53 protein-coding genes, 1 rRNA gene and 1 riboswitch (1 of these 55 running past the window's edge) are annotated in these 57,671 nt (G+C 28.0%); of the genes, 42 read left to right on the top strand and 12 right to left on the bottom strand.

Features of this window, described 5'->3' with window-relative positions; genetic code table 11:
• From I4U66_RS14850 to I4U66_RS10750, 4 genes are all read right to left on the bottom strand, one after another.
• On the bottom strand, positions 1-162 hold the 5' portion of the coding sequence (locus tag I4U66_RS14850; protein ID WP_271957229.1) for a cation:proton antiporter domain-containing protein. The gene continues 222 nt to the left of window position 1, outside the view; the window shows 162 of its 384 coding nt (coding positions 1-162); the start codon lies at positions 160-162; the stop codon falls past the left edge of the window.
• Positions 141-1,037: a cation:proton antiporter gene (locus I4U66_RS10760; RefSeq protein WP_271957228.1), complete on the bottom strand. Its 897-nt coding sequence runs from the start codon at positions 1,035-1,037 to the stop codon at positions 141-143. Before I4U66_RS10760 ends, I4U66_RS14850 begins: the two co-directional genes overlap by 22 nt.
• 173 nt (positions 1,038-1,210) lie before the next feature.
• Positions 1,211-1,864 carry a deoxynucleoside kinase gene (locus I4U66_RS10755; RefSeq protein WP_092921992.1) on the bottom strand — a complete coding sequence of 218 codons (654 nt, stop codon included), beginning with the start codon at positions 1,862-1,864 and terminating at the stop codon, positions 1,211-1,213.
• Positions 1,852-2,520, bottom strand: coding sequence for a deoxynucleoside kinase (locus I4U66_RS10750; RefSeq protein WP_092921995.1), 669 nt, complete (start codon positions 2,518-2,520; stop codon positions 1,852-1,854). The genes I4U66_RS10755 and I4U66_RS10750 overlap by 13 nt, the downstream gene beginning before the upstream one ends.
• Before the next feature lie 175 nt (positions 2,521-2,695).
• On the opposite strand from I4U66_RS10750, the gene I4U66_RS10745 reads away from it, so the two are divergent.
• The 4 genes from I4U66_RS10745 (at position 2,696) to groL (ending at position 7,161) form a co-directional block, all read left to right on the top strand.
• Positions 2,696-3,571, top strand: coding sequence for a DNA-3-methyladenine glycosylase family protein (locus tag I4U66_RS10745; RefSeq protein WP_092921998.1), 876 nt, complete (start codon positions 2,696-2,698; stop codon positions 3,569-3,571).
• Between the two features lie 16 nt (positions 3,572-3,587).
• Positions 3,588-5,078, top strand: a complete 1,491-nt coding sequence (gene cls / locus I4U66_RS10740) for a cardiolipin synthase (RefSeq protein WP_195238487.1) — start codon at positions 3,588-3,590, stop codon at positions 5,076-5,078.
• Positions 5,079-5,232: 154 nt separating this feature from the next.
• Positions 5,233-5,517, top strand: a complete 285-nt coding sequence (locus I4U66_RS10735) for a co-chaperone GroES (protein ID WP_092922004.1) — start codon at positions 5,233-5,235, stop codon at positions 5,515-5,517.
• An 18-nt stretch (positions 5,518-5,535) separates the two neighbouring features.
• Positions 5,536-7,161 (top strand): chaperonin GroEL, encoded by a 1,626-nt coding sequence (gene groL / locus I4U66_RS10730; protein ID WP_195238489.1) that lies wholly within the window; start codon positions 5,536-5,538, stop codon positions 7,159-7,161.
• Positions 7,162-7,263: 102 nt separating this feature from the next.
• Here the strand turns inward: groL and I4U66_RS10725 are convergent, their stop codons facing one another.
• Positions 7,264-7,800, bottom strand: coding sequence for a hypothetical protein (locus I4U66_RS10725; RefSeq protein ID WP_195238491.1), 537 nt, complete (start codon positions 7,798-7,800; stop codon positions 7,264-7,266).
• A 445-nt stretch (positions 7,801-8,245) separates the two neighbouring features.
• On the opposite strand from I4U66_RS10725, the gene larB reads away from it, so the two are divergent.
• From larB to I4U66_RS10690, 7 genes are all read left to right on the top strand, one after another.
• Complete coding sequence (gene larB, locus I4U66_RS10720) at positions 8,246-8,989, top strand: nickel pincer cofactor biosynthesis protein LarB (protein WP_166506087.1); 744 nt, start codon at positions 8,246-8,248, stop codon at positions 8,987-8,989.
• A 30-nt stretch (positions 8,990-9,019) separates the two neighbouring features.
• Entirely contained in the window at positions 9,020-9,754 is a 735-nt protein-coding gene (locus tag I4U66_RS14845) for a LarC family nickel insertion protein (protein WP_195928862.1), read from the top strand.
• 29 nt (positions 9,755-9,783) lie between these two features.
• Positions 9,784-10,203 (top strand): nickel insertion protein, encoded by a 420-nt coding sequence (gene larC, locus I4U66_RS14840; RefSeq protein ID WP_195238495.1) that lies wholly within the window; start codon positions 9,784-9,786, stop codon positions 10,201-10,203.
• Between the two features lie 47 nt (positions 10,204-10,250).
• A riboswitch (purine riboswitch) is annotated at positions 10,251-10,352 on the top strand.
• A 214-nt stretch (positions 10,353-10,566) separates the two neighbouring features.
• Complete coding sequence (gene guaB / locus I4U66_RS10705; RefSeq protein ID WP_092922022.1) at positions 10,567-12,030, top strand: IMP dehydrogenase; 1,464 nt, start codon at positions 10,567-10,569, stop codon at positions 12,028-12,030.
• Between the two features lies 1 nt (position 12,031).
• Positions 12,032-13,564, top strand: a complete 1,533-nt coding sequence (guaA, locus tag I4U66_RS10700; protein WP_092922026.1) for a glutamine-hydrolyzing GMP synthase — start codon at positions 12,032-12,034, stop codon at positions 13,562-13,564.
• A 159-nt stretch (positions 13,565-13,723) separates the two neighbouring features.
• Positions 13,724-15,061, top strand: a complete 1,338-nt coding sequence (locus I4U66_RS10695) for an NCS2 family permease (RefSeq protein WP_092922028.1) — start codon at positions 13,724-13,726, stop codon at positions 15,059-15,061.
• A gap of 78 nt (positions 15,062-15,139) precedes the next feature.
• Positions 15,140-16,162 (top strand): BMP family lipoprotein, encoded by a 1,023-nt coding sequence (locus I4U66_RS10690; RefSeq protein WP_092922031.1) that lies wholly within the window; start codon positions 15,140-15,142, stop codon positions 16,160-16,162.
• A 26-nt stretch (positions 16,163-16,188) separates the two neighbouring features.
• On the opposite strand, the gene I4U66_RS10685 is transcribed toward I4U66_RS10690, so the two are convergent.
• Positions 16,189-17,055, bottom strand: a complete 867-nt coding sequence (locus tag I4U66_RS10685; RefSeq protein WP_092922034.1) for a potassium channel family protein — start codon at positions 17,053-17,055, stop codon at positions 16,189-16,191.
• A gap of 336 nt (positions 17,056-17,391) precedes the next feature.
• Between I4U66_RS10685 and I4U66_RS10680 the strand changes: the two genes are divergently transcribed.
• Together I4U66_RS10680 and I4U66_RS10675 are read left to right on the top strand one after the other, a co-directional pair.
• Entirely contained in the window at positions 17,392-18,720 is a 1,329-nt protein-coding gene (locus I4U66_RS10680) for an NCS2 family permease (protein ID WP_271893805.1), read from the top strand.
• A gap of 199 nt (positions 18,721-18,919) precedes the next feature.
• Positions 18,920-19,264 (top strand): hypothetical protein, encoded by a 345-nt coding sequence (locus tag I4U66_RS10675; RefSeq protein WP_092922040.1) that lies wholly within the window; start codon positions 18,920-18,922, stop codon positions 19,262-19,264.
• Positions 19,265-19,306: 42 nt separating this feature from the next.
• Here I4U66_RS10675 and I4U66_RS10670 read toward each other — a convergent pair whose 3' ends face one another.
• Entirely contained in the window at positions 19,307-19,960 is a 654-nt protein-coding gene (locus tag I4U66_RS10670; protein ID WP_240275501.1) for a biliverdin-producing heme oxygenase, read from the bottom strand.
• A 354-nt stretch (positions 19,961-20,314) separates the two neighbouring features.
• Here I4U66_RS10670 and purE point away from each other — a divergent pair, with 354 nt between their 5' ends.
• The 13 genes from purE (at position 20,315) to I4U66_RS10605 (ending at position 37,852) form a co-directional block, all read left to right on the top strand.
• Positions 20,315-20,794 (top strand): 5-(carboxyamino)imidazole ribonucleotide mutase, encoded by a 480-nt coding sequence (gene purE / locus I4U66_RS10665; protein ID WP_092922043.1) that lies wholly within the window; start codon positions 20,315-20,317, stop codon positions 20,792-20,794.
• Positions 20,795-20,796: 2 nt separating this feature from the next.
• Positions 20,797-21,492 (top strand): phosphoribosylaminoimidazolesuccinocarboxamide synthase, encoded by a 696-nt coding sequence (gene purC / locus I4U66_RS10660; RefSeq protein ID WP_176579624.1) that lies wholly within the window; start codon positions 20,797-20,799, stop codon positions 21,490-21,492.
• 11 nt (positions 21,493-21,503) lie between these two features.
• Positions 21,504-22,871: an amidophosphoribosyltransferase gene (gene purF / locus I4U66_RS10655; protein WP_195238502.1), complete on the top strand. Its 1,368-nt coding sequence runs from the start codon at positions 21,504-21,506 to the stop codon at positions 22,869-22,871.
• Positions 22,865-23,935 (top strand): phosphoribosylformylglycinamidine cyclo-ligase, encoded by a 1,071-nt coding sequence (gene purM, locus I4U66_RS10650; protein WP_166506079.1) that lies wholly within the window; start codon positions 22,865-22,867, stop codon positions 23,933-23,935. Before purF ends, purM begins: the two co-directional genes overlap by 7 nt.
• On the top strand, positions 23,929-24,522 hold the full coding sequence (gene purN, locus I4U66_RS10645; protein ID WP_195928860.1) for a phosphoribosylglycinamide formyltransferase: 594 nt from the start codon (positions 23,929-23,931) through the stop codon (positions 24,520-24,522). Before purM ends, purN begins: the two co-directional genes overlap by 7 nt.
• Positions 24,515-26,047, top strand: a complete 1,533-nt coding sequence (gene purH / locus I4U66_RS10640; protein WP_195928858.1) for a bifunctional phosphoribosylaminoimidazolecarboxamide formyltransferase/IMP cyclohydrolase — start codon at positions 24,515-24,517, stop codon at positions 26,045-26,047. The genes purN and purH overlap by 8 nt, the downstream gene beginning before the upstream one ends.
• A 10-nt stretch (positions 26,048-26,057) precedes the next feature.
• Positions 26,058-27,329: a phosphoribosylamine--glycine ligase gene (gene purD / locus I4U66_RS10635; RefSeq protein ID WP_195928856.1), complete on the top strand. Its 1,272-nt coding sequence runs from the start codon at positions 26,058-26,060 to the stop codon at positions 27,327-27,329.
• Between the two features lie 276 nt (positions 27,330-27,605).
• Complete coding sequence (locus tag I4U66_RS10630; RefSeq protein WP_195928854.1) at positions 27,606-31,421, top strand: phosphoribosylformylglycinamidine synthase; 3,816 nt, start codon at positions 27,606-27,608, stop codon at positions 31,419-31,421.
• A 316-nt stretch (positions 31,422-31,737) separates the two neighbouring features.
• Entirely contained in the window at positions 31,738-32,256 is a 519-nt protein-coding gene (locus tag I4U66_RS10625) for a sigma-70 family RNA polymerase sigma factor (protein ID WP_092922067.1), read from the top strand.
• Entirely contained in the window at positions 32,256-33,788 is a 1,533-nt protein-coding gene (locus I4U66_RS10620) for a DUF5643 domain-containing protein (RefSeq protein WP_092922070.1), read from the top strand. Before I4U66_RS10625 ends, I4U66_RS10620 begins: the two co-directional genes overlap by 1 nt.
• A gap of 380 nt (positions 33,789-34,168) precedes the next feature.
• Complete coding sequence (locus I4U66_RS10615; RefSeq protein WP_242871281.1) at positions 34,169-34,744, top strand: sigma-70 family RNA polymerase sigma factor; 576 nt, start codon at positions 34,169-34,171, stop codon at positions 34,742-34,744.
• Positions 34,737-36,134 (top strand): DUF4179 domain-containing protein, encoded by a 1,398-nt coding sequence (locus tag I4U66_RS10610; RefSeq protein ID WP_092922073.1) that lies wholly within the window; start codon positions 34,737-34,739, stop codon positions 36,132-36,134. Before I4U66_RS10615 ends, I4U66_RS10610 begins: the two co-directional genes overlap by 8 nt.
• A gap of 347 nt (positions 36,135-36,481) precedes the next feature.
• Positions 36,482-37,852, top strand: coding sequence for an MATE family efflux transporter (locus I4U66_RS10605; RefSeq protein ID WP_092922076.1), 1,371 nt, complete (start codon positions 36,482-36,484; stop codon positions 37,850-37,852).
• A 103-nt stretch (positions 37,853-37,955) separates the two neighbouring features.
• On the opposite strand, the gene I4U66_RS10600 is transcribed toward I4U66_RS10605, so the two are convergent.
• Positions 37,956-38,231, bottom strand: a complete 276-nt coding sequence (locus I4U66_RS10600) for a hypothetical protein (protein WP_092922079.1) — start codon at positions 38,229-38,231, stop codon at positions 37,956-37,958.
• A gap of 279 nt (positions 38,232-38,510) precedes the next feature.
• Between I4U66_RS10600 and I4U66_RS10595 the strand changes: the two genes are divergently transcribed.
• The 6 genes from I4U66_RS10595 (at position 38,511) to I4U66_RS10570 (ending at position 43,078) form a co-directional block, all read left to right on the top strand.
• Positions 38,511-40,301 carry an HD domain-containing phosphohydrolase gene (locus tag I4U66_RS10595; RefSeq protein ID WP_242871282.1) on the top strand — a complete coding sequence of 597 codons (1,791 nt, stop codon included), beginning with the start codon at positions 38,511-38,513 and terminating at the stop codon, positions 40,299-40,301.
• Between the two features lie 72 nt (positions 40,302-40,373).
• Positions 40,374-40,637, top strand: coding sequence for a hypothetical protein (locus I4U66_RS10590; RefSeq protein WP_092922082.1), 264 nt, complete (start codon positions 40,374-40,376; stop codon positions 40,635-40,637).
• 126 nt (positions 40,638-40,763) lie between these two features.
• Entirely contained in the window at positions 40,764-41,267 is a 504-nt protein-coding gene (locus I4U66_RS10585) for a metallophosphoesterase family protein (RefSeq protein ID WP_092922085.1), read from the top strand.
• Positions 41,268-41,303: 36 nt separating this feature from the next.
• On the top strand, positions 41,304-42,143 hold the full coding sequence (locus I4U66_RS10580; RefSeq protein ID WP_092922088.1) for a DUF5685 family protein: 840 nt from the start codon (positions 41,304-41,306) through the stop codon (positions 42,141-42,143).
• Positions 42,133-42,576 carry a tetratricopeptide repeat protein gene (locus tag I4U66_RS10575; protein ID WP_166506072.1) on the top strand — a complete coding sequence of 148 codons (444 nt, stop codon included), beginning with the start codon at positions 42,133-42,135 and terminating at the stop codon, positions 42,574-42,576. Before I4U66_RS10580 ends, I4U66_RS10575 begins: the two co-directional genes overlap by 11 nt.
• 10 nt (positions 42,577-42,586) lie before the next feature.
• Complete coding sequence (locus tag I4U66_RS10570) at positions 42,587-43,078, top strand: hypothetical protein (protein WP_195928852.1); 492 nt, start codon at positions 42,587-42,589, stop codon at positions 43,076-43,078.
• A gap of 112 nt (positions 43,079-43,190) precedes the next feature.
• Here the strand turns inward: I4U66_RS10570 and I4U66_RS10565 are convergent, their stop codons facing one another.
• Both I4U66_RS10565 and I4U66_RS10560 read right to left on the bottom strand, forming a co-directional pair.
• Positions 43,191-43,982: a hypothetical protein gene (locus tag I4U66_RS10565; RefSeq protein WP_195928850.1), complete on the bottom strand. Its 792-nt coding sequence runs from the start codon at positions 43,980-43,982 to the stop codon at positions 43,191-43,193.
• 103 nt (positions 43,983-44,085) lie between these two features.
• The gene (locus tag I4U66_RS10560) at positions 44,086-44,814 is read right to left on the bottom strand and encodes an HAD family hydrolase (protein ID WP_092922100.1); all 729 of its coding nucleotides are present in this window, start codon (positions 44,812-44,814) and stop codon (positions 44,086-44,088) included.
• A 254-nt stretch (positions 44,815-45,068) separates the two neighbouring features.
• Between I4U66_RS10560 and I4U66_RS10555 the strand changes: the two genes are divergently transcribed.
• On the top strand, positions 45,069-46,151 hold the full coding sequence (locus I4U66_RS10555; RefSeq protein WP_166506070.1) for a hypothetical protein: 1,083 nt from the start codon (positions 45,069-45,071) through the stop codon (positions 46,149-46,151).
• Between the two features lie 141 nt (positions 46,152-46,292).
• On the opposite strand, the gene I4U66_RS10550 is transcribed toward I4U66_RS10555, so the two are convergent.
• Complete coding sequence (locus I4U66_RS10550) at positions 46,293-46,763, bottom strand: hypothetical protein (protein WP_092922105.1); 471 nt, start codon at positions 46,761-46,763, stop codon at positions 46,293-46,295.
• Positions 46,764-46,957: 194 nt separating this feature from the next.
• On the opposite strand from I4U66_RS10550, the gene I4U66_RS10545 reads away from it, so the two are divergent.
• The 8 genes from I4U66_RS10545 to I4U66_RS10510 all read left to right on the top strand — a co-directional run bounded on the left by I4U66_RS10545 (position 46,958) and on the right by I4U66_RS10510 (position 56,346).
• Positions 46,958-47,338, top strand: a complete 381-nt coding sequence (locus I4U66_RS10545; RefSeq protein ID WP_207733588.1) for an ArsR/SmtB family transcription factor — start codon at positions 46,958-46,960, stop codon at positions 47,336-47,338.
• Positions 47,339-47,350: 12 nt separating this feature from the next.
• A complete protein-coding gene (locus I4U66_RS10540) occupies positions 47,351-49,720 on the top strand; it encodes a heavy metal translocating P-type ATPase (protein WP_195238510.1) in 2,370 nt (789 codons plus the stop codon).
• 229 nt (positions 49,721-49,949) lie between these two features.
• A complete protein-coding gene (locus tag I4U66_RS10535; RefSeq protein ID WP_207743627.1) occupies positions 49,950-50,981 on the top strand; it encodes a hypothetical protein in 1,032 nt (343 codons plus the stop codon).
• A 333-nt stretch (positions 50,982-51,314) separates the two neighbouring features.
• Positions 51,315-52,343, top strand: coding sequence for a hypothetical protein (locus I4U66_RS10530; protein ID WP_195928848.1), 1,029 nt, complete (start codon positions 51,315-51,317; stop codon positions 52,341-52,343).
• 23 nt (positions 52,344-52,366) lie between these two features.
• A complete protein-coding gene (locus tag I4U66_RS10525) occupies positions 52,367-53,254 on the top strand; it encodes an ABC transporter ATP-binding protein (RefSeq protein ID WP_092922114.1) in 888 nt (295 codons plus the stop codon).
• A 2-nt stretch (positions 53,255-53,256) separates the two neighbouring features.
• Positions 53,257-54,012 carry a hypothetical protein gene (locus I4U66_RS10520; RefSeq protein WP_195928846.1) on the top strand — a complete coding sequence of 252 codons (756 nt, stop codon included), beginning with the start codon at positions 53,257-53,259 and terminating at the stop codon, positions 54,010-54,012.
• A 175-nt stretch (positions 54,013-54,187) separates the two neighbouring features.
• Complete coding sequence (locus I4U66_RS10515) at positions 54,188-54,907, top strand: response regulator transcription factor (protein WP_092922120.1); 720 nt, start codon at positions 54,188-54,190, stop codon at positions 54,905-54,907.
• A 20-nt stretch (positions 54,908-54,927) separates the two neighbouring features.
• Positions 54,928-56,346 carry a HAMP domain-containing sensor histidine kinase gene (locus tag I4U66_RS10510; protein ID WP_092922123.1) on the top strand — a complete coding sequence of 473 codons (1,419 nt, stop codon included), beginning with the start codon at positions 54,928-54,930 and terminating at the stop codon, positions 56,344-56,346.
• Between the two features lie 47 nt (positions 56,347-56,393).
• On the opposite strand, the gene trhA is transcribed toward I4U66_RS10510, so the two are convergent.
• Entirely contained in the window at positions 56,394-57,041 is a 648-nt protein-coding gene (trhA, locus tag I4U66_RS10505; RefSeq protein ID WP_092922126.1) for a PAQR family membrane homeostasis protein TrhA, read from the bottom strand.
• 459 nt (positions 57,042-57,500) lie between these two features.
• On the opposite strand from trhA, the gene I4U66_RS10500 reads away from it, so the two are divergent.
• Positions 57,501-57,671 (top strand): 16S ribosomal RNA (locus I4U66_RS10500); the annotation flags it as partial.

Raw genomic sequence — 57,671 nt, 5'->3', positions numbered from 1 at the left:
TTTTTTTGTCCAAATTGCTTTTCTGTCTGGGAGAGCACATATTAGAATACAGATTGGTCTTATTATAAAAATAAATGCTAAAACAACCAATAATGATGGTAGGAAATATTTTGATAATACAACTAATTCAACTTGACTACCTAAAATAATGAATATAGCCATACGACATAAAGTTCCGAGGGTTTCAGCAACATAAAAATCGGCATCGTATGATTTTTGAGATAGCCAAATTTTGAAATTTTTTTATTACCCGTAATTATTCCAACTATAAAGCAAGCCATATATCCACTTCCACCAAATTTAGTTGCAATTTCATAAGCTATAATAACTGAAAGGATAGATATTATTGGAGCAAAGTCCTTAAAAACACCATAAGGTTTATCATTGACTAGTTTTAAAAGTACAATACCAGTAATACAACCAACTAAAGAACCTACAATAATCATTATGGATAAATCCCATATATTTTGTGTCAAAGAAAACTTACCAGAAAGTAAAATGGTAACAATTGCAGAAGTCAAAATAGCCCCTGTAGCATCATTAAATGCCGATTCACTTATAACTGTTTGTGACACCTTATCTTTAACTTTAATTTTATTAAAAATAGGTACTAATGTAGCAGGGTCAGTAGATGAAATTATTGAACCTATGAGTAGAGCCGTAATAAAAGGAATTTGAAAGTTAAATTTTACAAATTGACTTACTAAAATAGATGAAATAATAACACCTAATGTAGAAAGTAAAAAAACAGTTATTTTTACATTTTTTAATATTTTTAAATTAATCTCTTTTCCACCTAAATAAAGTATGAAGGCAGAACCGAAAGTAAGGATAAGTTGCTTTTCTAGTTCAAAATAACTAAGATCTATCATTTCAAGAAAATAAGGTCCTAGTAAAATACCTGCTAGTAAAAATAAAACAACATCAGGGATTTTTAATGATTCACTTAATTTACTGCAGACAATACCGGTCATAGCAATAATTGAAAAAGTTATAAGTAAGTTATTACTTGCTATAATTTGAATAGAATCTTCCATTTAAAACACCTCACCTTTTAAAATATTAATACTATAAAAATAATATTATTTTTTATAGTATTAATATTTTTGAAAAATGTAACTGTCTAATATTATTAAAATATTATCAAATAGTTTACTTTAAATATATACTGAATTAAAGATTGTTCATATAAAAAGGAATGTAGTTTATACTACATTCCTAAAATTCTCTTTATTTCATGGCATAACATATCTACATGCTCTGGATTATTTACTAAATCTACCTTATCTATATTTACATATAGCACAGGTGACTGATCATATTCAGCTATCCATTTTTCATATCTGTTGTGAAGGTTCTTCCAATATTCTATATCAACGGCTTTTTCCATTTCACGACCCCTAAGCCCTATTCTATGAACTATAGTATCTATAGAACCATCTAAGTATATCATTAAGTCAGGTCTTCTAAGGTGAGGAACCATGTCATTAAATAAATCCCTATAAGTTATATAATCTCTTTTAGTCATTTTCCCATTATCATATAAATTTCTAGCGAATATTTCTACATCTTCATATATACTTCTGTCTTGTATATTGTTTAACCCATTACAGTCTATTTCCTTTTGTTGTTTAAATCTTTGGGCTAAGAAATATAACTGAAGGTGGAATCCCCATTTTTTTTGATCTTTATAGAAATCCTCTAAGTATGGATTTCCATCAACCTTTTCAAAATGAGTTTCAAAATTTAATTTTTCACCAATTATCTTTGTTAAAGTTGATTTTCCTGCACCAACATTTCCTGCCACTGTTATGAATAAGTCCCTATTTAGAGGCTTATTACATTGATTTACTAAATTAAACATGCTGTTTCTCCTTCTAATGCCTTTATTGCATTTTCTACTTTATCTATTATAAATTGTCTATCTTCTTCTTTATTTAAGAAATCTAGGTTTGAATTATCTATTTCAATTATCAATGGCTCTTTACCTACAAAGTTATGCTTTATAGATAAAGGGTTAAAATAATATTTATATTCTGTGCTTAGCTCATGTATATAATTTCTATCCATTTGTCTTTCAAAGCTTCTATCTCTCATAGCTATCCTTTTCATTAAGACATCTGTATTAGAGTTTAAGTAGATAACTATATCTGGTTGAGGCAAATCATTTACAAATATATTGTACATTTGCTTATATCTATGGAATTGATTATTATCAAGTGTTATACCAGCAAATATAAGATTTTTTATTATATGGTAATCACTAACAACTCCATGAGACTTATTTAATTGATTTTTTTCTATATCTTCTAATTGTTTTACCCTATTAAATAGAAAAAATGCTTCTGTTTGTAAAGCATATTCTTTAATATCAGTATAAAATTTTGATAAAAAAGGATTCTCTTCTACAATTTCTCTAAGAAGAGTATAACCGAAATGTTCATTAAGTATAGTTGCTAAAGTAGTTTTCCCAACACCGATAGGCCCCTCTATAGCAATAAATATTCCTCTATTTTTCATATGAAATCACCTTCTAAAAATAATATCTTTTGTATTTTATCAGAAAAAAATTTTAAATTCTACTCTAGAATTTTTAGGAAAAATTTGATAGATAGAATATAAGAAGATTTAATTTATATAAAATATGGGTAAATTAGTATTATTAAGAATAATCATAAAAAAGGAGTATATATAAATGAAGGTTTATGAAGAAAATAATACAGTAATATTAGAAGGTGTAGCAGATTTTAATCCTAAGCATATATTTGAATGTGGGCAATGCTTTAGATGGCATAAAGAAGCAGATAACTCATATACTGGAGTTGCAAAAGGTAGAGTGATAAATGTATCTGAAAAAGACAATAAAATATACTTAGATAATACAAATTTAAAGGATTTTGAAGAGATTTGGTATAATTACTTTGATTTGGGAACAAATTACACAGATATAAAAAATACTTTAAAAAACATGGATGAACATTTAAATAAGGCATCTGAGTTTGGTTATGGTATAAGGATATTAAAACAAGATGGATGGGAAATGTTGATTTCATTTATAATATCTTCTAATAATAGGATCCCAATGATACAAAAAGCAATAGAAAATCTATCAAGAAATTATGGAACTTATATTGGAAATTATAGAGGTAAGGATTATTATGCTTTTCCAACACCAGAAGAATTAAACAAAGCTTCGCAAGAAGAAATAAGAGCATGTCAGACTGGGTTTAGAGATAAATACATAAAAAGTACAACTGAGAGTGTAATAAAAGATAATGAAAATATATCTGGATATACAAGTTTAAGTACTGATGATTGCATAAAAGAATTAAAAAAATTTAATGGAGTAGGACCAAAGGTAGCGGACTGTATAGCTTTATTTGGAATGCAAAAGTATGATACTTTCCCTGTTGATGTATGGGTAAAAAGAGTTATGCAAGAATTTTATGTAAGTGAAGATATGAGCTTACCTAAAATGAGAACTTATGCTATTGATAAGTTTGGTAATTTGGCTGGGTTTGCACAACAATATTTATTCTATTATGCAAGGGAGCTTGGTATAGGCAGATAAAGATGAGGTAGAAATTATGAGTATTGGAGTTTTTTTGTTTTTAAGCTACTTAACCATATCATATATTGTTGGGGCGATTATTTCTATGTCAATAATACTTGAGAATAGAGATCCTGCTAGAACTGTTACATGGTTACTCATTTTTATATTACTTCCAGGAATAGGTTTAGTTATATATGCTATATTAGGGAGAAATATGAGGAAGAGGAAATTATTTAAAACACAAAAGCTAGCAAGTAGTATAAGAGAAGGAAAGATATTTGAAAATCTAGAGCGAATAGAGGAAATTGCAAATATAGAACAAAGTACAATTAATACAAATCAATTATTAAATGAAAATATAGAAGACTATAGCAAAAAAAGGGTAATAAGTTTACTACTTAATACAGGAAAACTTCCATTTACGACGAATAATAAAGTAAGTGTATATATTGATGGAAATGAAAAATTTAAAAATCTTCTAGAAGACATAAAAAATGCAAAAAATCATATACATTTAGAGTACTTCATTATAAAAGATAGTGAAATAGGAAGAGAATTAAAAGATTTATTAATCAAAAAATCCAATGAGGGTGTAAAGATAAGAATATTATATGACGATGTAGGATGTTGGAGGTTTTGGTTTTACAGAAAGTTTTTTAATGAAATGAAGGAAAATGGAATAGAAATAGTAGCATTCTTACCAGCTAAATTTCCATTGACAGGTGGAAAGCTAAATTATAGAAATCATAGAAAGATAGCTATAATAGATGGGAAAATTGGATACACTGGTGGAATAAATATAGGGGATGAATATATGGGTAAGAACAAAAAGTTTGGATACTGGAGAGATACCCATATAAAAATAGAAGGAACCTCAGTGTATATGTTACAAATGATATTCTTAACAGATTGGTACTATACAACAAAAGAGATAATAACAGAAGATAAATATTTCCCAAGTCCTCAAAGATGTGGTAATAGTATGGTTCAAATAATAGCTAGTGGACCTGATAGTGATTGGGAATCTATACGATATGCTTATTTCTCAGCTATTTGCCAAGCTAAAAAAAGTATTTATATAGAAACTCCTTATTTTATACCAGATGAAAGTATACTTATAGCACTTAAAAGTGCAGCTCTAAGTGGAGTTGATGTAAGGATAGTATTCCCGAAGATAGCTGATCATAAGATGGTCAACAATGCTTCTTACTCATACTTTGATGATATATTAAAGTCAGGAGGTAAAGTCTACTTATATACAAAGGGATTTATACATTCTAAGATAATGACAATAGATGATAAAATAGCATCTACAGGGTCTGCAAATATGGATTTAAGAAGTTTTATGCTTAATTTTGAAATAAATGCATTTATATATGACAAAAAAATTGTAGAAAGAATGAATAAAGATTTTTTTGAGGATTTAAATAATAGTGAAGAGTTAACATTAGAGGAATTTTCTAAGCGAAAATTAGGTAAAAAGGTTAGAGAATCAATAGCTAGGTTGTTCTCGCCTATATTATAAAATTTAACAAAAACTATTGAAAAATATGGGAAGTTAATATATTATAATAATTGTTAGCACTCTAACCTAAAGAGTGATAACAATTATTTTGTTTATAATATATTTCAAATATTAGAATTTTTACATATTTACAATTCATTTAGGAGGGAAAAATATGAAAATAAGACCATTAGCTGACAGAGTAGTTATTAAGATGTTAGAAGCAGAAGAAAAAACTGCAAGTGGTATAGTTTTACCAGGAGCTGCTAAAGAAAAGCCACAAATGGCTGAAGTTTTAGAAGTAGGACCAGGTGGAATAGTTGACGGAAAAGAAATAGTTATGGAATTAAAAGTTGGAGATAAAGTTTTATTCCAAAAATATGCAGGAACAGAAGTTAAAATAGATGGGCAAGAGTACACAATATTAAGACAAAGTGAAATACTAGCAGTAGTTGAATAATAATAGGAGGGGATAGAAATGGCTAAAGAAATAAAATTCGCACAAGATTCAAGAAAAGCTTTAGAAAATGGTGTTAACAAATTAGCAGATACAGTTAAGGTTACATTAGGACCTAAAGGAAGAAATGTTATATTAGATAAGAAATTTGGTGCACCTCTTATAACTAATGATGGTGTTACAATAGCTAAGGAAATAGAGTTAGAAGATAGATTTGAAAATATGGGAGCTCAATTAGTTAAAGAAGTTGCCACTAAGACTAATGATGTAGCTGGAGATGGTACTACAACTGCAACAGTACTTGCTCAAGCTATAATAAGAGAAGGGCTAAAAAACGTAACTGCTGGAGCTAACCCAGTATTATTAAGAAAAGGTATACAAAAAGCTGTTGAAGTAGCAGTTGAAGAATTAAAGAAACAATCAAGAACTATAGAAACTAAAGAATCTATATCTCAAGTTGCTTCTATATCTGCTGGAGACGAAGAAGTTGGTAAGTTAATAGCAGAAGCTATGGAAATAGTAGGAAAAGATGGAGTTATAACAGTTGAAGAATCTAAAACTATGCATACAGAATTAGATGCTGTTGAAGGTATGCAATTTGATAGAGGATTTGTATCTGCTTACATGGTAACAGATGTAGATAAGATGGAAGCTGTATTAAATGATCCATATATATTAATAACAGATAGAAAAATATCTAATATACAAGACATATTACCAGTTCTTGAGCAAATAGTTCAACAAGGTAAGAAGTTATTAATAATAGCTGAAGATGTAGATGGAGAAGCATTATCTACATTAGTAGTTAATAAATTAAGAGGAACATTTGAAGTTGTTGCTGTTAAAGCTCCAGGATTTGGAGATAGAAGAAAAGCAATGCTTGAAGATATAGCTATACTTACAGGAGGAACTGTTATATCTGACGAATTAGGATATGACTTAAAAGAAGCTGACTTAACTATGTTAGGTAGAGCTGGTTCTGTAAAAGTTACTAAAGAAAGTACTACAATAGTAGATGGATTTGGTGATAAGGTAGCTATAGAAAACAGAGTTAATCAAATAAAACATCAAGTAGAAGAAACTACTTCTGAATTTGATACAGAAAAGTTAATGGAAAGATTAGCTAAACTTGCTGGTGGAGTAGCTGTAATAAAGGTTGGAGCTGCTACAGAAGTTGAAATGAAAGAAAGAAAATTAAGAATAGAAGATGCACTTAACGCTACAAGAGCGGCTGTAGAAGAAGGTATAGTTGCTGGTGGTGGTACTGCATTGGTAAGTGTTATACCAGTTGTAGATAAATTAATAGAGACACTAGAAGGTGAAGTACAATTAGGTGCTAAAATAATAAGAAAATCATTAGAAGAGCCATTAAGACAAATAGCTATAAATGCAGGTCTTGAAGGTGCTGTAATAATACAAAAAGTAATAAATGAAGATGCTGAAGTCGGATTTGATGCTTTAAATGAAAGATATGTAAATATGATAGAAACTGGTATAGTTGACCCAACTAAAGTTACTAGAAGTGCATTACAAAATGCTTCTTCTATAGCTGGAGTATTTTTAACTACTGAGGCTGCTGTTGCAGACCTTCCAGAAAATGATGCTCCAATGCCAGGAATGGGTGGAGCAATGCCGGGAATGATGTAAATATAATTTACAAAAATATGAAAAGCTACCTCAATATTGAGGTAGCTTTTTGCTAATTAAATTTTTATTGCAAATGAACTATATGTGTAAAGTGTATGTATGCTAGATTTTTAGATTTATATATTTATCCTTTAAATTATCTTTATATAGATTTCTTAAATTATTTATAGTATCAGTATCTAGATTTGTTTTATTTATTAATGTAGCTTGATTAATATTAAAATAAGTAATAAAGTAATGATTAGACTCAAATACTTTATAAATCTGGTTATATTTAATCTTTATTTCACCTTCAAATACTGAATTATTAACTATTATAAAATCATTATAAAAATCTAATGTTTCTTGAGTATTAAATATCCCAGTAGCATCAGTTTTAATCCTTTTATTAATTCTTGATTCAATACGAATAAGTATCAGAGATACAAATATAAATGATAATAATATAAATATAATAAAGAAACTTTTTAAAGAGAAAGAGCCTTCACTATATATACAAAACATAGATATAGAAAAAAGCAATAAAATCATCTTGAAAATAGCAAATTTATCTTTGAAAAATGTTGATATGTACAGAAAATGCCTATAATCTTCTTTACTCAGGTTTGATTCTATTGTAAATAATTTAGATGTATTCATAAAAAACCTCATTTCTTTAGCTATATACAAGTACATTATATAATCAAATTCAATAGATTACAAATGAGTAAATAGTAAAGAGATTAATAATCAAATTAGCTTGAAATAGAAATGAGCACATATAAAAATGATAAATTAAATAATTTAAAATGAAGTAGGTTATGAATACAATCTTCATCATACATAAAATTAGGATTATGTATTACACAACAGTCTTTATTTAAGTCAGATTGATAACCGAGAAAGAAGAAAGTACTTTGATAATGGAAATAAATTTTGATTCTATAAATAAAATAATTGAATCCATTTAACATGGAAAGCTAAATATAATGGTTCTTATTTTTGGATGAAAAATAACAGCAAATGAACGAATTATAATTATGGAAAAATAATATATATACGGATATAATTTAAAGTATAAATTATAAAGTGAAAGGGGTAGTTTATGGACTTAAGGGAGTTATTAAGTGAGTTTAAAAATGATAATATAGACATAGAAGAAGCGTTAGATAAGTTAAAAAAGCTACCCTATGAAGATTTAGGGTATGCCAATATAGATCATCACAGGCAAATAAGAAATGGATACCCAGAAGTAATTTACTGTGAAGGTAAAAATGATGAGCAAATAATAGGTATTATAGAAAAGATGTATGAAAAAGGATCTAACATATTAGGTACTAGATGTAGATTAGAAACATATGAGAAAATCAAATCTATATATGATAATTGTGAATATGATAAAACATGCAAGATCCTAAAGATAAACAATCATCCTATAGAAAATAAGGGAAAAGGAAAAATATTAGTTGTTACAGGTGGAACTTCTGATATACCAGTAGCAGATGAAGTATATCATACTGCTAAGTTCTTAGGTAATGATGTTGGGAGAATATATGATGTAGGTGTGGCAGGAATACATAGACTGTTATATAGGACAGAAGAGTTACAGAGTGCAAGGGTAATAGTAGTAGTTGCTGGTATGGAAGGTGCTTTACCTAGTGTAGTAGGAGGACTTGTAGATGTACCAGTTATAGCAGTTCCAACTTCAGTTGGGTATGGTGCAAACTTTAATGGCTTATCAGCTCTTTTAACTATGTTAAATAGTTGTGCATCGGGAATATCAGTAGTAAATATAGACAATGGATTTGGTGCAGGATACTTGGCATCTATGATAAATAAATTAGATTAGAAACGGCAATTAACGTTAAGGAGTTGTATTATGGGAGAAAGAATACTTTATTTAGACTTGGTTAATGGTATTTCAGGAGATATGACCATATCAAGTTTGTTAGATTTAGGGGTGCCTAAAGAAATATTCTTAGAAGAAATTAATAAACTAAATATAAAAGAAGAATTTGAAATTAAGATTACACCTAAAAATGAAAGTGGAATACTTGGAACGAATGTAGATGTTATAACTAAAGAAAATAATCCACATAGGCATTTAGTAGATATATTTGAAATTATAGATTCTAGTTACTTAAGTGATAAGGTAAAAGAAATGGCTAAGAAAGTATTTCTTGTAATAGGTGAAGCTGAGGCTAAAGTACATGGAACGACTATAGATAAAATACACTTTCATGAAGTGGGAGCAATAGATTCTATAGTTGATATAGTAGGTTCATGTATTTTAATAGATCTACTTTGTATAGATAAGATATATGCAAGTACTGTTCCTCTTGGGTCAGGATTTGTAAAATGCGACCATGGTGTTATGCCAGTACCAGCACCAGCAACATTAGAAATATTAAAAGGTGTACCAGTTAAGTTAAATAATGTGAAGGGTGAATGCACAACTCCAACAGGAGCAGGTATAATAAAGGCATTATGTAATGATTTTGTAGATGATATAGAGTTTGAAGTGAATAAAGTAGGGTATGGAATAGGATATAAGAAGTTTGAAGTACCAAATATGCTAAGAAGTATTTTAGGTATAAAAAAAAACAGGAAATAGTATATGAAATAACTACTAATATTGACGACATGTCATCAGAGGTATATTCGCACTTATACAATAAAATATTACAAGAAGGAGCTCTAGATATATATACTGAGAGTATATATATGAAGAAGAATAGACCAGCAGTAAAATTATCGGTTATATGTAAAGAAGATGATTTAGAAAAAATAACCGAACATTTACTAAAAGAAACATCTACTTTTGGAGTGAGATATTCTAAGTATAATAGAGTGACATTAAAAAGGGAATTTCGAAAAATCGAAACTATTTATGGTAAAGTATCTGTAAAGCTTGGGTACTACAAAGGAAATTTAATAAAAGTAACACCTGAGTATGAAGATTGCATAAAAATAGCAGATAATTACGGGATATCGTTTACAAAAATTCTTCTAGAAATAAACAATATTATATATAAAGAATTTAATATAAAGATATTGACATAAATAATAAATTTTGATAAATTAGGATTTAACCTAAAGAAATTATTTATAAATGAATACATACCATCACTCGTATATACTCAGAAATATGGTCTGAGAGTTTCTACCGAGATACCGTAAATATCTTGACTATGAGTGAAATTATTATCACAGAATATCATATAAAGTAAACTTGTAGGCTGATTAAAATCCTTACAGGTTGGCTAGAACAGATATTTTGGAAACCTGTATAGTAATTTCACTTTTATGAGAAGTAAGATGAAGTTATTATGCAGGTTTTTTTGTATACATTTATAACACGAATAAATGATTAAAAAAATGGAAATAAAATTCGTATAAATAAAAAATAAAGGGAGGAGAACTACCATGGCAACTATACTAAAAGAAGGCTTAACTTTTGATGATGTTTTATTAGTTCCTCAAAAATCTGAGGTATTACCTAAAGATGTTAAATTAGAGACTTATTTAACTAAAGAAATAAAATTAAATATTCCTCTAATGAGTGCAGGAATGGATACTGTTACTGAATCTAAAATGGCTATATCTATGGCTAGACAAGGTGGAATAGGAATAATACACAAAAATATGTCAATAGAAGAACAAGCATTAGAGGTTGATAAAGTAAAGAGAAGTGAAAGTGGTGTAATAGTAGATCCTTTCTACTTATCAAAAGACCATTGTATACAAGATGCAGATGATATAATGGCTAGATATAAAATTTCTGGGGTACCTATAGTAGATGAAAATAATAAGCTAATAGGAATAATAACTAACAGAGATATAAAATTTGAAGATGATATGACTAAGAGTATAGAGGAAGCTATGACTAAAGAAAACTTAGTAACGGCTAAGGAAGGAATCGATTTAGTTGAAGCTCAACAAATACTTAAAAAGCATAAAATAGAAAAGCTACCTATAGTAGACGAAGAAGGTCGTTTAAAAGGATTAATAACTATAAAAGATATAGAAAAGAAAATACAATACCCAAATTCTGCTAAGGATGCTCATGGAAGACTTTTATGTGGTGCAGCTGTCGGAATAAGCGCAGACTTATTAGATAGAGTAGATGCATTAGTTAAGGCTAATGTAGATGTTATAGTATTAGATAGTGCACATGGACATTCAAAGGGAGTTATGGATGCAGTTAAAAAAGTAAAAAATGCTCATCCACAGCTTCAAGTTATAGCAGGAAATGTAGCAACACCAGAAGCAACAGAAGATTTAATAAAAGCTGGAGCAGACTGTGTAAAGGTTGGTATAGGACCAGGATCAATATGTACTACAAGAGTAGTAGCAGGTATAGGGGTACCACAATTAACAGCTGTAATAGATTGTGCAGAAGTTGGTAAAAAATATGGAGTGCCTGTAATAGCAGATGGAGGAATTAAATTCTCAGGAGATATAGTTAAAGCATTAGCAGGTGGAGCAGCAGTATGTATGATGGGATCAATGTTTGCTGGAACTGAAGAAAGTCCAGGAGAAACAGTTCTTTATAGAGGTAGATCATACAAAACTTATAGAGGAATGGGCTCTATAGGGGCAATGGAAAGAGGATCAAAGGATAGATATTTCCAAAATGATGCTAAGAAATTAGTTCCAGAAGGTGTTGAAGGAATGGTTCCTTACAAAGGCAAAGCAGAAGATATAATATTCCAAATGATAGGTGGAATAAGAGCTGGTATGGGATACTGTGGAGCACCTACATTAAAAGATTTAGCAGATAATGCTCAATTTGTTAAGATAACAGCAGCATCTTTAAAAGAAAGTCATCCACATGATATAACAATAAGCAAAGAAGCACCAAACTATAGTATGCAAGGGGAGATATAATATGAAGCATGAATTAGTACTTGTTGTTGACTTCGGAGGTCAATACAATCAATTAATAGCAAGAAGAGTAAGAGAAAATAACGTATATTGTGAAATAATACCATATACGACTCCTATAGAGAAAATAAAAGAAAAAAATCCAAAGGGTATAATATTTACAGGAGGACCTAATAGTGCATATTTAGAAGATTCTCCTAAGATAGCTAAGGAAATATTTGAAATAGGTGTACCAATACTTGGAATATGCTATGGTATACAAGTAATGGCTCACATATTAGGTGGTAATGTAAGAAAAGGAAATACTAGTGAAAAAGAGTATGGAAAAACATCAATAACTTATGAAAAGTCAGCTATATTTGAAGGTATAACTACAAGTACAGTATGGATGAGTCATACAGACTTAATAGATGTTTTACCAGAAGGGTTCAAGTCAATAGCTTACACTGCTGATTGTCCAGTAGCAGCTATGGAAAATGCTGAACTGAACTTATATGGAGTGCAATTCCATCCAGAAGTTGAACATTGTTTAGAAGGAGATATGGTTCTTAAAAACTTCTTATACAATGTATGTAAGGTAAGTGGAGATTGGACAACAGATTCTTTCATATCAGATAAAATAAAAGAATTAAAGGAAACAATCGGAGATAAAAAAGTTTTATGTGCATTAAGTGGTGGAGTTGACTCATCAGTTGCTGCAGTACTTGTTCATAGAGCTATAGGAGATAACTTAACTTGTGTATTCGTTGACCATGGTTTACTTAGAAAAAATGAAGGTGACGATGTAGAAAGAATATTCAGAGATAAGTTTGACATGAACTTAATAAGAGTAAATTGTGAAGATAGATTCTTAGGAAAATTAAAAGGGATAACTGAACCAGAAGCTAAGAGAAAAATAATAGGTGAAGAATTCATAAGAGTATTCGAAGAAGAATCTTCAAAGCTAGGAAAAATGGACTTCTTAGTACAAGGAACTATATATCCAGACGTAGTAGAAAGTGGACATGGAGAAGCTGCTACTATAAAATCTCACCACAATGTAGGTGGAATACCTGAAGATATAGAGTTCCAAATAGTAGAACCATTAAGAGAATTATTCAAAGATGAAGTTAGAAAAATAGGTTTAGAACTTGGAATAGATGAAGCTTTAATATTCAGACATCCATTCCCAGGACCAGGTCTTGGTATAAGAGTTATAGGAGAAGTTACTAAAGAAAGATGTGATATCTTAAGAGAAGCTGATGCTATATATATGGATGAATTAAAAAAGGCTGGATTATACAAAGAAATATGGCAAGCATTCGCTACTTTACCAGATGTTAAAACTGTTGGAGTTATGGGTGATGAAAGAACTTATGCTTATTTAGTAGGTTTAAGAGCTGTTACATCTTCTGATGGAATGACTTCTGATTGGTATAAAATGCCATATGATGTTTTAGAGAAAATATCAAATAGAATAGTTAATGAAGTTGATGGAGCAAATAGAGTTGTTTATGATATAACTTCTAAGCCTCCAGGAACTATAGAATGGGAATAAGATTATAATATAATTACTTCATATACACTTTACATTATAAAAATAAAAGGCTATAAGCCTTTTATTTTTATAAAACTATCGACAAAATATTACATTATAAAATAAAAAATAATATAAAATTGAAAAGATTCTGAAATATTAATTATAGGAGGCGTATAAATGAAAAATACGGTAAAAAATAACCAAGGAAAAGTTAATGTTTTAGAAAAAATATTTAAGCTTAGCGAAAATAATTCAAATGTTAAAACAGAAGTATTAGCAGGAATTACTACATTTATGACAATTGCATATATATTAGTTGTAAATCCTACAATACTAGGACAAGCGGGTATGGACAAGGGAGCTGTTTTTACAGCCACGGCAATAGCATCGGCAATAGGATGCTTAATAATGGGATTACTTGCTAATTACCCAATAATATTAGCGCCAAGTATGGGTATAAATGCATTCTTTACTTATACAGTAGTTTTAGGTATGGGATATAGTTGGCAATTTGCTTTATGTGCAATGTTTATAGAAGGTATCATATTTGTTTTATTAACAATAACTAATGTCAGAGAAAAAATAATAGAGTGTATGCCAGATGTTTTAAAACATGCTATAACAGCTGGAATAGGTTTATTTATAACATTTATCGGATTTGTTAATGCAGGAATAATCCAACAAGGTGGAGCAATTATATCTCTTGGAAATGTAAAGTCTCCAACAGTTATACTTGCTATAGTTGGCTTAATAATTGCTGCAACATTATTAATAAGAAAAGTAAATGGAGCATTCTTAATATCCATAATAATAACATCAATAATAGGTATGATATTTGCAATAGTTCCTATGCCCCAAGGAGTTATAGATGTACCACCATCTATACAACCAGTATTTATGAAAGTTTTTGAAGTAGGAAAATCAGATATTTTTAGCTTAGATATGTTAGTGATAGTATTAACTCTTTTATTTGTAAATATGTTTGACTCTATAGGATTTTTATTAGGTATAGCTGATAGAGCAAATTTAATAGATGAAAATGGAAATATGCCAGGGGTAAAAAAAGCATTATTAGCTGAATCAGTTTCAACTACTATATCTTCAGTGTTAGGGACATCTACACTTGCTACTACAGTAGAAAGTGGTGCTGGCATAGCCGTAGGTGGTAGAACTGGATTAACTGCAATTGTCACAGCAATACTATTTTTTATATCATTATTCTTTGCACCTTTATTTACATCAATACCAGCTCAAGCTACAGCTCCAGTACTTATACTAGTTGGGTTTATGATGGCAAGTTCTATAATTAGAATAAACTTTGATGATTTAACAGATGCAATACCAGCATTTATAACATTTATAGTAATGCCTTTATCGTATAGTGTTGCAGATGGGATAATGTTTGGGATAATATCTTATACAGTATTAAAATTATTATCAGGAAAAAAAGATGAAGCAAAAACATCCTTAATAATATTATCAATAGTATTTATATTAAAATTTGCACTACTATAAAATCAATAAATTAAGAATATAAATTAGATATACTAAGCAATATAGACATATATGAAAAAATACACTAGGAGGAAAAATATGAAATTCAAAAAAATAACAGCATTAAGTACAGCTATAATAGTAGCATCATTAAGTTTAGTTGGATGTGGTTCAGATTCAGCTAAGGGTGAAAAAGAAACTATAAAAGTAGGTATGGTAGCAGATGTTGGAGGAATAAATGATGAATCATTCAACCAATCAGCATATGAAGGTCTTAAGCAAGCTGAAAAAGAATTAGGTATAAAAGTAAAAGTTATAGAATCTAAACAAGCATCAGAATACATACAAAACATAGAAAGTGTCATAGATGAAGGTGTAGACTTAGTTATAGGTGTAGGAAACACTATGAAGGATGATATTAAGAAGGAAGCTGAAAGTTATCCAGATCAACAATTTGCAATAATCGATGAAACTTATGATGATATCCCAAAAAATGTAACACCAATACTATTTAAAGAAAATGAAGCAACATTCTTAGCAGGTCTTGTAGCAGGTAAGATGACTAAAACTAATAATGTAGGATTTTTAGGTGGTATGGAAAACCAAATAATATCAAGATTTGAAAATGGATTTAAGTACGGAGTAAAAACTGCAAATCCAAATGCTAATATAAATGTACAATATGCAGGTACATTTGGAGATGCAGCTAAAGGTAAATCAATAGCAAATCAAATGTATGGAAACAATACAGATATAATATTATCAGCAGCAGGAGCTACTGGATTAGGTGCTATAGAAGCAGCTAAAGAGAAAGATAAGTACGCTATAGGAGTAGATAGAGATCAAAGTAATTTAGCACCAAAAAATGTATTAACATCAGCTTTAAAGAAAGTTAATGTAGGTGTATATGATACAGTTAAAGAATTAGTAGAAGGTAAGTTAAAAGGTGGAGAAGAAAAAGTATACGGACTTAAGCAAGGTGGAGTTGGTATAGTAGAGAAAAAAGATGGATTAATCCCACAAGATGTATTAAACTATGTTAATGAAATGAAAGAAAAAGTTAAAAATGGAGAAATAAAAGTACCTGCAACTAAAGCAGAATACGAAAAAACTCAAGGATAAATCAAAAGCTAGAGCAAAATTATGCTCTAGCTTTTTTTCTTTAAAGAAGAAAGTACATTACACATAGTATTTATATCATCTTCACTTAAATCATCGAAGTTTTCCAACCTATTTACTATATCTAGTATAACCATGTCTTTATATTCATCTTTACTAAATCTAGCACCAATAACTACATCCTTTAGGCTATCTTGAAGGAGAGAATGATGTTTTTTATGTTTTTTATGATGATGTCTTATATTTTCCTTTTTAATAAAATATGTAGATAGCGTAGAAGTAAGCGAACCTATAAATCCTATACCAAATATCATAAGAATCGATGCTATTATTCTACCACAAAAAGTTTTAGGGCATATATATCCATATCCTACTGTTGTAACAGTAACTATACTCCACCAAAGAGAATCTCCAATATCCCAATTTTCAAAATAACTAATAGAAATAGAGCTTAGGAGTATTATTATAACAGCTATAAAAAGAGTATAACTAAAGTTATTGGTTCTTATTAAACGATAAAAATTGCTATTACTTCTTTTTATTATAGCTAATATTCTTAGTACCATGACTAACTTCAGTAAAAGTATATATTTTCCAACATGAAAACTACATAAGTTTGAGAAATATATATATATTGTATGAAAAGGTATTATTGATACTAAATCTAATATATTATTTTTTATAAAAAGTTTCTTATTATCACTAGTAATAAATCTAGCTATATAATCTATAACAAATATTACCCATATGAAAAATTCTATATTTGAAAGAATTAACGAGGTTTTGGGGCTAATACTTATAGTTAATTGAATAATTAAAATACTAGCAATTAACAACGAAAGAAGTACCATAGTAACGTTGTATAAAACTCGCTTTTTTCTTGTAATAACTAACAAAATAAAAACCTCCAATTTATATAAGTGATTTGAAATCAAACTATGATACTAATAATTCTAAGATATAAAAAATATAATGTCAAAATAAAGCCAATATATAAGAGTTAAAAATCTGATAGAAATAAGCGAAATATAGAACGTTTTAGAGTATATACTAGTAAAATATAATAAAAATTAACTAAAAATACGAACTTTAGAAATAAAAAATATAAAAAGGTTCAAAAAAACTATTGAAAAAATATGGACTATATAATATACTTACTAATGTAAGGTTAAGATAAAAACGAATTATTTATATAAGATATTATTATAAATTCGAAAATTGGGGAGGTACAAATGCAGTCAACTCAGACAATGAACAAAGGTGTTCTAGAAAAAGTATTTAAACTATCAGAACATAACACAAACGTAAAGACTGAAGTTATAGCAGGAATAACGACATTCATGACTATGGCATATATTTTAGTAGTAAACTCAAATATACTTGCAGATGCAGGTATGGATAAAGGTGCAGTATTTGCTGCAACAGCAATAGCAGCATTTATAGGAAGTTGTGCTATGGGATTATTAGCAAACTATCCAATAGGTTTAGCACCAGGTATGGGGCTTAATGCATTCTTTGCTTATACAGTAGTTTTAGGTATGGGGTATAGTTGGCAGTTTGCTCTTTGTGCAGTATTAATAGAAGGAATTATATTTATATTACTTACAATAACTAATGTAAGAGAGAAAATAATAGATTGTATACCAACTGCTTTAAAACATGCAGTAACAGCAGGTATAGGATTATTTATAGCATTTATAGGATTATCGAATGCAGGAATAGTAGTTAACGGATCTACAATACTTGCACTAGGAAACTTAAAAGATCCATTAGTTTTATTAACTATATTTGGATTATTATTAACAGCAATACTAATAGCTAGAAATGTAAAGGGAGCATTCTTAGTGGCTATGCTTACTATATCTATTGTAGGAATGATAGGTGGATTAGTTCATCCTCCAGAAGGTGTAGTATCGGCTGCACCATCATTAAAGCCAGTATTTATGCAAGCTTTCTCAGTTCCAATGGAACAAATATTTAGCTTTGATATGATAGTAGTTGTATTTACATTCTTATTTGTTGATTTATTTGATACAGTAGGATGTTTAGTAGGGGTTGCCTCAAAGGGAGATATGTTAGATGAAAATGGTAAGTTACCAAAAGCTAAACAAGCATTATTTGCAGATGCAATAGCTACTACAGCAGGAGCATTACTTGGAACATCTACAGTAACAGCTTATGTAGAAAGTGCGGCAGGTATAGGTGAAGGTGGAAGAACTGGATTAACAGCAGTAACTACAGGAATATTATTTTTACTAGCACTATTCTTTGCACCAGTATTTACAGCGATACCAACTCAAGCTACAGCTCCAGTACTTATATTAGTTGGAGTTATGATGGCAAGTTCATTAACTAAGATAGATTTTTCAGATTTTACAAATGCTATACCAGCATTCTTAACATTTGCTATGATGCCTCTTGCATATAGTATAGCTGATGGAATAATATTTGGTATAATATCATTTGTAGTTTTAAAGATAGCGACAAAAAGAACAAATGAAATAAATTTATCATTGATAATATTATCAATATTATTTATATGTAAGTTTATATTCTTATAAAATAACAAAAAGCCACTCAGTGAGTGGCTTTTTTATGTTAAGAAAGTTAGAGGTTAAATTAAAAATTAAATCTATTAATGCTATATATTACAATTTATTACAAATTGAGTAAAGTATAGTTAGAAATATAAATAAATGTTAAACTAAATATAAAAATATCTATGGGGAAAAGTCATATATAAAGGAGGAAAGATTTACTATGTTTGGAATAATAGTAAATATATTTTTAATAATGATGGGGATATATACTATATATTCAACAAATAGAGTAAGAAAGAATGGGGTTATACCATCTTCTAATTTTACGTTTAGTTGCATAGAAAAAATGAAAGATAATGAGGAATATAAAAAATACTACATAAAACTTAATTACACTATAGGATTTTTACTAATAATAGAAGGGATTATATTCACCATAGATAAATATTATAAGCTACCAGAGATGTTAATTCCGATTTTATTATTTTTATGTTTGATTTATATGTTTACTATTACATGGAAAACATTTAGTTTTCTTCCTAGTTATAAGAATAAAAATAGATAAAAATATAGCCACTTTTATATATAAAAGTGGCTATATTTTTATTTAAAATCTTAGATATTCTAATTCATTAGATATACTTATATTGAAAACATAAGATAAGCAAACCTCATTTAAGAAATCTTTTTTATCTTCGTCAGCTAATTTTATTAAATTAAGTTTTTGATGGTACATCATGACAAATCCTTTTAAATCTTGTATTTGATCAAATACATAATAATTAAGTCCTTTATTATCAATATTGTATTTAGATTTAACTATTTCGAATATTGTTCTGCCACCAAATAAATCTGCTAAATATCTAGTATATGCATGAGCAACTAATAAATTAGGATTTATTTTAGATAACTCATTTAATCTATTAACAAAGACCTTAGTTGAATCACAAATTTCCATTGAGTTAAATTTATCTCCTAATAAGAACTTAGAATCTTTTAGTAAAGACTCAGCTCTAAAAACTTCGGGAGTTATAAACTCTTTTAAAACTTCATTATCTTCATGTTTTCTTAAATTATCTTCTATAGCTTTATATACAAAGTAAAGGTTGTAGATATACTCACCATATGTTTCAATAGTAGCATTACCATCTACTAATCTTTTTATGAACCCTGTATTCTCTGCCATATCATGTAATTTTTTTGTGTCACTTTGAATTGTTTTTAGGAAATTCATATCCATAAAATCATCTTCTTTCTTCATAATTTTAATTATCTACTAAATTTATACCTAATAAGTAATAAGCTAAACCAAAATTATAAAAATTTTTATAATATAGACCGAAAAATGTTTAAAAATCAACTAAGTCGTTAGATAAATAAAGTAGAGGGTCTAATGAAAGATAATTTCATATAAAACATAATTTAATTATACATTTATCGAACAATATATAATTAAATTATGTAAATGATAATTAAATATCGAATTTAATCAATAAAAAACAAAATAAATACTTGATTATATGTGAATATTAATATAAAATTTAAATATAAAGTTCGAATTATAGTACGAATTAAATATATCGTATTTATAATAAAAAAACGGAGGGAATTTAAAATGAAAGTAGCAGTAGTTATGGGTTCCAAATCAGATTATCCTAAATTAGAAGAAGGAATAAATTTATTAGAAAAGTATGATGTAGAAGTAGTAGTTAGAGCTTTATCAGCACATAGAACGCCAAAGCAACTTATGAGTTTCTTAGAAGAAATAGAAGACAATACAGACGTAATAATAGCAGCAGCAGGAAAGGCAGCACATCTACCAGGGGTAATAGCATCTCATACATTAATACCTGTAATAGGTTTACCAATAAAATCATCTACTATGGATGGTTTAGATTCACTTTTATCAATAGTTCAAATGCCTAAGGGAATACCAGTAGCAACTGTGACTATAGACCTAGGGCTCAATGCAGCTTTAATGGCACTTCAAATAATGAGTATAAAATATCCAAAATTAAAAGAAGATTTAAAATTATATAGAGAAGAAATGGAAGCTAAAGTATTAGAAGATGATAAAAATTTTAGGGGGAATTAATTATGTTATTATACGAGGGAAAAGCTAAACAAATATATTCTACAGAAAATGAAAATGAGTACATAGTTCATTACAAGGATGATGCAACTGCATTTAATGGGGAAAAGAAAGCTGAAATATCATCAAAAGGAATATTAAATAATAAAATATCAACAATAATATTTGAAATGTTACACAAAGAACAAATCAAAACACACTTCATAAAAAACTTATCAGAAAGAGAAATGTTAGTCAAAAAAGTAGAAATTTTACCACTAGAAGTTATAGTAAGAAATATAACAGCAGGATCATTTTGTAAGAGATTTGGAATAGAAGAAGGGATAGTTTTAGAAGAACCAATATTTGAGCTATGCTACAAAAATGATGAATATGGTGACCCAATGCTAAATGATGATCATGCAGTAGCAATGAAGTTAGCAACTAGAGAAGAAATAGATTTTATAAGAAAAGAAACTTTAAAAATAAATGAAGTTATGAAAGATTTCTTCTTAAAGATGAATTTAAAGCTAGTAGATTTTAAGTTAGAGTTTGGAAAAGATAGCGAAGGAAATATAATTTTAGCCGATGAAATATCTCCTGACACTTGCAGACTATGGGATGTAAACACTAATGAAAAATTAGATAAAGATAGATTTAGAAGAGATTTAGGAGACCTTGTACAAGGATATGAAGAAGTCCTTGCAAGAATGAGTAATTAGGGGGATATAATATGTGCGGAATAGTAGGTATATATTCAAATAAAGATATATCTAAAGAATTATATTATTCTTTGTACTCTATGCAGCATAGAGGTCAAGAAAGTTGTGGTATAGCAGTAGTTGGCAATGAAAAAATAAACTACAAAAAAGATATGGGATTAGTATCAGATGTGTTCAAGGAAAAAGACTTAGCAGAGTTAAAAGGAAATATGGGAATAGGACATGTAAGATATTCAACTGCTGGTGGAAGTTATATGGCAAACTGCCAGCCATTAGTTGGAAGTTGTAGAAAGAGAAAATTAGCCTTAGCTCATAATGGTAATTTGGTAAATGCAAATTATTTACGAGACATGTTAGAAGAAGATGGATATATGTTTCAAGCGAACTCTGATACGGAGGTAATTTTATACATACTTGCTAGATACTATAAAGGTGATATAGTAGAGAGTTTAAAAATAACAATGGATTATATAAAAGGTGCATATTCACTAGTAATAATGGGTGAAGATGAACTTGTAGCAGTTAGAGACCCTCATGGATTTAGACCATTAATATTAGGTAAGAAAGATGAAAAATTTATATTTGCATCTGAGGATTGTGCGATAGATATAATAGGTGGAGAAGTTATAAGAGATGTAGAGCCAGGAGAAATAATAGTTATAAAAAATGGTGAAATGAAATCTTATTTTTACTCTGAAAATTATAAAACAGTGAAAAGAAGTTGTATATTTGAACACATATACTTTGCTAGAAATGATGCAACTATAGATAATGTAAACGTATATAATTTTAGGATTAAATGTGGAGAAATATTAGCTAAGGATGATAAAGTTAAAGCTGATATAGTTGTCCCAGTTCCAGATTCAGGATGGGCAGGGGCAATAGGATATTCCAATGCTAGTGGGCTACCTGTGAGCGAAGGATTAGTTAAAAATAGATATGTGGGGAGAACATTTATAAAACCTACTCAAGAAGAACGAGAAATTGGAGTAAAGATAAAGCTTAATCCATTATCAAGTGTAGTCAAAGGAAAATCATTAATACTCGTAGATGACTCAGTAGTTAGGGGAACTACTTCAAAGGCAATAGTAAAATCTCTAAAAGATGCAGGAGCAAGTGAGATTCACCTTAGAATAACATCACCCCCAGTTAAGTATTCTTGTTACTATGGAATAGATACACCAAACCGTTCGAAATTAATAGCATCACAAAATGATGTAGAAGGAATTAAAGAATATATAGGATGTGATTCATTAGAATTCTTAGAAATTGAAGGAATGCTAGAGGCAACTGGACAAAAATCTAAATTCTGTAAAGCTTGTTTTGATGGAGATTATCCAGTTAAGAAAATAGATAGGGAGGAATTACTTTCATGTTAACATATAAGCAATCTGGAGTAGATATAGATGAGGGAAATAGAGCAGTAGATCTTATAAAAGGAAAGATAAAATCTACCTATGACAGCAATGTAATAGGAGATTTAGGAAACTTTAGTGGATTATATAGTTTAAAAGATTTTACAACTATGAAAGAACCAGTGTTGCTATCATCTACAGATGGAGTTGGAACAAAATTAAAGCTAGCCCAAATGTTAGATAAACATGATACGGTTGGAATAGATTTAGTTGCAATGTGTGTTAATGACTTAATATGTCAAGGGGCAAAGCCATTATTTTTCTTAGATTATATAGCTACTGGAAAATTAGTTGCAGAGAAAGTAGAACAGATAGTTTCGGGTATAGCAAAAGGATGTAAGATGGCAGGATCTGCACTTATAGGTGGAGAAACAGCTGAAATGCCAGGTATGTATTCTGATGATGAATATGATTTAGCAGGATTCTCAGTTGGAATAGCTGACAAAGAAAAAATAGTATCTGGTAAAAATGTTAAAAATGGAGATGTGCTTATAGGGATATCATCAAGTGGAGTTCATAGCAATGGATATTCTTTTATAAGAAAGATTTTTTTAGATACATATAATTATAAATTAGAACAGTACATAGAAGAATTAGGGATGACTTTAGGAGAGTCACTTTTAACTCCTACTAAAATATATGTAAAGTTAGTTTTAGATTTAATAAATAAATTTGAAATAAAATCTATAGCTCATATAACAGGTGGAGGAGTTATAGAGAATATACCTAGAGTTATACCAAAAGATTTAGGTATAGATATTAAGAAGGATTCATGGGAAAAACCTCCTATATTCAAAATGATAGAAGGATTTAATTCTATAGAAGAAAGAGAACTTCATAAGAGTTTTAATATGGGAATTGGATTAGTGCTAGTTGTAGATAGTGAAAGAGCAAAAGAAGTTGTAAATTATATAAATACTAAAGATCAAGAAATAAATATAGATGAAAAATATAAGGGACTGATGAAAGATAAAGCATATATAATAGGAAACGTTGTAGACACTCATGAAGGAGTAAGTCTATGTTAAACATAGGAGTATTAGTATCTGGTGGAGGGACTAATTTACAATCAATCATTGATGGAACTAAATTTGGAAACATCAAAGGTAATGTTAATGTTGTGATATCAAATAAAGAGAATGCCTATGCTCTACAAAGAGCAAAGCATAATGATATAGATGCTATATATGAAACTAATGAAGATAAGATTATAGAAATATTAAAAAAGTATAAAGTTGATTTAGTAGTTCTAGCAGGATACTTAAAGATAATAAGTCCTAAGTTTGTATCAGAATTTAAAGATAAGATTATAAATATACATCCATCATTAATACCATCATTTTGTGGTGGAGGCTATTATGGAGAAAAGGTGCATCAAGCTGTCATAGATTATGGAGTTAAATTTACAGGCGCAACAGTTCATTTTGTAGATGAGGTTGCGGATAATGGGCCAATAATAATGCAAAAAACAGTTGAAGTTAAGCAAGATGATGATGCTAAAACATTATCTAAAAGAGTATTAGAAGTTGAGCATAAAATATTAAATGAAAGTATAAGGTTGTTCTGCGAAAATAAATTAAGTATTGTGGGTAGGAGAGTGTTTATAAATGAGTAAAAGAGCATTAATAAGTGTGACAGATAAGAGTGGAGTAGTAGAATTTGCTAGAGAGCTAAATAGTCTAGGATATGAAGTTATATCTACAGGTAATACATTTAAAACACTAGTAGAAAATGGAGTAAATTCTATAACTATAGAAGATGTAACAAAATTTCCTGAAATGTTAGACGGAAGAGTTAAAACATTAAATCCATATATACATGGAGGGATACTTTATAAGAGAGATGAAAAATCACATATAGATACAGTAAACGAGTACAATATAGGATCGATAGATTTAGTAGCAGTCAATTTATATGACTTTGAAGGAACATTAAAAGCAGGAAAAAATCATGAACAGATGATAGAGAACATAGATATTGGTGGACCATCTATGATACGTTCAGCAGCTAAAAACTATAAAGATGTAACAATCGTAGTAGATGTAGATGATTACGATATGATAATAGAAAAACTAAAAAATAATGATTTAACTTTAGAAGATAGAAAAAGATTAGCATACAAGGCTTTCTCTACAACGGCTAGATATGATGCACTTATATCAACTTACTTTGCAGAGCAAGTAGGAGATACTTATCCTGAAATATTAAACTTAACATTCCAAAAAGAAGAAACTTTAAGATATGGCGAAAATCCACATCAAAATGGTATTTTATATACTCAACCAAATGCTAAAAATTCAATATTAAATTATGAACAATTAAATGGAAAAGAGCTTTCATTTAACAATATAAATGATTTACATGGATGTTTGGAGGTAATGAGGGAGTTTAAAGATAGTAAAGAAGTTGTTAGTGTAGCTATTAAACATACCAACCCATGTGGAGTAGGAATAGGAAAAGATAGTTTAGAAGCTTATAAAAAATGCTATGAAGCTGATAAAGTATCTATATTTGGTGGAATAGTAGGAATAACTTCTACTGTTGATGCTAAAACTGCAAGGATGATGAATGATATATTTTTAGAAATAGTAGTAGCTTATGATTATACAGACGAAGCATTAGATATATTAAAAGAAAAGAAAAACCTTAGAATTTTAAAGTTAGCTAAAATAGAAAAGAGTTTACAACCATATGATATGAAATACCTTGATGGAAAATTACTAATACAAGATAGAAACAACACTTTAGCACAAAAATGTGAAGTGGTGACAGATGTTAAGCCAAGTGAAAGTCAATTAATAGATATGGAATTTGGTATGAGAGTAGTTAAAAATATGAAGTCAAATGCAATAGCTATAGTTAAAGATGGTCAGACTTTAGCTCTAGGATGTGGTCAAACTTCAAGAATATGGGCATTAAAAAATGCTTTAGAAAATAATAAAGATAAAGATTTCAAAGGAGCAGTCCTTGCATCAGATGCATTCTTCCCATTTAGTGACTGTGTAGAATTAGCACATGAATATGGAATAGATGCAATAGTTCAACCAGGAGGTTCTATGAAAGATCAAGAATCTATAGATGCTTGTAATAAAAATCAAATGACTATGGTGTTTACGGGGATAAGACATTTCAAACACTAGGGGGTAGGCTATGAAGATATTAATTATAGGTGGTGGCGGTAGAGAACACGCTATAGCTTGGAAATTAAGTAAAGAAAAAGGTATAGTAAAAATATACTGCGCTCCAGGAAATGCAGGGATTTCAGATGTAGCTCAGTGTATAGATATAAACGATAGTGATATAGATAAACTTTTAGTATTTGCTAAAGAAAATAAGATAGATTTAACGATAGTAGGACCAGAAGTACCACTTGTAAAAGGAATTGTAGATGAATTTGAAAAGTGTGGACTTAGAATATTTGGACCTAATAAAGAATGTGCTAGGCTTGAAGGAAGTAAAGCTTTTTCTAAAGACTTTATGGTAAGACATAATATACCTACTGCAAAGTATAAAGAGTATACAAATATAGAAGATGCTATAAATGAGATAGACACTTTTGGATATCCAGTAGTAATAAAGGCTGATGGATTAGCTGCTGGAAAAGGTGTTATTATACCACAAAATAGAGAAGAAGCAATGCAGACTTTGCATGAAATGATGAGTCATAAAAAATTTGGGGAAGCTGGTAATAAAATAGTTGTAGAAGAGTTTTTAAAAGGTATAGAAACATCAATATTAGCTTTTGTAGATAATAATACTATAGTTCCTATGGTAAGTGCAAAAGATCACAAAAAAGTATATAACAATGAAGAAGGCCCTAATACTGGTGGAATGGGAACCTTCTCTCCAAGTGAAATATATACAGATAGAGTAGCTAAGGAAATAGAAAAGGAAGTATTGTTAAAAACCTTAGAAGGATTCAAAAAAGATGGATTAGATTACAAAGGTATATTATTTATCGGTCTTATGATAACTGAAGAAGGTGCTAAAGTCCTTGAATATAATGTAAGATTTGGAGATCCAGAAACTCAATCAGTATTATTTAGACTAGAAACAGATTTAAATAATATAATTGAAGCAATATTAAACAATAAATTAAATGAAATAGATATAGTCTATAAAAAAGAAGAGTCTGTTTGTGTGATGCTTACATCTGGAGGATATCCAGATAACTATGAAAAGGGAAAAGTTATAGAAGGTCTTAATAAATTAGATGATGACATAGTAGTGTTTCATAGTGGGACTAAGCTCATAGATGGAAAACTAGTAACTAATGGTGGTAGAGTGTTAGGTATAACCTCTAGTGCATCTACTGTAGAAGAAGCAGCGAAAAAAGTTTATGAAAATATTGAAAGAATAAATTTTGAAGGAATGCACTATAGAACAGATATAGGAATAACATTGTGCGAAGAATTAAGTTAAAGATATTTTTAAATCATAATAGGATAATTTCTAGTATGTTATATGTGTTAAGTATAACATACTAGAAATTATTAGATGTAATTTAAAAAATCTACAATTATATATTCATATACTTTAGATATTTTAATTAGAGGTTTTATATTTGAATACATGGTAGCTTTAAAAACTAATTCGTTGACAGGTTACTTAAATTTTAAGAACAAATAAGATTTAAATAATGTATTAATGAATTAATCAATGTAGTAAAAATCTAATTTTATAAAAGGGAGATAAGATATGTTAGATACTATAAGTTTAGAGTCAAGTGTTAGAAGAATATTTGTAGAAAAAAGGCCAGGATTCGATCTTGAAGCTAAAGCTTTAAAAAAGGATTTAATAGAAAGCTTACATATAAAGGGAATAGAAAGTATAAGAATTTTAAATAGATATGATATAGAAGGAATAGATTATGAAGTATATAAAAAAGTAGCTCAAACAGTATTCTCAGAGCCAAATTTAGATATTGTTTATCATGAAACATTAGATGTTACAAATAGTGATGAAACAAAGGAAAGAATATTTGCTATAGAATATTTGCCAGGGCAGTATGACCAAAGAGGGGATTGGGCAAGTCAATGTATTCAAATAGTCAATCAAGGAATAAGACCAACTATAAATACAGCTAAAGTATATATATTTAGTGGAAATATAAGTGATGAAAATTTTAATAGAATAAAAGAATATTGTATAAATCCTGTAGATAGTAGAGAGGCATCATTAGAAAAGCCAGAGTCATTAAAAATAGAAAGTGAAATACCCATAGAAGTAGAAGTGCTAAATGGATTTATAGAATTAACAATAGATGGACTAAAAGAGTTTTTAAATAGTAATGGATTAGCAATGACATTAGGTGATTTAGAACATATACAAAATTATTTTAGAGATACAGAAAAAAGAAATCCAACCATAACGGAAATAAAAGTACTAGATACATATTGGTCAGATCATTGTAGACATACTACTTTTATGACAGAAATAGAAGATGTAAAAATAGAAGATGGTAAATATACAGATATAGTAAAAGAAGCTTATGATATGTATCTTAATTCAAGAAATAAGGTTTATGTAGATAGACAAAAAGATGTATGTCTAATGGATATAGCGACAATAGCTATGAAAGAATTAAGAAAAGATGGTAAGTTAGAAGATTTAGATGTAAGTGAAGAAATAAATGCTTGTAGCATAAACGTAGATGTTGAGATAGATGGTAAAGTCGAACCATACTTAGTAATGTTTAAAAACGAAACACACAATCATCCAACAGAGATAGAGCCTTTTGGTGGATCAGCTACATGCTTAGGTGGAGCAATAAGAGACCCATTATCAGGAAGAAGTTATGTATATCAAGCAATGCGTGTTACAGGAAGTGCAGACCCTAGAACAACCTTAGAAAATACACTACCTGGAAAGCTTATGCAAAGAAAAATAACTCGTGATGCAGCTCATGGATATAGTTCCTATGGTAACCAAATAGGATTAACAACAGGCCAAGTTGCTGAAGTCTATGATGAGGACTTTGTTGCTAAAAGAATGGAAATAGGTGCAGTTATAGCAGCAGTTCCAAAGGAAAATGTAATTAGAGAAACTCCAAAAAGTGGAGATATAGTAATACTTCTTGGAGGAAAAACAGGAAGAGATGGATGTGGAGGAGCAACTGGCTCATCTAAAGAGCATAGTGAAAAATCTTTAACTACTTGTAGTGCTGAAGTTCAAAAAGGAGATGCTCCAAATGAAAGAAAAATACAAAGATTCTTCAGAAACAAAGAAGTAGCTCAAATGATAAAAAGATGTAACGACTTTGGAGCTGGCGGAGTTTGCGTTGCTATAGGAGAGGTTGCAGATAGCATAGATATTAATTTAAATTTAGTTCCTAAAAAATATGATGGACTTGACGGTACTGAAATAGCTATATCAGAGTCTCAAGAACGTATGGCAGTAGTTGTTGAATCTAAAAATAAAGAAAGGTTTATAGAATTAGCAAGAAAAGAAAATTTAGAGGCTACTCATGTAGCTACAGTTACAGACAGTGGATATATGAGAATGTTTTGGAATGACAAAGCTATAGTAAACATAAGTAGAAACTTCTTAGAAACTAATGGAGTTAAGCAAAGTACAAAAGTTCATGTAGATAAGGTAGATGAAGAAAAGCCATACTTTAGAAGTATAAAAAATGAAGAAATTTGTGAGTTAGCAACAGGTGAAGATATAAGTATAAAAGAAAAATTTATAAATCTATTATCTGACTTAAATGTATGTTCACAAAAAGGATTAGTCGAAAGATTTGATAACACAATAGGTTCAAATACAGTATTAATGCCATTTGGAGGAAAGTATCAAGCAACTCCATCTCAAGGTATGGTAGCTAAGATACCTGTACTTTGTGGAGAAACTAATACATCGACTATAATGACTTATGGATATAATCCAAAGATAGGAAAATGGAGTCCATTCCATGGAGCACTATATGCAGTAGTAGAATCTGTGTGTAAAGTTGTGGCTATTGGGGGTAACTATAGTTCGATTAGGCTTACTTTACAAGAATATTTCGAAAAGCTTGGGGATAACCCAACTAAATGGGGCAAACCATTTGCAGCACTTTTAGGTGCATATTATGCCCAAAATAGACTAGAAATAGCTGCAATAGGTGGAAAAGACAGTATGTCTGGAACATTTAAAGATATAAATGTTCCACCAACATTAGTATCATTTGCTGTTGATACTGTGGATGCAGAAAAGGTAGTATCTTCAGAGTTTAAGAAAAGTAATTCACAAGTTATTATGTTATGCACAGATAAACTAGAAAATGGTGTGGTTAACTTTGATTTACTAAAGAAAAATTTAAATAAAGCAAAAGAACTTATACACAATAAGCAGGTATTATCAACATATGCACTAGGAGGTGGTGGGATAAGTGAAGCTATAAGTAAGATGGCATTTGGTAATAAAATAGGATTTAAATTTGAACAAGGAGTTACGAACCTATTTGAAACAGGGTATGGAAATATAATTTTCGAATTATCTCAAAATGATTTAAGTATATTAGAAGGATATAATTATATAGTTCTAGGTACTACAATAGAAGAAGAAAAAATATTTATTGAAAATGAAGAAATATGTTTAGATGAATTATATAAAGCTCATTGTAATACTTTAGAGTCTATATTCCCAACAAAATCAGTAGAAATAAAAAGTAAAGTAGAAACTATAAGTTTTACTTCTCAAGATAAATATAAAAAATCTTCTATAACAGTTGCTAAGCCAAGGGTATTTATACCTACATTCCCGGGAACAAACTGTGAATATGATTCAGCTAGTGCATTTGAAAAAGCTGGAGCGAAGGCAAATATAGAAGTATTTAGGAACTTAACATATAAAGACATAGAAGAATCTATAGATACTATAGTAAAAGAAATACGAAAGTCTCAGATAATAATGTTACCTGGAGGATTTAGTGCAGGTGATGAACCAGACGGTTCTGGCAAATTTATAGCTACAGTATTTAGAAATGAGAGAGTAAAAGAAGCTGTAAATGAATTTTTAACTAAACAAGATGGATTAATGCTAGGAATATGTAATGGATTCCAAGTTCTTATAAAACTTGGATTAGTGCCATATGGTGAAATAAGGGATACATCAGTAGATGCACCAACACTTACTTACAATGATATAGGAAGGCATCAAGCTAAAGTGGTAAGAACAAGAATAGCATCAAACAAATCGCCTTGGTTATCAGGTACAGAGGTAGGAGATACTCATAGTATAGCAATATCTCATGGAGAAGGTAAATTTGTAGCTAGTGAAGAAGTTATGAAAGAGTTAATAGCTAATGGACAAATAGCTACTCAATATGTAGATTTTGACAACAATCCTACTTATGATATAGAGTTTAATCCAAATGGTTCATTCTATGCAGTAGAAGGAATAACTAGTGTTGATGGAAGAATACTTGGTAAGATGGGTCACTCTGAAAGAGTTGGCAACCATGTAATGAAAAATATATTAGGAGAAAAAGAACAAAGAATATTTGAAAGTGGAGTAAATTACTTTAAATAAAATATAGAAAATAGACTATCTAAGTTTTTAGATAGTCTATTTTTTACATACAAGGAAATTATATTAAGCATAAAACTGTTGATAACCAATGGAAATAAGATAGGTCAATAGGTTTAAAAATGTAAAAAATTACATTTTAAGCAACGGACGAAGTCGTTGGCGACATGAAGTGTAGCGCCCACGCAGTGGCTTAAGTGAAGCGAATTTTTTATGTAAATTTAAAATAATTAAATTATAAAAATATGAAACCGTATAGTATAATGAATTGTCTAATTAGTGTAAAGGTAATTACCAAATACTAAAAAGGAGTAAATAAATGCTAAAGGAATTAAAAGTAAAAAGGGCTATAAGGGGAGATGAAAAAGCTTTTATAGAAATAATTGAGGACATAAAAGATAATCTGTATACAATAGCATATTCATACGTAAAAAATGAACAAGATACTCTAGATATAGTTCAAGAAACAGTATATAAAGCTTATATATCAATAGATACACTTAAGAAGGCCAAATATTTTGATACTTGGATAACGAGAATACTTATAAATATATCCATAAATACAATAAATAAAAATAAAAAAGTTACATACTTAGATGAACAAAATCAAATTGAAGGGACTGTAAAAGAAATAGATATAGACCAAAAGATAGATGTAATCAATGCCTTAGATGAACTCGAAGAAAGACATAAAAAGGTAATAGAGCTTAAATATTTTGATGATTTAACTTTAAATGAAATATCTAATAAGTTGGGTATACCAATAGGAACTACAAAAACTTATTTAAACAGAGGTTTAAAAAGATTGAGATCATTAGTTGGGGAGGAAAATGTATAATGAAAAATAATATAAATATACCTAAAGAGAAGTTAAATCAAGCAGTTTCAAGAGGAATAGAAAAAGGTAGACAAGAAAAATCAATGAAGGCAAGAAAAAGTTCTATGACAATAAAAAGAGTGGCAAATGTAGTGGTAATTGGTGGGATTGGTTTGGGATTAACTTTCCCAGTAGTAGCACAAGCATTTCCTAATATAGAAAGTGTCATAGTAGACTTTATAGAAAGTGTTTTACCAAAATCATATAGCAATAAATTAAAACATGAAAGTAATAAAAATAATATAGTAATTTCTGATGACAAAGCCATTGTAACACTAGAAAATAGTACATTAGATAACTATCAATTTATTGCCAATATGATAGTCGAAAGTAACTTTTTAAAGCAATACGAAGAAAGTGATCTAGAACATAACTTATATGCAAATTTAGAAGTCAGCATAGGTGATAATGAAAATATTGTAGGTTGGGGGGCGCATATAAGAAAAATAGATGATACTAAAGCTAGTTTAGTAGTAACTGCTGATGTAGGAGACATAAAACTAGAAGATAATGTAGATGTATATATAAAATTACAAGGTTTAGAAATAAAGTCAAATGAATGGACAAGTAATGATATAAAAGAATTAAAAGGAAATTGGAATTTTTCTTTTAAAACGGATAAGGTAGAATCTATAAAGAGAATTAACATAAAAAATGAAATAGATTTAGACGGTAAAACTATGACTTTAGAGAGTATAGAAGTAACGCCACTAGCTAGTTATATAAAATTGACAGCAGATGAGAATATATCTGATAAGTGGGTATTTGCTTCATACAAAATAGTAGGTAATAATGGTAAATCATATAGAAATGCTCAGATAGATGGTCATAAAGATGAAAAAGGATGGAATTTCACAATAGCAATTTATGATGATTTATCTAATGTTGAAAATTTAAATATAACTCCTTACACTGATGAACAATCTATACCGAGCAAAGTTCATGGTCAAGATATAATCAAGATGACTACTACAATGGAAGAAGGTAGTGAAGTAGAAGATATAAAAGTTTCTAGACCTGTTGAAAAAAGAGATTTAAATGTGGATGCTAAACCTGCACACAAATATGAAGGAAAAAAAATTAGTTATAATTTAGATATAGATAAAGAAAGAAAATTCTATTCTATTAATGAATTGATAGGAAAAAGTATTAATACAGGAGATGGAACAAGTGTCACGATAAAAGATATAACTGTAAATGATAAAAATACAACTATAATACTAAAAGTGAATGGAGATTACAATGTTCTAAGTCAAGTAGTATTATTTGATGATGATATGAGAGATACTTATAGTGGAATATATGTAACACATAAGGGAAAATGGCCATCTAATAGTCATTGGAATAATGCAAAAGATACACATTATGCAAGTGGACTAGCTACATTTATTGTTGATAAAATAGATTTAAGTAAAAAATACAAATTGGCAGTACCTATTCAAAAAGAAATTAATTTAAATTCTAATCATACTATGAATGTTAATTTAAAATAGTAAATTATAAGAGAAAGTATAAAATAAGGGAAAATATGCTTTCTCTTTTTTACACTTAAGGAAATTATGATACTTTAAAACTATGGGTAACTATTGCAGTTAAGCAATACCAATCAGTTTGTAGATCGTAAAAAAGAAATTTTAAGCAACGGACGAAGTTGTTGGCGACATGAAGTGTAGCGCCTACGCAGTGGCTTGAGCGAAGCGAATTTTTTATTGATTATAAAAGGAATGAGTTAATAAATAGTTTACATTAAAAGCATAGAATTAACACTGTGACTATAGTATGAAAATATTAATTAAAAAATAAAAAAATTTTGCAACTATATAAACGCCTCATTCATCTAATATATGTAATCATGATTACGGGGGAGGGTAAAATGTTTGAAAATATAGCCATGAAAAGGATTAAATTTTTTAATAAAAAACAAAGAGAATATAATGAATACAAATTAATAGAACAAGCACAGAGTGGTTGTGACGAATCCTTTGAAAAAATAATAAATATTTATAAAGAGTATCTTTATAAAACTGCATTTTTGTATACAAAAAATGAACACGATGCATTAGATATTTATCAAGAAACTGTATATAAAGCATATATAAATATTTCAAAACTGAGAAATCCAAATTTCTTCAAGACTTGGATAACTAAGGTACTTATAAATAATGTAAATATGAAAAATAGGCATTATAGCAAGTTTCAAGATGAGGAAGTTGAAGACTACATAGGGGAAATATCCTACTCGAGTATAGAGGAAAATATAGATTTATATGATGCAATAGATTCATTAGATGAAAAATATAAAACACCTATAATACTTCAATACTTTCAAGATTTAACTGTAACACAAATTTCAGATATTATGGAGTGTAATGAAAACACAGTAAAATCCTATATAAGAAGAGGTAAAAAGAAGTTATACGATATATTGAAGGAGGGAAATAATGAGTAAATTTGATGATATAAAAATTCCAAACAATATAGATGAAGTAACTAAAAAAGCAATTGCTAGAGGAAAAAATTACACTAGAAGAAAAAAACAAAAAAAGATAATGATTGCATCAGCCACAATAATTATTATAGGTACAGGAATAATAGGAGTTGGAATAAAGAATCCATCTATAGCTGATTCTATATCTATAATAAAAAACATATTAAATTATTTCTATGATAATAAAGAGTCTTTATATGAGTCAGATAAAAAAGATCTAGAAAAAACAGGAGTAGATTTAAATTTAACTGTAGAAGATAAAGGAATAGAGTTTACAATAAACAGTATATCAGTAGATGATAATTATATTACTATATTCCATACAGTAAAAACTGATAAGAATATAAAAGAAATAGACAAATCGTATAAAGAAGCATATTTTGCAAATCCTATAGAAAGATTATACATAGACGGTAAAGATGTAATAGAAGGAGAGATAATAGAACAAGAAGCTACATATATGTCGGACAATGAATTAAAAGGCATGAGGAAAATAGATGTAAGTAATGTTGAAATACCCAATAATACTGAGATTGAGCTACGAGTTGACGAAATTTTTGGAGTAAAGGGAAATTGGAGTATATTTACTAAGATAGATAAATCAAATGCTATTGCAGAAACATATAATTATAATATAAATAAAGACTTCATAGTAAAAAATACTTATGATTATAAAGAGGAAAAGATAGATATAAACCATAAGATAAATATAGAAAAAGTAATAATATCTCCACTTGCAAGTAAAATAGTTATAAATGAAAAGAGCACTAAAACTTTTGATGATTGGAGTTCTATGTTAGGAAATTCATTTGCGCTATTTGATCAAGATGGAAAATCATTAGACGTAGTAGATAAAGGGGGATTTGGATTTGATCACAGAGGTATAGCCACGAACTCATATGAGTTTCTAAAGGCAGATAAAAACACAAAATCATTGACATTAGTTCCTATATCATATGATGAAACAATAGAAAATTACGATTTAGAACCACAAAGTATAGATAAATTACCAATAGTATTTGAAACTAGTGAATATGGAAAACTAATTGTAGAAGATATTCAAATTACAGATGAGCAGATAAAATATACCTATTATAAGGAAGGTGTAGTTCCATATTATGCTAACCTATGGTTTTATGATGAAGATGGAAAAGAACTACAAATAGGGTATAAGGTCAAAGAGAAATTAGATAGAAGCACAGGTAGATATACTAAAATATTAGATATTTATCAAGAGGATATAGAAGATATAAAGAATATAAAAAAAATATCAACTTTTAGTAACAGTGATATGAAATTATTATATGATCAACAAATAAAAATAGATTTGTTAAAATACAAAAATAAATAATAGTATAAATTCAAAGACAGTAGTATTATCAAAATAAATAGTGCTACTGTTTCTTTTGATAGTGAAGTGATTCGTTTAATAGAATAGATGTTGATTTATTGAATATTTTAACAGAGATCAATGAGATAGATAATCTAGAAGATAAATTAAACATAGAAAATTTATTTAAAACTTTAATAATAAATAAAATAATTATAGTTTTAAAATATCATATCAATTTATACAACAAGGTGATATAATATGCAAATGAAATCGAAAATTAAACAATTTACAAGCTATAGAAAGTGGTTTTAGATATCCTTATCTGTAGCTATTTATAATGAAATTAAAGAGGGGAAAATACGGGGATGGAAGTAGAAAAAGTTCTAAACATGCCAATACATAAAGTATGGGCAAAGTTTGTAATTGCATCAGTTATTGGTGTTGTACTAAATACTGTTTATACTATGGTAGATGGTATATTTGTAGGTCAGGGAGTTGGAGAGGTAGGTCTTGCAAGTGTTAATATAGTCTGGCCAGCCGTAACTGTTATAGTTGGAACAGGTCTTATGATAGGGATTGGGTCAAGTAGCATAATTGCTATACATATTGGAAAACAAGATAAAGAAAGTGCTCAAAAGTGTTTAGGAACATCTGTAACATCTATAGTACTAATAGGCGCTATAATTATGATTTTAGGGTTTGTGTTTAGAGAACCGATACTTAAGATGCTAGGTGCAGAAAAAGATACTATAGAAAATGCAAGAGAATATTATAGTGTAATTTACTTAATAACCATACCATATTTGTTTTCAACAGCACTAAATCCAATAGTAAGAGCAGATGGTAGACCGCAGCTATCAATGATGATGATAGGAATAGGTGCTATTTGTAATATCATATTAGACTGGGTATTTGTTATGAAACTTGGATATGGGGTTAAGGGTGCCGCTATGGCAACTAGTGCCAGTATATTTATATCAACTGTTGTATCATTATACTACTTTGTAAAAGGGAACGCTAATATAAAGATTAAGAAAGAGTATCTAAAAATAGATGTAAGTATATTAAAAGAAATACTTAAAATAGGATTTGTAAGTTTTGCAATACAGTTATCATATGGAATAATATTATTTGTTCAAAATAAAACAATGTACTTATATGGAAATACAGTAGATGTTGCTATATATACAGTTGCAACTTATATTAATTGCTTCTTAGTTAATACTTGCATGGGTATATCACAAGGTCTACAACCTCTTATAGGGTATCATTATGGAGCGAACAAAATAAAAAGAATGAGACAATTACTATATATAACTATTGGGGTATGTGCAATAGGTGGAACATTAGTATATATAGGCATTAACTCATTTGGAAGAGAACTTATACAAATATTTGGAATAAGTAGTGAAAATATAGAATTTGCATATAGCGAAATATTAATATATTGTTTAGGAAGCCCTGTTATAGGTATCATATTTGCGATGAGTGGATATTATCAAGCAATAGGAAAAAATATATATGCTAACATATTGTCAATAGGAAGGGGATTTTTGTTTCAGTTTATATTAACAATGATTTTACCTCCAATAATAGGTGTTAGAGGAGTTTTCTTATCATTACCTTTAGCTGAACTAATTACGTTAACTATACTAGGTATGATTTTAACAATTGAGAAATATAAAAATCACAAGTCATTTAAGTATAAAAATTCAAATTTAGAGCAAATAATGTAGTCATAGTAAATATGATTGAACATTTAAATTTAAAAGAATAATGGTTAACAGACACGAATGTTAAAATATAAAAAAGGAGAGTTTTACTCTCCTTTTTTATATTTTATTTCATCTCTTTAAAGTCTATATGTAAGAACAAATCTTTTACACTATCTACTTGAACATCTGTAATAATGCAATTGTATACTTTGTTATTTAGATTTAGTTGAATATAACCATCATGATTCTTAGAATCTATTAATCTAGTGAAATCTGTTTTATATACTGAAATAGGTATGCTTTTATCTAATTTGTTTCCATATATAACACCTGGAATATAGCCTTTACTTCTTATAGATTTAGTTTTTTCATTTAAATCCCTAACAAATACATTTAACATAGTATCCCCCTTATATTGATAATAATCTTAGGCTTGTTTACCTTTAATTAATACTATTAAGGATATAATATTTTTATTCATAAAATTTAGTATAAAAACAATTAAGAATACCCATTTTTAAATAAGCAATAAGTGATAACATGTTTGGTATAAATGGAGTAAGGAAATATATATAATATAAAATATTTTTATGATCTAATATATTTAATATATGTAGAAATATAAAAATCATTATTTTATAATATTATTTAGGTAGTAATAAGCAGGGGGAGAGGGGTAATGTTATTAAAAACCGAGAAAGAAGATACACAAACTAGTAATAATATAATAATGGATAATATACCATTTCCAATATGGATAAAAAATTTAGATGGAAAATTAATTGCCACGAACAAGGCATTTAAACATATATACAACTTTAGAAATAATGAAGATATAAGTGTAATAAATAACAAATGTTTAGAGTGTAGCAACAATGATATATGTAATGAAGATTTTAAGTCTGTAATTATGACTAAAGAGCCTAAGAATTTTGAAGTATGCATAAATGGTAAATTTAGTCAGTGTTATGTTACGCCTTATATAAATGAATACGAAGAAATAATAGGTGTAATGGGTATGTTAATAGATATAACACCTTTAAAGGAAGAACAAAGTAAATTAGAAGAGAGAGAAAATATATTAAGAACAATAATAGATACATTGCCGCAATACATTTTCTATAAAGATAGAGACAGTAAATATATAGGGTATAATAAAAAATGGAAAGAACATTATGATGCACTAGGAATAGGAAGTATGATAGGAAAGAATGATATTGAAACACAAACTGTATCTGAAGAAGTAGCTAGGGGATTTATGGAAGAAGATAAAGCAATAATAGAAAGTAAAAAGATGAAAGTGGTCGAGCGAAGAATCAACGGTCAAGATGGTAGAGAAATAATAGAAGAAACTATAAAAGTACCTGTGATAGATGAACAAGGTCAAGTATGGGGAATAGTAGGTATATCTAGTGATGTTACTGAAAAAACAGAACTAAAAGAAAAATTAATGAAACTTAGCTTTACAGATAGTTTAACAGGGGTATACAATAGAGCTTGTTTTGAGGAGAAAAAAGAAGAATTAAATAATATCGAACATCTTCCTATAGGAGTTATAATGGGAGATGTTAATGGTTTAAAAGTTATAAATGATACATTTGGTCATCTTGAAGGAGACAGATTATTAAAGGAAATGGCGAAGGTATTAAAAAGTGTAACTAGAGAAGAGGACTTCATATTTAGGTGGGGTGGCGATGAATTTGTTATACTTATACCAAATTGTGATGAACAAAAATGTGAAGAAGTGATATCTAAAATAATTGATGAATGTGAAAAAGGTGACTTTAATCTTATTGACATGAGTATTTCTTTAGGATCATCTATAAAAAATTGTTTAGGTGAAGATATTTATACAAATCTACAAGAAGCAGAAGAAAAGTTATATAGACAAAAGCTTTTAAATTCTAAAAGTGTAAGAAATTCCATAATATTTTCATTAAATAAATCTCTTCAAGAAAAAAATTTAGAAACTGAACAACATACTCAAAGACTAACAAATTATGCAATTAAAATAGGAAAAAGGTTAGGATTTACAACTGCTCAATTAGATGAACTAGAATTAGTAACAAAGTTACATGATATAGGAAAAATAGGTATTAGTGAAGAGATACTCTTAAAAAAAGGAAAATTAACTGAAGATGAATTTAATATAATAAAATCTCATACAGAAAAAGGATACAGAATACTTCAAACATCAAGTGAACTATCACATGTTGCTATAGGTATTCTCGCACATCACGAAAGATATGATGGTAAAGGGTATCCACTGGGTCTTAGAGGAGAAGAAATTCCTATTATGGCTAGAATAGTAAATATAGTAGATTCTTATGATGCTATGACTAATGATAGAGGATATAATATAGTAAAAAATAAAGAAGATGCTATAAAAGAAATGATGTATTGTAGAGGTACCCAATTTGATCCTAAGATTACAGATATATTTATAGATATAATAAGCAAAGAAAAATAAAAGTATAGTAATACATAAAGTCAAAGATATATATACTTTAACTAAGATTAATATATCTTGGAGGAGTATAAAATGAGAATGTATACAAGAAAAAAAGGACACAAAAAAGGTTCAGAAAGTAGTGTACCAAATGTACTCGCATTTACAGTAATAAGGAACTTTTTAACAGATAATAGTTATAAGGATATGAGAAAAGAGTATTTTATAAATAACTTAAGCAGCAATCAAGTAAATCAAGCTATGAAGGACATAAAGTGGTTATTTAAGGAATATAAAGGGCTAGATGTAGTTACAATTGAAGATACTTTTGGTGATACAAATAAATTTATATTATGAGTATTTAGATACAAATATTATCAAATAATAATCTAGAGTAAGCTAGTAGATAATTTCTGCTAGCTTATTTTAAAATATACAAAAAAGGTTTATTATATAAGATATAAATACATAGGAGATAATATAATGATTGTTGGAGTTATATCAGATACACATGGACTTTTGAGAAAAGAAGTGTTAGCTAACTTAAAAAATTGTAATCTTATAATTCATGCAGGTGATATAGGAAATATAAAATTACTCAGAGATTTAGAAAATATAGCTAAAGTAAAGGCAGTAAGAGGTAATTGCGATAAAGATATAGATATAGAAAGTTTAGATATCAAGGAAAAAGAAATATTAAATGTATTAGGTAAAAAAATATATTTAATACATAATATAAAAGATAAAGATATAGACTTAAAGAATCAGGATTTTGATATCGTTATATATGGTCATTCCCATAAATTATCTATAACTAAAGAAAGAAATACAATATATATAAATCCGGGATCAGTAGGGCCAAAAAGGTTTAAGCTACCTACTACTATGGTAAAATTATATATAGATTCTAACGAGAAAGTTTTAAATATAATAGATAATGAATTAATAAAATTTGAAGATATATATGTAGAAATTATAAATATCTAAAAGTAAATTAAATAAACTATTAGAGAGGATAAAAATATGTTTGGTTATGTAAAAGTTAATAAAATGGACCTAACATTTAGAGAATATGAGCATTATAGAGGATATTACTGTGGGTTATGCAAATATCTAAAAGATAATCATGGAGAGATATCAAGACTATCTCTAAATTATGATATAACATTTTTAATATTGGTTTTAACTTCAGTATATAGACCTAAGTCTTTGGTTATAGAAGAAGGATGTATAGTAAATCCATTCAAAAAGAAAAAGAAAATAACAAATGAAATTACAGAGTATGCAGCAAGTATGAATGTGCTTCTGACATATTATAAATTAGAAGATAATTTAAGAGATGATAATGGTATAAAAGATAAATTAGCATATAGTATATATAAGAAAAAGCTTAAATTAGCTTATGAAAAATATCCCAAGAAAGCTGATATAATAAAATCTCAGCTAGATCATTTATATAAATTAGAAAAAGAAAATAATACTAATATAGATATGGTATCGAATACTTTTGGAAATCTTATGGCAGAGATTTTTGCGTATAAAGAAGATGAGTTCGAGGATGATTTAAGAAGAATTGGATTTAATGTAGGTAAGTATATATATATACTTGATGCTTATGAAGATTTAGAAAAAGACTACAAAAAAGGTAGGTACAATCCATTTATAGAATATATAAATAAAAAAGATGAACTAAAAACAAGAGTAGATAAACTTATAAGCATGTCTTTAGGAATGTTGTCTAATAGTATAGATAATTTGGATATAAAGATAAATAGAGGAATAATAGAAAATATAGTGTATTCAGGAGTATATCTTAGATACCAAAATATATTAGAAAAAGGGTGTGAAGTAAATGTACAGTAATACTTATAATAATGAAATGTTTAGCCCCATAATTAAGTTAATGAATAACAAAGATTTTGAAAAGGCACATGAGCTATTAAATAAAATGAAAGATAGATGTGCAAATTGGTATTACCTAAATGGAGTATCTGCTATGAATATAGGATACTATGAAGAAGGTGAAGAATGTATAAAAAAAGCTAATGCCATAGAACCTGGTAATCCTGAATATGAAAAAGCTTTAAAACAATACAACTTCTACAGAGATGATTATAGAGATAGATCATATAGATACAACAGAAGAAGACGTTCAGACCTAGACGGTTGCTGTTGTTGTTGCTGTGATGATTGTTGTTGCTGTTGTGGAGATGATTGTTGTGAAGATTGTATGAAGCTATGGTGTTTAGATTCTTGTTGTGAGTGCTGTGGTGGTGACTTAGTAGATTGCTTCTAAGGGTATTAATATGAGTAAAAAAATAGCTTTAGGAGGAGTTTTATTAGCAATAAACATAATTTTATTAATGCTTATAAATATAATACCTATAAATACATTATTTTTAATGGGAATTGCCTCACTAGTAATTTCTATAATTATAATGGAGTTTGGTCCTAAAATGGGAGTTGTATTTTATTTAGGAGTGTTTACACTAAGCTTTTTTGTTATGGCTAATAAGTTTCAATGGATTTTATATATATTTACTTTTGGATTGTATGGACTATTCAAATATATAATAGAACAAGATAGATCAATATACATTGAATATATATTAAAATTAGTATTTGCCAATATTTCAATAGGCATTGTGTTTTTTATAATAAAAGAATTTGTATATATACCTATAAATATTTTTACAGTAGTGTTTTTTGAAGTCACATTTTTAGTATATGACCATATTTATAGTTTGTTTATAGAGTATTACAATAATAAGCTTAAAAAAATATTAAAAAATATATAAATTTATAAAAAGGAGCATCTTAGAATGATTATATCAATCTAAAGATGCTCCTTATTTTATAAATTTTATTATATAAATTTAGCGAGAATACTTCATAGAATACAATTAGTTTCTATCTAACTATATTAAAAAATTCTCTTTGCTTTTCACTAATTTTTGAGTCACACTTAGAACAGTGATAAGACTTAGATATATTAGAAAATTTACCTAGATTATTATCAAATGACATTTTAGACTTATCTGTGATTCCAACTACAGTTAAATTTGAACCACAATTCGTACAATTTTGTATAGAACATAATTCATTTAAGCTCTCAATAGATATATCCTTAAGATCTTTATTACAATTGCAGCACACTACTAAGTTAGATAGTTTTCTAGAAACTTCTATGGGTTTATCATTTTCTAATGAATATTTATACTCTATAGACTCAGTAACTCTATACCCAGATTCAAAAATATTGTGATTACAATGATCACAAAGATATCTAGGAAAATATTTATTTCCTTTATTGGCATTTGAATTAGATGTAGAATCGTCTATTTTTTTCACTATTGTATCTTTATCAATATTATTACAAGATGAAGGATTTTCAAGGTAGTTAAGTATATCTAAAGCCTTATTTTGTTTTGCTATGAAAATAAGATGTTCTTTTATATTAGGATAATCATTATTTCTAGAAGGTGCATTTAGGTCTATAAGGTTATTGCTTATAGCATGTTCTACTATTGATTTATAATTATATTTAATAGCAAAGAACAGCACCATTTCATCGAAAATATTATCATTTACTTTTCCTGAAAACTCAATCCACAAGTCAGGTGATTCAAGATATAAGTTTTTACTAAGCTTTTCTATAGAATCTTCTAAGTTTTTACTTGAATTATTTTCTTTAGAATTCATATTAACCTCCTTTAATAAGTTAAAAAGTCCAAGAATTATTATATCAAGGACTTTTCAAATATTTATTATTGAAAATTATCTAAATTCGATAATTAAATTTATGTTATATACTAAGGATATCTACATTCGGAGAAAGTGAATATATTATATCTTTTCTTTCGACTACTATTTTAGCAGCATTAGATATAACAGGATCTTTTGCTATATGATTTAGAAGTTCTTTAGTTGGATTTATAGCTATAGGGTTGCCAACTCTTCTTAACATATTAATATCACCATTTGTATCTCCGTAAGCATAAGAAATAGATAAGTCTATATTATATTTTTTTACGAAGTCATCAATAGCAGTGTTCTTACTTTTAGAGTCCCACATAGGAATTACTGTGCCATTGAACGTTCCATTTTCAAAAACATAATTACTTCCTATAAAATCAGTAACATTATATTTTTCAGCCATTTTTCCAACTAAGAAATCAGGACTACCAGATATAAATATTACTATGTGATTATTTTCTAAGTGCCATTTTATTCTTGAACGAGTGTATTTATACACTCTATCTGATTTAAGCTTTATAACTTGGTCACTAGTAAAATCAATATAATTTTTATCAAGTCCAATTAGAGATTCTACATATAAATTACAAACATCATCTAGATAATCATCATAATTACCTTGTCTTTTATCCCAATTCATAAAAGCATCTCTTGCATTATCGTACCATGCTTTTTGATCTATTATGTCATACTTAATGAGCTTTTTAAAATGTTCAACCATAAGAGAGTCTCTATATAGAGTACCATCTATATCAAAAAAAGCTGCTATATTTCTCATTAATATCACCTCTATTAAACATTTATTTTATTATATTACAAAATTTATTTAAGTTGTGAACTTATACAAAATAAATTTAAATTTTTTTTGGTAGATTTTATTATTTTATATTATAATTTATAGTTAATAGTTAAAATCTAATTGTAAAATATCTTATGAGATTATATGTTATTTATAACATATGTATTAATAAGAAATTATATTGATATTAAAAAAATTTATTAAATAAATATCTCCAATAAGGAAGTGATTTTGTGAAATTCAAATATGCAAAGGTAACCAATTCTAGATTAATGGGAAGTATGGGACTTTTAATAATATGGCAAGAAAAAAATGATAAGATATATCAATACTTTTTGTTAGATTCAGAAGGACTTGGGTTAGCAGACTATGTAAGCTTAAAAAATCCTACTATAGAAGAATCTCATAGAGAAGAAGAAAGGTTAATGGGTGGATTGGGAGCTGATAGAATAGATATATCAGAAGAAGAAGCTTTATTTCTAGTTAATTACTATGGAAATAAAAATTCTTACTATGAAAAACCATTACCAGGAGAGGTAAAAGAGTATATAGATATTATAGAAAATTATGAACCAAAATTAAAACTTGAAGACATATATCCTAAAATTTGCAAGAAAATTACTGATGAAGTAGAATTTATAAATTATATGACTATGAGATTTATAGCATGGGATAGAGAAAGCTTAAGATATTTCTCAGGAAGTGAAGAGATAAGTAATATGCATATTACAAATATAAATGGAACACTTCTAAAAAATAAAGTAATACCAAAAGGTAATGAAAGGTATATAAGCGAAGCACTTTACGAAGATAGTGATGGATATTATATATGTAGAATAGCTTTTAGTATATCAAAAGAAGAAAATGGATTTAAGATAAACTCTATTTTAGTAGGAGATAAAGAAGGAATTTTTGACTTTGAAGTTTTTGATGAAATATCAAAAGAAGAGTTTGTAAGCATTTATAGCTTGAAAAATAAGGAAGAGTTTATAGAAAAGTTTTATATAGATAATCCATTTTTATTAAGAAGTGATATGGAAGAGGGGACATTCTTCACTAGATTTAATTTTGATAACCATCATGTAGCAAAAGAAGTGTACCTTATAAGTAATGACATAAAAGCTATTTATTATCAAATAGGTAATGAGTTTTTTGTAGGAACTTACAATAATAGAGATAAAAAATATATAAACAAATTACTTCAATGTAATTATTCTGACTATATAGAGATTAAAGAAGAAATGTATTTTGAGGAAAATGTACTTTATGATTTCGTAGAATCTGGTGCAGATGACTTTGATTATTTCTTAGAATAGTAAATTATTGATAAAAAATAAAGCCACGACTTAACTGTCAGTGGCTTTATTCTGTATTTATAATATTGGGGGAATATTATGAGGAATACATTATTATTTTGGACAAGTTTTAAAATTTTATAACAATTAAATTAAAAAAATTTACATTTCTTCCTCATCAAATTCTTCCATGTTTATTTGAGGCATCATACCCATCATCATATAAGGATTATACATCATGCCTGGCATCATAGGCATCATCATATTAGGCATCATAGGCATACAACCCATCATCTGGGGCATCATAGGCATACTACCCATCATATTAGGCATCATAGGCATGTTACCCGGCATCTGAGGCATCATATTCATATCTTGATCCATATACATAGTTTCCATATCCATATCATCAAAATAGAAATCATTATCTAACATTGCATATTGATTATCCATCACAGGATAATTGATATAAGGATTCATATAAGTCATATAGTACCCAGAATTACCGTAGTCCATTGGGCGTTGATTATAATAAGGATTAACATACATCATAGGATCTATATAAGGTGTAGGGTATATATAATTAGGATCCATATCGCCATTTTGTTTGTGTGAGAAATTATCAAAACTCATAGTAAATCATCCCTCCTAAAGTATTACTTACTAAATAACAATTCACTTTAATAATATATATATTACTAAAAATGCTATTATGTGCATTTTATAAAAAAATAGTTAATATTAGTTGCAAAAATTTGGACATGGACATATAATTATATATATGAACAATTATTCATATATTGTTATTAATTTGGAGGAATTAAGATATGAGTAAAAATATAAATGAAAAATTAAACTCGTGCAATTGCGAGGAGGTTCATGAAGATATAGTAAAAAGAGCTCAGACATCAATGCCAGAAGAAGAGATGCTTTATGACTTAGCAGAGTTATTTAAGGTATTTGGAGATACAACAAGAGTAAAAATTTTATATGCATTATTTTCAAATGAAATGTGTGTATGTGATATTGCAAGTTTATTAGGAATGACTCATTCTGCAATATCTCATCAGCTAAGGGTACTAAAGCAAGCTAGGCTAGTTAAATTTAGAAAAGAAGGAAAAGTAGTTTATTATTCTTTAGATGATTGTCACATAAGTAAGATATTTGATTGTGGTTTATGTCATATACAAGAAACATATAAACGATAGGAGGATTGGGTTATGGATGCTAGTAGCATAATTAGAAAAGAGCTGATTCTAGGTGGATTAAACTGCGCTCATTGTGCAGAAGTAATAAATGAAAAAGTATCTAAACTAGAGGGTGTAGAATCATCAAATCTAAACTTTATAAATAAAAAGCTTGTATTAAACATACAAGAAGGTGTAAATGAGGAAGAAATTATAGAAAAGGCTATAAAGATAATAAATGACACAGAACCAGGATTAGATATAGAAATAGTTTCAAATTCTAAAGTCATTAAAAGGGAATTAATATTAGGTGGATTAAATTGTGCTCATTGTGCAGAAGTAATAAATGAAAAAGTATCTAAGTTAGAAGAAATAGATTCTTCAAATTTAAATTTTATAAACAAAAAACTTACAGTAAATATAAGAAAATCTTTTGATGAAAAAGAGACTATAAATAAAATAGTAGGAATAGTAAATGCAACAGAACCAGGTTTAGACATACAAATAAAAAATGAAAATGGTAATGTTAAAAAATCAGAAGTTAAAGAAGAAAAGAATGATATAAATAAAAAAGATATAATAAAGTTAGTAATAGGGTCATTAGTATATATATTTGGAATATATCAAATTGCAACTGGATTTGAAAGTAAACTTGCAGATGCGATGTTTATAATAGCATATGTAATAGTAGGTGGAGAAGTTTTATTAAAAGCACTAAAAAATGCTATAAGAGGTCAAGTGTTTGATGAAAACTTCTTAATGTCTATTGCAACAATTGGAGCATTAGCAATTGGTGAATTACCAGAAGCAGTAGGAGTTATGCTTTTCTATCAATTAGGAGAATTCTTACAAGGTATAGCAGTAGGAAAATCAAGAAGATCTATAACATCACTTATGAAGATAAGACCAGATTATGCAAACTTAAAAGAAGGATCAGAACTTAAAGTAGTTTCTCCTGAAGAAGTTAAAATAGGCGATGTAATAGTTGTAAAACCAGGAGAAAAAGTTCCACTAGATGGTGTAGTTATAGATGGATACTCAATGGTAGATACATCTGCACTTACAGGAGAATCTGTATTAAGAGAAGTATCAAAAGGAGAATCTGTATTATCAGGATTTATAAATAAAAATGCCTTATTAACTATAGAAGTTACAAAAGGATTTGAAGAATCAACAGTTTCTAAAATATTAGATTTAGTTGAAAATGCAAGTAGCAAAAAATCTAAAACTGAAAACTTTATAACTAAGTTCTCAAAATATTATACACCAGCAGTAGTTATAGGAGCTGTTTTAGTAGCAGTTGTACCTCCAATTATAATACCAGGAGCTACATTTAGTGAGTGGCTATATAGAGGTTTAGTATTTTTAGTAGTATCTTGTCCATGTGCATTAGTTTTATCTATACCACTTAGTTTCTTTAGTGGAATAGGATTTGCATCTAAAAATGGTATATTAATAAAAGGAAGTAACTATTTAGAAGCACTTAGAAATGTTGACACAGTTGTGTTTGATAAGACAGGAACACTTACAAAAGGTGTATTTAATGTAACTAAGGTTAATGCAGTTGGAATATCTGAAGAAAAATTATTAGAGTACGCTGCTTTTGCAGAGGCAAACTCTAATCATCCAATAGCAAAATCAATATTAAGTTACTATGATAAAAAAGTAGATTTAGACAAAATAACTAGTTATGAAGAAATAGCAGCTTATGGAATAAAAATAAATTACAATAATGAACTTATTTTAGCAGGTAACGAAAAATTAATGAAAAAAGAGAATATATTCTATTCTAAAGCTAAAGAAGTTGGAACAGTAGTTTATATAGCTGTCAATCAAATATATAGAGGATATATAGTAATATCAGATGAAGTAAAAGAAGATAGTAAAAAAGCTATAAAAAATCTAAAATCATTAGGAATAAAAGATGTTGTAATGTTAACTGGTGATAATGAAAAAGTAGCTACAGCTATAGCAAAAGAGCTTGGAGTAGATAAAGTATACTCAAATCTACTTCCTAATGAAAAAGTAGATAAGCTAGAAAAAATATATGAAGGAAAATCAGAAAAAGAAAAAGTTATATTTGTTGGAGATGGAATAAACGACGCTCCAGTTTTAGCTAGAGCTGATATAGGTATAGCTATGGGAGGATTAGGTTCAGATGCTGCTATAGAAGCTGCCGATGTAGTTTTAATGACAGATGAACCAAGCAAAATTTCTAAAGCAATAGAAATAGCAAACAAAACTAATAAGATAGTATGGCAAAATATAATATTTGCATTAGCTGTAAAAGCTATAGTTTTAATATTAGGAGCAGGTGGAGTTGCTACTATGTGGGAAGCTATATTTGCAGATGTTGGTGTTGCATTAATAGCAGTATTAAATGCAATGAGAGCTATGAGATAGAAGTAAAAAACGAACTCAATTGAGTTCGTTTTTTTTATTTAAAGTATATTTTATATATTAATTAAGAAAAATAAGAATTGTAAGGTTTATTTAAGATTAATTTTACAGAAATTTAAATTTATTTATATATAATGAATAAACATATGTGAAAAATAAAGTATACATATTAAAAATTTATTATGAAAAAATGATTTTTAGAAGAAATTACAAAAGGAGAAATAAACCATTAATGAAGAAAAAACCTAGTAAAGCACTTATAATAATCTCAACTATTATAGTTTTGTTAGTATTAACTGTACTAAGTAACATTGTATTAAATAAAGTATATAAGACTAAATATGAAGAATTTGATTCTGTAGATAAAGAAATGTTTGTACAGTTATCAAGTATATATAAACAATTTAATGAAAATGGTGAAAAACTATGGAACAATAAATATAAATTAAATAAGGAGCCTATAATTCTAATAAGAACTAATAAAGATAAAGGGATTATAAGAAAGTATGCCTATGCAGTTAACGTAAAAGGAATTGAAAAAAGCTTTCTTGCAAGGAAAATGAATATGCCTAAATCTTTAAATCTACCAGAAGTTTATAGAATAAGTAAGTTTGATATAAGTCTGATTTCAACCTGGGCGCCTTCAAATTTTGGTACTGTAGATATTAATGGTAAAAGTATTTTTTATTTTAAATATCACCCTAAAATGATAGAAAATCCAGAATTATATTTTGATTTTACTTCATTTTTATTACATGAATCATTCCATACATATAAGCAAAAAGATTGGACATATGATAAAGGTGATGGAGAGTATATAGAAAATTATCCAGTAAATAAAGAAAACTATGCTTTAATGGGATTAGAATTTAAGCTTTTAGATAAATGCATGGAAACTAATAACAAAGAAGAAGTTAAGAAGTACCTAAAACAATGGACAACTGTACGTGCTTATAGATATAAAAAATGGCCACAGTTAGTAGCAGAAACAAACACAGAAGCAATAGAAGGAACTGCAAGATACATTGAATATAAATATAGTGATTTAACAGGAGGAAAGTTAACTGTACTTGCAAAAAAAGAAAGTCCATACCATGTTACATTTATGCAGGCATATGATTATATTGCAAATGGTCAAGCAGAATCGCCATCTTATTTAGAAAGATCAATGAAGTATGAAACGGGATCTGCTTTAGGGTTGGTAATGGATAAAATAGATATAAATTGGAAAAAAGGTATAGAAGATCGTAAAGATAAAAATTGAGAAACTCAATATAAAATACTAAAGAAATACTTTAACATCTCAGATAAAGATATTACAGAAGATAAAATAAATCAGATAAAAGAAGAAAATGATTATAATGAATTACTAAAACAAGGACAAAAAATAGTTGATTTAGTAAATAACAATAATTAAAAAAATATATAAATAAGAGCAAAGTTATGCAAAAAATAGCTTTGCTCTTATTTATTTTGCCAGATAATTTATATTAAATAAGAAAAATTTGAATTGTAAGGTTTATTTAAGATTAAGTTTATGATGGTGTAAATCTAGATATATATAATAAATTTGTAATCACAAGAGAGGAGAACAAACATGTTAAGATGGGAATTAAAAAAAATAGTTAAAAATAAAACCTCAATAATAGCACTTATACTTATGGGACTTTTATTTATACAAATTGGATTTGTAAAGCCTATGTTAGAAACTCAAAATGAATATTTCGATGAAAGTAAAAATGAATATATAGTAGACAAAAGACCAGTAGATGTAATAGCACAGGAAAAATTAGACAATAAAGTAAATGAGATAAAATCGATTGCTAATAAGAATACTCATGGCTTAAAAGATAAAAATGAAAAGCAAATTAGCAAAATGTCAAAAGAAAAGCTAAGTAAAGATAATGGTAAAAAATATAAAGATGTAACATTCTATCAAGTATTTGAAAATAGAGCAACTTTTCCTTTAGCTACACTACTGATTGTAGCTATAATAGTTACACTTTCTTCAAATTTATATACAGATGAAAGATTATCAAATGTAGATACTATAATCTTATCATCTAAAAATAAATATAAAGCTTTAAATTCAAAGCTTTTAATATCAATAATTTTACCAATTATTGTTTATGCAATTTATTTAATTGCAACTTTTATAGCAACATATATTCAATATGGGGCGCCGATGAATGGAGGCTTACAAGCATATAGAATATCTAGTATGGCAAGTTTAGTTAGAGAAATGAGTATTGTTCAATATATAGCATCTGAAGTAGGAGTAATATCTTTAGTATTTATAGCTATATCAATATTCTCAGCTTTATTTTCATTTATAACGAAAAACTCGATACAATCTATATCTTGTTCGATTTTATTTATAGCTATGGGAAAAATACTGGTATTTTTTAAATTTTTACCTTATGAATTAATGCTGATAATACACCAATGTAGTTTTATAGATATACTTTCAAAAAATAGTTTTATATCTACTGCATATATGGGTCAAATTAAATTATTTTCAATGAATTTTGACTTAGTTATAACTTGTTTAAGTACATTAGGATTAATAATTGTATCTGGGATACTACTAAATGTTTACGTATTTAAGAAAGTACTAAATAGATAAATAAAAATATGGAGGAAGTAAAAATGAATAAATTAGAAATTGTAAATTTAACTAAAACATATAAACATAAAAATGCAAATGAAAATATAAGTTTAACTTTAAATAGTGGAGTATATGGTTTATTAGGTCCTAATGGAGCTGGTAAATCAACTTTAATGAAACAATTAGCAACTATAACAACACCAAGTAGCGGGAAAATATTATATAACGAAAAAGATATAGTATCTTTAGATGATGAATATAGAGCTTTAGTTGGATATTTACCACAAGATTTTGATGCATATAAAAACTTTAAAGCGAGAGAGTTTTTAATGTACATGGCGGCGCTTAAAGGAATGAATAATAGTGAAGCTAAGAAAAAAGTAGATGAGTTATTAAAATTAGTAGGTCTTTATGAAGTAAGAAATAAGAATGTGTCTAAGTTTTCTGGAGGAATGAAAAGAAGAGTTGGTATAGCACAGGCATTACTTAATAACCCTAAGATATTAATATTAGATGAACCAACAGCAGGTCTTGACCCTCAAGAGAGAACTAGATTTAGAAATTTATTATCGAATATAGGAACGGAAACAATAGTAATACTTTCAACTCATATAATTTCTGATATAGAGTCAGTAGCTAAAGAAACTATTATGATAAAAGATGGTAAATTACTTCTAAAAGGAACTCATAGAGAAATTTTAGAAGACATGAAAGGTAAAGTATATACAATAACTACAAAAAATGAAAGTGAAGTAAATGAGATTCAAAGAAACTACAAAGTAGTAAGTATAAATCGTGGTGTTGAAGATACTCAACTAAGAATAATAAGTGATAAAGCGCCATCATATGAAAATACAAAACTAACAGAACCAAGATTTGAAGATGTTTACATGTTCTATTTTGAGTTAGAAGATGCAAGGGAGGTATAATCATGTTCTCAGTTGTCAAGGCAGAGATAAAAAAGAATTTTAAGCTTGGAGTAATTATTGTTTGGATGTTAACAATATTTTTAGCATATAGCTCTACTTATAATTTTGATATTAATGAGACATATGCAAATTTATTTTCTAAATGGTTTGGCCTTGCTCCATTTATGGGATTAACTATGTTTATGATGTTTTCAGGAAGTTTTATTATAGAGTATAATTCAAACATGGATGGATTGATAAAAGCTACAAAAAATGGTAAGAAACAGTTAGTTATAAGTAAATTTATAGCAGCTGGAGTAAGTGCTAGCATAGTAAATCTTTCAATATTATATACAATGGTATTAAGAGCATTAGTATCCTTAAACTTTAAAGGATTAGATACTCCATTAAAGAATTTATGGTACTTTGGAAATAGCGGATCTAATATAACAGTAATTCAAATGATATTAATGATGACTATCAACATAATAATAGGATCATTCTTACTAGCAGCTTTAGGATTATTTTTATCATCTATAAGTAAAAATGCAATAGTACCATTTTTAATAGGTGGAGCATGTATGGCAATACCTTACTTTATGGAAGCTAGAGGTATGGTTAGTAATGTTTTAGAATGGCCTATATTAGGAATGTATGCAACTCCAATTATAAGATATAAACTACCATTAAGTATATGGGCTGTATTTATAGGGACAAGTGTAGTGGGAGTAGTATTATTTTACAATTTAGCTAAGAGAAGTTTTTTAAGTGAAAGATAATATATAAATATAAATAATTTAGAAATAATAAAAAGAAAAGCAAAACATTAGTTATGCTTTTCTTTTTTCATTAGAAATAAAAGTTATAAAATATGGTATAAATTAAATATAAAAAAACGTAAAATTAAAATAACGTGTAGTAAAAAATTTTATCATAGCGATAGGAGGGTTTTAAATGGAGTCCTTAATAAGAAAAAGTAAGATATTAGTAGTAGATGACGAAGTAGAGATATTAAATTTAATAAAAAAGGCACTTAAAAAAGAAGGATTTGAAAATATTTATATAGCTGATAATGGAACTAATGGATTAGAAATATTCAAAAATGAAAATCCAGATTTAGCCATACTAGATATTATGCTTCCGGATATCGAAGGATATGATGTATGTAAAAAAATAAGACAAACATCAGACATACCAGTATTATTTTTATCAGCGAAAGGAGAAGAATTAGATAAATTAGTAGGGTTATCTATAGGTGCTGATGATTATATAACAAAGCCATTTAGCATAAAAGAACTAGCACTTAGGGTAAAAATTCAACTTAGAAGAAGTAAGAAGCAATTTAATATAGAAGAAAAAATAAATAATAATATTATAAAAGTAGGGCCATTTGAAGTGAATGAGCAGACTTTAGAGGTAAAGAAAAATGGAGAATTATTAGAATTAAAGCCTAAAGAATTAAAGATGTTTATGTATATGGTAAAACATAAAAATCAGATAATAAGTAAAGAAAAGTTTTGTGATGAAGTATGGGGAGATGATTTTATAGGATATGATAATACCATAATGGTTCATATAAGAAGACTGAGGGAAAAGATTGAAGATAATCCTTCAAAGCCAGAATATATAATAAATGTAAAAGGGCTTGGATATAAGTTTTTAGTAAAAGAATAGATAGCTAAGGATGATTTAGTATGAAATGGAAATTGACTTTAAAGTACCTTTTATCAACTGTAATAGTAGCTATGATAGTTGTTCAATTAAATATAGCTATAGCTATTTTTATATCTGTTATGATAAATGCGGATTCTTCACAAAATGGACATGGAATATTTAATAATGTAGAGGCATTTGTAAGAGATTTTAATAAAAATATTTTTAATGATACAGATGATATAAATAACGTTTATGTGAATGATAAAGGTAAAGAAATATTAAAAAAAGATAAAATGTGGATACAAATATTAGACAGTGATGGAAGTGTAATTTACAAGTATAATGCACCTAATAATATCCGAAATAAATACACACCTGTTCAGTTAATAAATACATATAAATATGCTGGAGTAGAAGATAATAAATCTACAGTTTTAGTTGCTGAAAAAAATATAAATAATTACTCATATACATACCTAATTGGATTTCCAATGAACAAGGTGAGTAGAACTAGTATAGTTACTGAATCTGAGTCATTAAGAAATATAATATCAAAAGTTATATTGGCGATTATAATAGTAGACTGTATAGTAGCTACAGTGATAGGGTATATATTTAGTAAATCTTTAACTAAACCTGTAAAAAGTATAATTGGTGGAGTTGAAGATCTAGCTGGTGGAAACTATGAATCATATTATAAAGAAAAAGGAATATACAAGCCAGTATTTAATAAATTGAATAATTTAGCAGACACATTAAAATCAAATGAAAGAGAAAGAAAAAAAATCGAATCCATGAGAAATGAGTGGATAGCAAATATCTCTCATGATATAAAAACACCTTTAGCATCTATAAAAGGATATGCAGAATTAATGTCTAGCGGATATGATATAGAAGTAGATGAAGTATCTCAATATGCAGAGATTATAGATAGTAAGGCAAACTATATAAAAGAATTAGTTGATGATTTAAATTTAACTATGAAGCTAAAAGATGGATATTCAAATATATCCAGGGAAGAAAAGAATATAGTATCACTGGTTAGAGGATGTATTATAGATATACTTAACAACCCTAAATATAATAATGTATATATAGATTTTAATTCGAAAGAAGATAATATAGTATTGAAAATAGATGAATTACTAATGAAGAGAGCAATAAATAACCTCTTATACAACTCTATTATTCACAATAATGAAGATGTAAGTATAAAAGTAAATATAATTTTGGATGAAAAGACACATATAATTATTGAAGATAATGGAAGGGGAATATCTGAAGAAGATCTTAAGTATATATTTGAGAGATATTATAGAGGAACTAATACAGGTTATGCTCATAAAGGATCAGGCTTAGGTATGGCCATAAGTAGAGATATTGTAAAGGCTCATAATGGAGATATAAAAGTAGAAAGCAATATAGGTAGTGGTACAAAAATAGAAATAATATTTTAGATAAATAAAAAAGGAGACTAATCAAAACTGATAGTTCTCCTTTTTTATTATATGACAAAATTAAATACACAGAAAAAATGAGTTAAACTTCCAAGCATTATAAATATGTGGAAGATTTCGTGAAAACCTAAGTATTTAAATTCTAAAAATTTTGGTTTAGTTGCATATATTAAAGCTCCTATAGTATAAAAAACTCCACCTAATACAAGTAAAGAAAGTCCATGGAATGATAAAGCTTTATATAATGGACTAATAAGAAATATAGAAATCCATCCCATAGCAACATATATAGCTGTTGAAATCCATCTAGGGCAGTTAAACCAAATTAATTTAAAAGATATGCCAGCAATAGCAGTAGCCATTATAACTCCAAATAAAATCCATCCAGTAGGACCATCTAAAGCTATCAAGCAAAATGGTGTATATGAACCTGCTATTAAAACAAATATCATAGCGTGGTCTAATCTTCTTAAAAATCCTATTACCTTATCACTAGAAATAACTAAATGATAAGTTGCAGAAGCTGCATATAGAAGAATCATACTTAATCCAAATATTATTACAGCTGTTAGCTCTAAAGTAGATGGGGTATTTAATGTTGTTTTTATTACCAATGCTAGTAGACCAATAAAGGATAAGATTGCACCAGCAAGGTGTGTGAAACCATTAATTGGCTCTCTAAGATAATTATTCATAATTTACCTCCATAAATTAAAGTTGAATATATAATTCATTTTAAACGTTTTTACATAAATAAGTAAATAAACCAACAAATTATAACAAAATTAGTATCTGGTTTTAATACTATATTACTATTATACTCTAATTTGTAAATGTATATATACTTTAAAAAAATTTTTCAATAAAAAATAAAACCAAATTAACTGGAAATTCTCTTAAATACAAGAGTTTTGGATATATTAATTTATGTTTAAAATATAAATAATAATAATTTTTTTAAAAAAGTTTTAAAAAAGTGTTGACGATATAAATGTAAGGTGATATAGTATTACTTGTCCTTAAGAAAAGGGCAAAAACGAAAATGAACTTTGAAAATTAAACAGTAGGTTAATTTATATAACTGATTCTTAAAAGAATCGAAAACAAACCAAGCCAGATATTCAGATAATGATAGTCTGAGCAGGTAACAACTTTTATTTGAGAGTTTGATCCTGGCTCAGGATGAACGCTGGCGGCGTGCCTAACACATGCAAGTCGAGCGATTTACTTCGGTAAAGAGCGGCGGACGGGTGAGTAACGCGTGGGTAACCTGCCCTGTACACACGGATAACATACCGAAAGGTATGCTAATACGAGATAACATG

The organism is Romboutsia sp. D33t1_170424_H2 (assembly GCF_015669105.1).
GTDB classification, from domain to species: Bacteria; Bacillota; Clostridia; order Peptostreptococcales; family Peptostreptococcaceae; genus Romboutsia_C; species Romboutsia_C hominis.
This window is presented reverse-complemented; position numbering and strand designations above follow the sequence as displayed.

What these genes read in the sequence shown, in the direction of transcription:
- I4U66_RS10760 (WP_271957228.1), bottom strand. Translation starts at nt 1,037, where the DNA reads ATGGAAGATTCTATTCAAATTATAGCAAGTAATAACTTACTTATAACT.
- I4U66_RS10755 (WP_092921992.1), bottom strand. Translation starts at nt 1,864, where the DNA reads ATGTTTAATTTAGTAAATCAATGTAATAAGCCTCTAAATAGGGACTTA.
- I4U66_RS10750 (WP_092921995.1), bottom strand. Translation starts at nt 2,520, where the DNA reads ATGAAAAATAGAGGAATATTTATTGCTATAGAGGGGCCTATCGGTGTT.
- I4U66_RS10745 (WP_092921998.1), top strand. Translation starts at nt 2,696, where the DNA reads ATGAAGGTTTATGAAGAAAATAATACAGTAATATTAGAAGGTGTAGCA.
- cls (WP_195238487.1), top strand. Translation starts at nt 3,588, where the DNA reads ATGAGTATTGGAGTTTTTTTGTTTTTAAGCTACTTAACCATATCATAT.
- I4U66_RS10735 (WP_092922004.1), top strand. Translation starts at nt 5,233, where the DNA reads ATGAAAATAAGACCATTAGCTGACAGAGTAGTTATTAAGATGTTAGAA.
- groL (WP_195238489.1), top strand. Translation starts at nt 5,536, where the DNA reads ATGGCTAAAGAAATAAAATTCGCACAAGATTCAAGAAAAGCTTTAGAA.
- I4U66_RS10725 (WP_195238491.1), bottom strand. Translation starts at nt 7,800, where the DNA reads ATGAATACATCTAAATTATTTACAATAGAATCAAACCTGAGTAAAGAA.
- larB (WP_166506087.1), top strand. Translation starts at nt 8,246, where the DNA reads ATGGACTTAAGGGAGTTATTAAGTGAGTTTAAAAATGATAATATAGAC.
- I4U66_RS14845 (WP_195928862.1), top strand. Translation starts at nt 9,020, where the DNA reads ATGGGAGAAAGAATACTTTATTTAGACTTGGTTAATGGTATTTCAGGA.
- larC (WP_195238495.1), top strand. Translation starts at nt 9,784, where the DNA reads ATGTCATCAGAGGTATATTCGCACTTATACAATAAAATATTACAAGAA.
- guaB (WP_092922022.1), top strand. Translation starts at nt 10,567, where the DNA reads ATGGCAACTATACTAAAAGAAGGCTTAACTTTTGATGATGTTTTATTA.
- guaA (WP_092922026.1), top strand. Translation starts at nt 12,032, where the DNA reads ATGAAGCATGAATTAGTACTTGTTGTTGACTTCGGAGGTCAATACAAT.
- I4U66_RS10695 (WP_092922028.1), top strand. Translation starts at nt 13,724, where the DNA reads ATGAAAAATACGGTAAAAAATAACCAAGGAAAAGTTAATGTTTTAGAA.
- I4U66_RS10690 (WP_092922031.1), top strand. Translation starts at nt 15,140, where the DNA reads ATGAAATTCAAAAAAATAACAGCATTAAGTACAGCTATAATAGTAGCA.
- I4U66_RS10680 (WP_271893805.1), top strand. Translation starts at nt 17,392, where the DNA reads ATGCAGTCAACTCAGACAATGAACAAAGGTGTTCTAGAAAAAGTATTT.
- I4U66_RS10675 (WP_092922040.1), top strand. Translation starts at nt 18,920, where the DNA reads ATGTTTGGAATAATAGTAAATATATTTTTAATAATGATGGGGATATAT.
- I4U66_RS10670 (WP_240275501.1), bottom strand. Translation starts at nt 19,960, where the DNA reads ATGAAGAAAGAAGATGATTTTATGGATATGAATTTCCTAAAAACAATT.
- purE (WP_092922043.1), top strand. Translation starts at nt 20,315, where the DNA reads ATGAAAGTAGCAGTAGTTATGGGTTCCAAATCAGATTATCCTAAATTA.
- purC (WP_176579624.1), top strand. Translation starts at nt 20,797, where the DNA reads ATGTTATTATACGAGGGAAAAGCTAAACAAATATATTCTACAGAAAAT.
- purF (WP_195238502.1), top strand. Translation starts at nt 21,504, where the DNA reads ATGTGCGGAATAGTAGGTATATATTCAAATAAAGATATATCTAAAGAA.
- purM (WP_166506079.1), top strand. Translation starts at nt 22,865, where the DNA reads ATGTTAACATATAAGCAATCTGGAGTAGATATAGATGAGGGAAATAGA.
- purN (WP_195928860.1), top strand. Translation starts at nt 23,929, where the DNA reads ATGTTAAACATAGGAGTATTAGTATCTGGTGGAGGGACTAATTTACAA.
- purH (WP_195928858.1), top strand. Translation starts at nt 24,515, where the DNA reads ATGAGTAAAAGAGCATTAATAAGTGTGACAGATAAGAGTGGAGTAGTA.
- purD (WP_195928856.1), top strand. Translation starts at nt 26,058, where the DNA reads ATGAAGATATTAATTATAGGTGGTGGCGGTAGAGAACACGCTATAGCT.
- I4U66_RS10630 (WP_195928854.1), top strand. Translation starts at nt 27,606, where the DNA reads ATGTTAGATACTATAAGTTTAGAGTCAAGTGTTAGAAGAATATTTGTA.
- I4U66_RS10625 (WP_092922067.1), top strand. Translation starts at nt 31,738, where the DNA reads ATGCTAAAGGAATTAAAAGTAAAAAGGGCTATAAGGGGAGATGAAAAA.
- I4U66_RS10620 (WP_092922070.1), top strand. Translation starts at nt 32,256, where the DNA reads ATGAAAAATAATATAAATATACCTAAAGAGAAGTTAAATCAAGCAGTT.
- I4U66_RS10615 (WP_242871281.1), top strand. Translation starts at nt 34,169, where the DNA reads ATGTTTGAAAATATAGCCATGAAAAGGATTAAATTTTTTAATAAAAAA.
- I4U66_RS10610 (WP_092922073.1), top strand. Translation starts at nt 34,737, where the DNA reads ATGAGTAAATTTGATGATATAAAAATTCCAAACAATATAGATGAAGTA.
- I4U66_RS10605 (WP_092922076.1), top strand. Translation starts at nt 36,482, where the DNA reads ATGGAAGTAGAAAAAGTTCTAAACATGCCAATACATAAAGTATGGGCA.
- I4U66_RS10600 (WP_092922079.1), bottom strand. Translation starts at nt 38,231, where the DNA reads ATGTTAAATGTATTTGTTAGGGATTTAAATGAAAAAACTAAATCTATA.
- I4U66_RS10595 (WP_242871282.1), top strand. Translation starts at nt 38,511, where the DNA reads ATGTTATTAAAAACCGAGAAAGAAGATACACAAACTAGTAATAATATA.
- I4U66_RS10590 (WP_092922082.1), top strand. Translation starts at nt 40,374, where the DNA reads ATGAGAATGTATACAAGAAAAAAAGGACACAAAAAAGGTTCAGAAAGT.
- I4U66_RS10585 (WP_092922085.1), top strand. Translation starts at nt 40,764, where the DNA reads ATGATTGTTGGAGTTATATCAGATACACATGGACTTTTGAGAAAAGAA.
- I4U66_RS10580 (WP_092922088.1), top strand. Translation starts at nt 41,304, where the DNA reads ATGTTTGGTTATGTAAAAGTTAATAAAATGGACCTAACATTTAGAGAA.
- I4U66_RS10575 (WP_166506072.1), top strand. Translation starts at nt 42,133, where the DNA reads ATGTACAGTAATACTTATAATAATGAAATGTTTAGCCCCATAATTAAG.
- I4U66_RS10570 (WP_195928852.1), top strand. Translation starts at nt 42,587, where the DNA reads ATGAGTAAAAAAATAGCTTTAGGAGGAGTTTTATTAGCAATAAACATA.
- I4U66_RS10565 (WP_195928850.1), bottom strand. Translation starts at nt 43,982, where the DNA reads ATGAATTCTAAAGAAAATAATTCAAGTAAAAACTTAGAAGATTCTATA.
- I4U66_RS10560 (WP_092922100.1), bottom strand. Translation starts at nt 44,814, where the DNA reads ATGAGAAATATAGCAGCTTTTTTTGATATAGATGGTACTCTATATAGA.
- I4U66_RS10550 (WP_092922105.1), bottom strand. Translation starts at nt 46,763, where the DNA reads ATGAGTTTTGATAATTTCTCACACAAACAAAATGGCGATATGGATCCT.
- I4U66_RS10545 (WP_207733588.1), top strand. Translation starts at nt 46,958, where the DNA reads ATGAGTAAAAATATAAATGAAAAATTAAACTCGTGCAATTGCGAGGAG.
- I4U66_RS10540 (WP_195238510.1), top strand. Translation starts at nt 47,351, where the DNA reads ATGGATGCTAGTAGCATAATTAGAAAAGAGCTGATTCTAGGTGGATTA.
- I4U66_RS10535 (WP_207743627.1), top strand. Translation starts at nt 49,950, where the DNA reads ATGAAGAAAAAACCTAGTAAAGCACTTATAATAATCTCAACTATTATA.
- I4U66_RS10530 (WP_195928848.1), top strand. Translation starts at nt 51,315, where the DNA reads ATGTTAAGATGGGAATTAAAAAAAATAGTTAAAAATAAAACCTCAATA.
- I4U66_RS10525 (WP_092922114.1), top strand. Translation starts at nt 52,367, where the DNA reads ATGAATAAATTAGAAATTGTAAATTTAACTAAAACATATAAACATAAA.
- I4U66_RS10520 (WP_195928846.1), top strand. Translation starts at nt 53,257, where the DNA reads ATGTTCTCAGTTGTCAAGGCAGAGATAAAAAAGAATTTTAAGCTTGGA.
- I4U66_RS10515 (WP_092922120.1), top strand. Translation starts at nt 54,188, where the DNA reads ATGGAGTCCTTAATAAGAAAAAGTAAGATATTAGTAGTAGATGACGAA.
- I4U66_RS10510 (WP_092922123.1), top strand. Translation starts at nt 54,928, where the DNA reads ATGAAATGGAAATTGACTTTAAAGTACCTTTTATCAACTGTAATAGTA.
- trhA (WP_092922126.1), bottom strand. Translation starts at nt 57,041, where the DNA reads ATGAATAATTATCTTAGAGAGCCAATTAATGGTTTCACACACCTTGCT.